The 57,671-nt window shown below is 65.0% G+C and carries 49 protein-coding genes and 5 pseudogenes (2 of these 54 only partly in view); 14 read left to right on the top strand and 40 right to left on the bottom strand.

Annotated features, from left to right (window positions below; translation table 11 throughout):
- Positions 1-89, top strand: the 3' portion of a protein-coding gene (locus tag K9U37_RS03690) for a hypothetical protein (RefSeq protein ID WP_243070571.1). 79 nt of this gene lie to the left of the window's left edge; only the last 89 of its 168 coding nucleotides appear in the window; the start codon falls outside the window, past its left edge; it ends in the stop codon at positions 87-89.
- Here the strand turns inward: K9U37_RS03690 and K9U37_RS03685 are convergent.
- Together K9U37_RS03685 and K9U37_RS03680 are read right to left on the bottom strand one after the other, a co-directional pair.
- Positions 58-1,059, bottom strand: coding sequence for a GAF domain-containing protein (locus K9U37_RS03685; RefSeq protein WP_243070570.1), 1,002 nt, complete (start codon positions 1,057-1,059; stop codon positions 58-60). The genes K9U37_RS03690 and K9U37_RS03685 overlap by 32 nt on opposite strands.
- A 601-nt stretch (positions 1,060-1,660) precedes the next feature.
- Positions 1,661-2,902 carry an IS110 family RNA-guided transposase gene (locus K9U37_RS03680; RefSeq protein WP_243070569.1) on the bottom strand — a complete coding sequence of 414 codons (1,242 nt, stop codon included), beginning with the start codon at positions 2,900-2,902 and terminating at the stop codon, positions 1,661-1,663.
- A gap of 661 nt (positions 2,903-3,563) precedes the next feature.
- On the opposite strand from K9U37_RS03680, the gene K9U37_RS03675 reads away from it, so the two are divergent.
- From K9U37_RS03675 to vapC, 4 genes are read left to right on the top strand one after another with little or no spacing between them, the layout of a single operon-like run.
- Positions 3,564-5,450 carry an SEC-C metal-binding domain-containing protein gene (locus tag K9U37_RS03675; RefSeq protein ID WP_243070568.1) on the top strand — a complete coding sequence of 629 codons (1,887 nt, stop codon included), beginning with the start codon at positions 3,564-3,566 and terminating at the stop codon, positions 5,448-5,450.
- The gene (locus K9U37_RS03670; RefSeq protein ID WP_243070567.1) at positions 5,353-6,531 is read left to right on the top strand and encodes a hypothetical protein; all 1,179 of its coding nucleotides are present in this window, start codon (positions 5,353-5,355) and stop codon (positions 6,529-6,531) included. Before K9U37_RS03675 ends, K9U37_RS03670 begins: the two co-directional genes overlap by 98 nt.
- Positions 6,483-6,692, top strand: a complete 210-nt coding sequence (locus K9U37_RS03665; RefSeq protein WP_243070566.1) for a type II toxin-antitoxin system VapB family antitoxin — start codon at positions 6,483-6,485, stop codon at positions 6,690-6,692. The genes K9U37_RS03670 and K9U37_RS03665 overlap by 49 nt, the downstream gene beginning before the upstream one ends.
- Positions 6,692-7,096, top strand: a complete 405-nt coding sequence (vapC, locus tag K9U37_RS03660; protein ID WP_243070565.1) for a type II toxin-antitoxin system VapC family toxin — start codon at positions 6,692-6,694, stop codon at positions 7,094-7,096. Before K9U37_RS03665 ends, vapC begins: the two co-directional genes overlap by 1 nt.
- 88 nt (positions 7,097-7,184) lie before the next feature.
- Here the strand turns inward: vapC and K9U37_RS03655 are convergent, their stop codons facing one another.
- Positions 7,185-7,670, bottom strand: coding sequence for an AI-2E family transporter (locus tag K9U37_RS03655; protein WP_243070564.1), 486 nt, complete (start codon positions 7,668-7,670; stop codon positions 7,185-7,187).
- Between the two features lie 626 nt (positions 7,671-8,296).
- On the opposite strand from K9U37_RS03655, the gene K9U37_RS03650 reads away from it, so the two are divergent.
- Both K9U37_RS03650 and K9U37_RS03645 read left to right on the top strand, forming a co-directional pair.
- Complete coding sequence (locus tag K9U37_RS03650) at positions 8,297-8,503, top strand: hypothetical protein (RefSeq protein WP_243070563.1); 207 nt, start codon at positions 8,297-8,299, stop codon at positions 8,501-8,503.
- A gap of 189 nt (positions 8,504-8,692) precedes the next feature.
- Positions 8,693-10,005 (top strand): annotated as a pseudogene (locus K9U37_RS03645) (ISL3 family transposase).
- 155 nt (positions 10,006-10,160) lie between these two features.
- Here K9U37_RS03645 and K9U37_RS03635 read toward each other — a convergent pair.
- The 8 genes and pseudogenes from K9U37_RS03635 to K9U37_RS03600 form a co-directional block, all read right to left on the bottom strand.
- Entirely contained in the window at positions 10,161-11,924 is a 1,764-nt protein-coding gene (locus tag K9U37_RS03635) for a transposase (protein ID WP_243070561.1), read from the bottom strand.
- Between the two features lie 788 nt (positions 11,925-12,712).
- Positions 12,713-13,525 (bottom strand): transglutaminase-like domain-containing protein, encoded by an 813-nt coding sequence (locus K9U37_RS03630; protein WP_243070560.1) that lies wholly within the window; start codon positions 13,523-13,525, stop codon positions 12,713-12,715.
- A 108-nt stretch (positions 13,526-13,633) separates the two neighbouring features.
- Positions 13,634-14,332 (bottom strand): N-formylglutamate amidohydrolase, encoded by a 699-nt coding sequence (locus K9U37_RS03625; protein ID WP_243070559.1) that lies wholly within the window; start codon positions 14,330-14,332, stop codon positions 13,634-13,636.
- 15 nt (positions 14,333-14,347) lie between these two features.
- Positions 14,348-15,004 carry a proteasome-type protease gene (locus tag K9U37_RS03620; RefSeq protein WP_243070558.1) on the bottom strand — a complete coding sequence of 219 codons (657 nt, stop codon included), beginning with the start codon at positions 15,002-15,004 and terminating at the stop codon, positions 14,348-14,350.
- Positions 15,005-15,474: 470 nt separating this feature from the next.
- A pseudogene (locus tag K9U37_RS03615) lies at positions 15,475-15,699 on the bottom strand (glycerol acyltransferase); the annotation flags it as partial.
- Positions 15,700-15,935: 236 nt separating this feature from the next.
- Positions 15,936-17,245, bottom strand: a pseudogene (locus K9U37_RS03610) (ISL3 family transposase).
- Positions 17,246-17,674: 429 nt separating this feature from the next.
- Positions 17,675-18,203 (bottom strand): annotated as a pseudogene (locus K9U37_RS03605) (1-acyl-sn-glycerol-3-phosphate acyltransferase); the annotation flags it as partial.
- A gap of 153 nt (positions 18,204-18,356) precedes the next feature.
- Entirely contained in the window at positions 18,357-18,656 is a 300-nt protein-coding gene (locus K9U37_RS03600) for a CPBP family glutamic-type intramembrane protease (protein ID WP_243070557.1), read from the bottom strand.
- Positions 18,657-19,224: 568 nt separating this feature from the next.
- Between K9U37_RS03600 and K9U37_RS03595 the strand changes: the two genes are divergently transcribed.
- On the top strand, positions 19,225-19,740 hold the full coding sequence (locus K9U37_RS03595; RefSeq protein ID WP_243070556.1) for a hypothetical protein: 516 nt from the start codon (positions 19,225-19,227) through the stop codon (positions 19,738-19,740).
- 602 nt (positions 19,741-20,342) lie between these two features.
- On the opposite strand, the gene K9U37_RS03585 is transcribed toward K9U37_RS03595, so the two are convergent.
- The 3 genes from K9U37_RS03585 to K9U37_RS03575 form a co-directional block, all read right to left on the bottom strand.
- The gene (locus K9U37_RS03585) at positions 20,343-21,647 is read right to left on the bottom strand and encodes an IS701 family transposase (protein WP_243070555.1); all 1,305 of its coding nucleotides are present in this window, start codon (positions 21,645-21,647) and stop codon (positions 20,343-20,345) included.
- Positions 21,648-22,569: 922 nt separating this feature from the next.
- Entirely contained in the window at positions 22,570-22,866 is a 297-nt protein-coding gene (locus K9U37_RS03580; RefSeq protein ID WP_243070554.1) for a hypothetical protein, read from the bottom strand.
- Positions 22,867-23,427: 561 nt separating this feature from the next.
- The gene (locus K9U37_RS03575) at positions 23,428-24,825 is read right to left on the bottom strand and encodes an IS1380 family transposase (RefSeq protein ID WP_243069986.1); all 1,398 of its coding nucleotides are present in this window, start codon (positions 24,823-24,825) and stop codon (positions 23,428-23,430) included.
- Between the two features lie 164 nt (positions 24,826-24,989).
- Here K9U37_RS03575 and K9U37_RS03570 point away from each other — a divergent pair, with 164 nt between their 5' ends.
- The 3 genes from K9U37_RS03570 to K9U37_RS03560 all read left to right on the top strand — a co-directional run bounded on the left by K9U37_RS03570 (position 24,990) and on the right by K9U37_RS03560 (position 27,176).
- Entirely contained in the window at positions 24,990-25,640 is a 651-nt protein-coding gene (locus tag K9U37_RS03570) for a hypothetical protein (RefSeq protein ID WP_243070553.1), read from the top strand.
- On the top strand, positions 25,637-26,083 hold the full coding sequence (locus K9U37_RS03565; protein WP_243070552.1) for a hypothetical protein: 447 nt from the start codon (positions 25,637-25,639) through the stop codon (positions 26,081-26,083). Before K9U37_RS03570 ends, K9U37_RS03565 begins: the two co-directional genes overlap by 4 nt.
- Before the next feature lie 304 nt (positions 26,084-26,387).
- A complete protein-coding gene (locus K9U37_RS03560; RefSeq protein ID WP_243070551.1) occupies positions 26,388-27,176 on the top strand; it encodes a class I SAM-dependent methyltransferase in 789 nt (262 codons plus the stop codon).
- 351 nt (positions 27,177-27,527) lie between these two features.
- On the opposite strand, the gene K9U37_RS03555 is transcribed toward K9U37_RS03560, so the two are convergent.
- The 9 genes from K9U37_RS03555 to K9U37_RS03520 form a co-directional block, all read right to left on the bottom strand.
- Positions 27,528-27,986: a hypothetical protein gene (locus K9U37_RS03555; RefSeq protein ID WP_308197326.1), complete on the bottom strand. Its 459-nt coding sequence runs from the start codon at positions 27,984-27,986 to the stop codon at positions 27,528-27,530.
- Between the two features lie 529 nt (positions 27,987-28,515).
- A complete protein-coding gene (locus K9U37_RS03550) occupies positions 28,516-29,361 on the bottom strand; it encodes an alpha/beta fold hydrolase (protein ID WP_272888009.1) in 846 nt (281 codons plus the stop codon).
- A gap of 167 nt (positions 29,362-29,528) precedes the next feature.
- Positions 29,529-29,651 carry a hypothetical protein gene (locus K9U37_RS19950; RefSeq protein WP_272888008.1) on the bottom strand — a complete coding sequence of 41 codons (123 nt, stop codon included), beginning with the start codon at positions 29,649-29,651 and terminating at the stop codon, positions 29,529-29,531.
- Positions 29,648-30,178, bottom strand: a complete 531-nt coding sequence (locus tag K9U37_RS03545) for a carboxymuconolactone decarboxylase family protein (RefSeq protein ID WP_243070549.1) — start codon at positions 30,176-30,178, stop codon at positions 29,648-29,650. Before K9U37_RS03545 ends, K9U37_RS19950 begins: the two co-directional genes overlap by 4 nt.
- A gap of 1 nt (position 30,179) precedes the next feature.
- Positions 30,180-30,542 carry a peroxidase-related enzyme gene (locus K9U37_RS03540; RefSeq protein ID WP_243070548.1) on the bottom strand — a complete coding sequence of 121 codons (363 nt, stop codon included), beginning with the start codon at positions 30,540-30,542 and terminating at the stop codon, positions 30,180-30,182.
- Between the two features lie 244 nt (positions 30,543-30,786).
- Complete coding sequence (locus K9U37_RS03535; protein ID WP_243070547.1) at positions 30,787-31,053, bottom strand: SHOCT domain-containing protein; 267 nt, start codon at positions 31,051-31,053, stop codon at positions 30,787-30,789.
- 656 nt (positions 31,054-31,709) lie between these two features.
- A complete protein-coding gene (locus tag K9U37_RS03530; RefSeq protein WP_243070546.1) occupies positions 31,710-32,423 on the bottom strand; it encodes a methyltransferase family protein in 714 nt (237 codons plus the stop codon).
- 97 nt (positions 32,424-32,520) lie between these two features.
- On the bottom strand, positions 32,521-33,078 hold the full coding sequence (locus tag K9U37_RS03525; RefSeq protein ID WP_243070545.1) for a TetR/AcrR family transcriptional regulator: 558 nt from the start codon (positions 33,076-33,078) through the stop codon (positions 32,521-32,523).
- Complete coding sequence (locus tag K9U37_RS03520) at positions 33,075-34,076, bottom strand: alcohol dehydrogenase catalytic domain-containing protein (RefSeq protein WP_243073206.1); 1,002 nt, start codon at positions 34,074-34,076, stop codon at positions 33,075-33,077. Before K9U37_RS03520 ends, K9U37_RS03525 begins: the two co-directional genes overlap by 4 nt.
- 354 nt (positions 34,077-34,430) lie before the next feature.
- Here K9U37_RS03520 and K9U37_RS20135 point away from each other — a divergent pair, with 354 nt between their 5' ends.
- Complete coding sequence (locus K9U37_RS20135; RefSeq protein ID WP_308197325.1) at positions 34,431-34,817, top strand: helix-turn-helix domain-containing protein; 387 nt, start codon at positions 34,431-34,433, stop codon at positions 34,815-34,817.
- A gap of 146 nt (positions 34,818-34,963) precedes the next feature.
- On the opposite strand, the gene K9U37_RS03510 is transcribed toward K9U37_RS20135, so the two are convergent.
- From K9U37_RS03510 to K9U37_RS03485, 6 genes are all read right to left on the bottom strand, one after another.
- Positions 34,964-36,133 (bottom strand): ISL3 family transposase, encoded by a 1,170-nt coding sequence (locus K9U37_RS03510; protein ID WP_243070544.1) that lies wholly within the window; start codon positions 36,131-36,133, stop codon positions 34,964-34,966.
- Between the two features lie 804 nt (positions 36,134-36,937).
- Positions 36,938-38,335, bottom strand: a complete 1,398-nt coding sequence (locus K9U37_RS03505) for an IS1380 family transposase (RefSeq protein ID WP_243070543.1) — start codon at positions 38,333-38,335, stop codon at positions 36,938-36,940.
- Between the two features lie 444 nt (positions 38,336-38,779).
- Complete coding sequence (locus K9U37_RS03500; protein ID WP_243070542.1) at positions 38,780-39,559, bottom strand: ETEC_3214 domain-containing protein; 780 nt, start codon at positions 39,557-39,559, stop codon at positions 38,780-38,782.
- A gap of 128 nt (positions 39,560-39,687) precedes the next feature.
- Positions 39,688-40,281 (bottom strand): LLM class flavin-dependent oxidoreductase, encoded by a 594-nt coding sequence (locus tag K9U37_RS03495; protein WP_243070541.1) that lies wholly within the window; start codon positions 40,279-40,281, stop codon positions 39,688-39,690.
- Positions 40,282-40,318: 37 nt separating this feature from the next.
- A complete protein-coding gene (locus K9U37_RS03490; RefSeq protein ID WP_243070540.1) occupies positions 40,319-40,786 on the bottom strand; it encodes an SgcJ/EcaC family oxidoreductase in 468 nt (155 codons plus the stop codon).
- Positions 40,787-40,804: 18 nt separating this feature from the next.
- Positions 40,805-41,587: an SDR family oxidoreductase gene (locus tag K9U37_RS03485; protein WP_252393927.1), complete on the bottom strand. Its 783-nt coding sequence runs from the start codon at positions 41,585-41,587 to the stop codon at positions 40,805-40,807.
- Positions 41,588-41,630: 43 nt separating this feature from the next.
- Between K9U37_RS03485 and K9U37_RS03480 the strand changes: the two genes are divergently transcribed.
- Positions 41,631-42,008: a winged helix-turn-helix transcriptional regulator gene (locus K9U37_RS03480; protein WP_308197324.1), complete on the top strand. Its 378-nt coding sequence runs from the start codon at positions 41,631-41,633 to the stop codon at positions 42,006-42,008.
- Between the two features lie 425 nt (positions 42,009-42,433).
- Here the strand turns inward: K9U37_RS03480 and K9U37_RS20305 are convergent, their stop codons facing one another.
- Entirely contained in the window at positions 42,434-42,709 is a 276-nt protein-coding gene (locus K9U37_RS20305; RefSeq protein WP_372489555.1) for a LysR family transcriptional regulator, read from the bottom strand.
- A 382-nt stretch (positions 42,710-43,091) separates the two neighbouring features.
- On the opposite strand from K9U37_RS20305, the gene K9U37_RS03475 reads away from it, so the two are divergent.
- Complete coding sequence (locus tag K9U37_RS03475; protein WP_243070538.1) at positions 43,092-44,855, top strand: transposase; 1,764 nt, start codon at positions 43,092-43,094, stop codon at positions 44,853-44,855.
- Here K9U37_RS03475 and K9U37_RS03470 read toward each other — a convergent pair.
- The 10 genes and pseudogenes from K9U37_RS03470 to rplI all read right to left on the bottom strand — a co-directional run.
- Positions 44,772-45,788 (bottom strand): hypothetical protein, encoded by a 1,017-nt coding sequence (locus K9U37_RS03470; protein WP_243070537.1) that lies wholly within the window; start codon positions 45,786-45,788, stop codon positions 44,772-44,774. The two genes, K9U37_RS03475 and K9U37_RS03470, sit on opposite strands and share 84 nt — an antisense overlap.
- A gap of 35 nt (positions 45,789-45,823) precedes the next feature.
- A pseudogene (locus K9U37_RS03465) lies at positions 45,824-47,065 on the bottom strand (ISAzo13 family transposase); the annotation flags it as partial.
- Positions 47,066-47,097: 32 nt separating this feature from the next.
- A complete protein-coding gene (locus K9U37_RS03460; RefSeq protein WP_243070536.1) occupies positions 47,098-48,534 on the bottom strand; it encodes a TniQ family protein in 1,437 nt (478 codons plus the stop codon).
- 26 nt (positions 48,535-48,560) lie between these two features.
- Positions 48,561-50,018, bottom strand: coding sequence for a hypothetical protein (locus K9U37_RS20130; protein WP_243070535.1), 1,458 nt, complete (start codon positions 50,016-50,018; stop codon positions 48,561-48,563).
- Positions 49,927-50,952 (bottom strand): TniQ family protein, encoded by a 1,026-nt coding sequence (locus K9U37_RS03450; protein WP_243070534.1) that lies wholly within the window; start codon positions 50,950-50,952, stop codon positions 49,927-49,929. The genes K9U37_RS20130 and K9U37_RS03450 overlap by 92 nt, the downstream gene beginning before the upstream one ends.
- On the bottom strand, positions 50,949-52,073 hold the full coding sequence (locus tag K9U37_RS03445; protein WP_243070533.1) for an AAA family ATPase: 1,125 nt from the start codon (positions 52,071-52,073) through the stop codon (positions 50,949-50,951). Before K9U37_RS03445 ends, K9U37_RS03450 begins: the two co-directional genes overlap by 4 nt.
- Positions 52,073-54,223: a TnsB C-terminal domain-containing protein gene (locus K9U37_RS03440; protein ID WP_243073204.1), complete on the bottom strand. Its 2,151-nt coding sequence runs from the start codon at positions 54,221-54,223 to the stop codon at positions 52,073-52,075. Before K9U37_RS03440 ends, K9U37_RS03445 begins: the two co-directional genes overlap by 1 nt.
- Complete coding sequence (locus tag K9U37_RS03435) at positions 54,220-54,885, bottom strand: TnsA-like heteromeric transposase endonuclease subunit (protein ID WP_243070532.1); 666 nt, start codon at positions 54,883-54,885, stop codon at positions 54,220-54,222. The genes K9U37_RS03440 and K9U37_RS03435 overlap by 4 nt, the downstream gene beginning before the upstream one ends.
- 251 nt (positions 54,886-55,136) lie before the next feature.
- Positions 55,137-56,936 (bottom strand): replicative DNA helicase, encoded by a 1,800-nt coding sequence (dnaB, locus tag K9U37_RS03430; RefSeq protein WP_243070531.1) that lies wholly within the window; start codon positions 56,934-56,936, stop codon positions 55,137-55,139.
- Between the two features lie 480 nt (positions 56,937-57,416).
- A protein-coding gene (gene rplI / locus K9U37_RS03425; RefSeq protein ID WP_243070530.1) for a 50S ribosomal protein L9 crosses the window boundary here: on the bottom strand, positions 57,417-57,671 show its 3' portion. The gene runs 204 nt beyond the window's last position; only the last 255 of its 459 coding nucleotides appear in the window; the start codon falls outside the window, past its right edge; the stop codon is at positions 57,417-57,419.

Here is a 57,671-nt window from a genome sequence, read left to right as displayed (position 1 = left end):
TGCAGGGCAAAGATCGTGTGGCGAATCTCTTCGATGGTGGTCTGCAGGTCATCGACGTCACGGTTGAGGCGTTTGATGATCTCGGGTGAACGAGCGGGCGATGGTCCCCTGCAGGTTCATGCCCACCGCGAAGAGTCGCTGGATGACGTGGTCGTGCAGGTCGTGGGCGATGCGGTCTCGGTCGGCGATGATCGTCAACTCGCGGGCCTGTTCGCGGGTGGCGGCCAAGGTCAGTGCTACTGCGGCGTGGTCTGCGAAGTCGCTCATCAGCTCGAGATGGCGGGCGTCGAAGGGTGGTTGGCTCTCATTGCGGGCCACGGCCAGGACGCCGAGCACTGTGTTTTGGGCGCGAAGCGGCATGACGATTGCGGGTCGTTGGCCGACGTCGGTGAACGCTTGGATGGGGTGGTGGAACGACTCGGTGGTGATCGGTATGCCGGAGCGGAACACTTCACCGGATGTGGACCCGTGTACCGGTTTCTCCTGGCCCAACAGTTCCTCGGCCCACAATCCGACGGCGGCCGAGACGACCAGGGTCTCGACCTGATCTGCGGGCAGGTCGGCATCCTTGGGGACGAGCACGATGGCCTGCTCGGCCTGGGTCAGCTCGCAGGCGCGTTCGGCGATCAAACGCAGCGGCTGCGCCACCGGATCGGCATCGGTCAGCGCCGAGGTCATCGCGCGACTGGCTTGCACCCATGTCGCCGTGGCGCGGGTCTGCTCGAACAAGCGGGCGTTGTCGATGGCGACCGCCGCCGCCGACGCCAAGGCGCGCGCCACGACTTCGTCGGAGCCAGTGAAGGCTTGCCGCGCTGTCGGTTCGGTCAAGTAGAGGCTGCCGAACATCTTCTGTCTGATGGTGATGGGCACGCCGAGTAGTGCCCGCATCGGCGGGTGATGTTCGGGAAATCCGACCGCAGCCGGGTGTGCGTTCAGGTCGTCGAGCCGCAGGGGTCGGGGTTCGTCGAGCAGCACACCCAGTACGCCTTTGCCGACCGGCAGGTGTCCGATCCGGGCCACGGTCGCGTCATCCATGCCGGAGTGCAGGAACGAGACCAAGGTGCCGTCGGCTCCCAGTACGCCCAGTGCGCCGTATCCGGCCCCGGTCAGTTCGATGGGCGGCGGTCACGATCCGGTGCAGGGTCGCGTCCAGGTTGAGGTCTGATGCGAGACCGACGATGACCCGGAGCAGTTTTTCCATCTGGTCGCGGGCACTGAGTAGCTCGTCGAGCTGGCCTTGGATGCTGCTTGTCAGGGAACGGCGTCCCAAATCGGCAAATGCCGAGTCGTCCTCACTCACGTGCACCGCCACAATCGCGCCTCCAGGGGCTGGGGCGACAATGCAAACGGTAGACCTAATTGACGATTGACGCCTGTGCATAGGCGACGGTGCATCGATCTTCGCTCAGGCCATTGGTGTCAGCCATGGTTGCGGAGTTCATCGTAAGCAGTTCGCCCGCGCGCAAAGGTTGCGGCGTCTCCTCCTTGATCGGGGTGTGAGCCGTCCCGGCATTTCCGGAGACTCTGGACGGCTCATACTGTCTCGTTTGTTTAGTTCTCTCTCTCTCTCACGAAAATTCACGTGACCACAGCTGGTGAGGCGTGCGTGGGTGACTCGCCAGCTGTGGCGGGTGGGGTGATCGAGGTTGGCGCGTTGTTGTTATGCGGTGTTGGTGAGGGGTTGGAGGCTGACTCGGTAGCCGAGGGATTCGAGCTGACTGATCGCGTGTGCCTTGGTTTTGGCTGGGATACGGCGGGTGAAGTAGTCGGCGCCGGGATCACGGTAGAACTCGCCGTTGGTGAGCATGTTCCACACCGCCACGAGGATGGAATGTTCGAGTGCAACAAGTGCTTTCATCGGACCTCGACGGGCGGCGATACGCCGGTATTTGGCTGAGAGGTAGGTTCCCTTCGAGCGGGACGCGGCTAGCGCGGCAGTCCCGAGGGCCCCTTTCAAATACCGGTTTCCGTGCCGGGTTTTGGTCGACTTCACCTTGCCCGCGGACTCGTTGGATCCGGGTGCGGTGCCCGCCCACGACGCCAGATGCCCGGCGGTGGCAAATACGCTCATGTCGGCGCCGGTCTCGGCGAGCAGCACCTCAGCGACGATCCTTGAGACGCCCGGGATGCTCGTCAGCAGTTCCCGGGCCGCCGCTAAAGGTGTCACCGCCACGCCGATCCTGTCATCGAGGTCGGCTAACGCCTGCCCGTACTGGTCGATCAGATTCAGGTGCATCCTGATCAAGTATCCGTGGTGGGGGGTGAACCGGCCGGTCAGCGCCTCGGTGAGGGTCGGGATCTTCGAGCGCATCCGGCGTTGGGCCAGATCTGCCATCGCCGCCGGCCCCGACTGGCCCGCGATGAGGGCCTCCAGCATCGCCCTGCCCGAGACTCCCATGATGTCGGTGGCGACCGAGGACAGTTTGATGCCGGCGTCCTCGAGGACTTTCTCGATGCGCTGCACCTGCCGTGCGCGGTCGCGGGTCAGGGTGGTGCGGGCGCGGGTGAGATCGCGTAGTTCCCGGATTGGTTGGGGCGGCACCAGCGATCCGCGTAGCAACCCGTGCGCACCCAAATCGGCCAGCCAGGCAGCATCGGAGACATCGGTCTTGCGGCCCGGCATGTTGCGGGCGTCGTGGGCGTTGACCAGCATCACCGTCAGGGTGTCTTCGAGGAGGTAGAAGTACGGCTTCCAATAATCGCCCGTCGCTTCCATCACCACACAGTTGACCCTTTGGTCGAGCAGGTGCTCACGCAACGCCAGGATCTGACCCGACATCGCACCCCACGTCGTCACCGTGGCCGATGTCGGTGTGCTCCCAGAGCCTTGGACCCGGACGCAGACTTTGGCGTCCCTCTTTGAGATATCTATTCCCGCGCACCGCGGATGTATCACTTCCATCGCCGATCACCTCAGCATTCCCATTGCAGTTTCATTGCAGGCGTGTGGGTTACGGGGAGGGCGGGGGTAAAACAGAAATCTCTCACTCGTGCTCGAAGGCAACACTCCACGGTCCCCGCGGATGACGATCATGCCCTCCACCACCATGCTGACACGCAGGCTCACCGGCACCACAGGCTGATCGGGGTTGGCCGCAACACACACCTGGAAAGCCTGCACCCTTCACGCGGTATCACGCCAGAGTCGGCGTCGACCATCGGCACAGGTGAGGTCGCCACCATTTTCCGTCCCCACGGAGGGGCCAGCGCAGCGCCCCTGAATTGCTGATACGTGATAGGCCCACAACCGCGCACATCACGTCGTCTCGCCGCAGCAGGCCGAAATGGATGTCGATTACCCGATGCCCGTGCGGCGCGCGAATGTACTGGTCCAAGCAGTTGCTGTCCGCGGTCACGCTCCCGCCGCCGCCCAAGACGGCCATCGGGTTTGAATATGCGACCTCAGGTATTGGCAATGTCGGCAAGGTGTGAATGAAACCAGTGCCTCACCCGCAGGGAGGGGGGCTCAATAGCCGTAATCCAGAGGGATATCCAACACACATGCGCCGTGAACCCGGGTGGATTGTCGGGATCGCTGCGTGCGGGCCGGTAGCGTCTGGGTAATGTCTGGCACTTCCGGTGAGGCGATCGTTGCTGCTGTGCGGCAGGTTCTTTCGGTGCGCGGCCCGATGGCCGAGGACGACTTGCTGGGGGTGCTCGACGCGGAGGGTATCGATCTGGGGCCCGATCCTGACGGCCTGCTCGCCGACGTTCTTGACCAGGACGCCGAGCTGGTCATGCCGCTGGCCGACGACCGGTGGGCCTGGATTCCCGCTCTGCTGGGCGGGAGGATCTTCACCCACCGCCTCAGCGCGGTGGAGGCCGAGCACGACCTCATCGCGTTCGGTCCCGATCTGGCACCGCTGTCGATGCTGACCGAGTGCGAGACCTATCAGCGGCTCACCGACGGCTCGCCGATCGCGGACGTGTCCCCGTTCCTCGACGGCGACCTCCTCGCCGCACGCGGCGTGCCCGAGACTGCTGTCGACGGCGAGGGAGCGTTGTTGTTGTCGCCCGGGCGGTTTGCCGCGCTGGGCGTGGCGGCCGGTGATCTCGTCGGGCTGCGCGTCACCGCGCACGGGTTCGAGCTCGCCGCGGTCGCGGAGCTGACGCCGTGCGACATCGGCGCGGCGCTGGCTGCCCTGCTCGAGGAGCGTCCCGATCGGCCCGAGATGCTCGACGTTGCCGTCTGGACGGTGTGCGCCGGGGACGACGGCGTGTTCCGCGAGCCGGCGGCACCGCTGGGCGATGTGCTTTCGGTGGCCGGGCTGGCCTGTGAGGGCGACTGGGTTGCGTGCGGCGGCTTCGATTTCGGCGCGTGGCGCGTGGTGGGCCGGATCGAGACGATCAAGGCGCGCTACCAGCTCCACGATGACGAGGCGCTGGCTGTGCTGGCAACGGTGCGGCTCTACGAGCAGACACTCGACCTGGTTGACGCCGTGACGACTGCTCAGGACAGCGGCGACGACCAAGAACTCGCCGGCATCGTCTCCCAACTTGCACCGCGGTTGGACCCGACGCCGTCCAACGGCGAGCAGGAGCACAACCCCGACCGCACGACGGTGCGCGCGACCCTGGAGTTCCTGGCTGAGCCAGTCGTCGCGGCCGCCGTGCTGGCCGAGACGAACACTGGGCAGGATCGTGGCGACGTCGCGTTGGGGTTGTTTGCTGAGTCGCTGGAGCCGCTGGCACCGCGGGTAGCGCGCCCGGCACTGCGCTGGCTGCGGGCCAAGGCCTACGAGCGCCTCGGTGACCTCGAGCAGGCCGAGGCGACTTACTCCGCCGCAGAATCGCTGGATCCGTCGTGGCCGGTGACGCTGATGTCGTTGGCCCGCTACGCCAGCGACCGCGGCGATGCCGAGCGCGGCCTGAGTCTGCTGCGCCGGGCCGGGGCGACGGCCGAGCACGAACTGGTGGCGCTGCTCGAGCATTTCGCACCGGCGCCGCGTCCGGGTCTGGGCCGCAACCACCCGTGCTGGTGCGGCTCGGGCCGCAAGTACAAGGTGTGCCACCTGCACCGCGAGCAGCTGCCGCTCGCGGAGCAGGCCGCGTGGCTTTACCAGAAAGCAGGGGCGGACCTGCTCGAGGGCCCGTTCGGTCCACTGCTCCTCGAGACCGCGCAGGCGCGGGCGCGACTGGGATTCCCCCGGCGCGCTCGAGCGGGCGGTCCAGGACCCTCTTTCCTGCGACGCGGTGCTGTTCGAGGGCGGCGCGTTCGCCGACTTCCTTGCCGTGCGCGGCTCGTTGCTGCCTGCCGACGAGCGGTTGCTGGCCGGGCAGTGGCTGCTCGTGGAGCGTTCGGTGCACGAGGTGGTGTCCGTTCGGCGCGGCGAGGGCATGACGGTGCGCGATGTGCGTACCGGCGACGTTCACGAGGTGCGCGAGCGGGCCGGCAGCCGGCAGGTGAAGGTGGGCGAGCTGTACTTCGCCCGGGTCGTCCCGGCCGGTGAGACGATGCAGATCTTCGGCGGGATCGAGCCGGTGGCGGTCGGCGAGCGCGACGACCTGATTGCGCTGCTCGATGACGACCCGGACCCTGTTGAACTCGTTGCGTTGCTGTCCCGCCGATTCGCCCCGCCGGTGCTGCAGAACACCGAGGGTGAGTCGTTGGTGATGTGCAATGCGACGCTGCGGGTCGGTGACCCGGCCGGGCTGGCCGAGGTGCTCGACGACGCCTACGACCGCGGCGACGGCGAGCCGGACGGCACGCGGGTGCGGTTCGAACACGTCGTCACCCACGGCATGCAGCGGATCCGGGCACACCTCGAGCTCAGCGGTGACCAACTGCACGTCCACGCCAACAGCGAGGCCCGCTTCGAGCGTGTCCTGGCCACGATTCGCGCGCTGGACCTGTCGGTGAGCGTGCTGAGCCAGACCCGCGAACCCGCCGGCGACGTCCGGGCCGTCGGGCGGCTCGCCACGCGCAACTCGGCGACGCCGGCCACGTTCCTCGATCCGGCCTCCGACCCGGCGATCGCTGCGGCCCTCGACGAGATGGCCCGCAACTACGAGGCGGCCTGGCTCGACGAGCCGATTCTCGCGCTAGCGGGTCACACGCCGCGCGAATGCGCCGACGACCCCACCCGGCGCCCCGACCTGATCCGGCTGCTCGACTCATTCCCGCAGGACACCGGTGCACCCGGCACAGGCTCGCCTACGGGCCTCCCTGGGCCTGAGCTGACGCTCCTGCCCTCGCTCGCCCGGGCATCAAACCACGGTCAGAACAGCTGGGCTCGATGGTTACAACACCTATCGCCGCATTGCCGAAAACAGCGGATTCGAATACGGCAGATTACCGGTAATAATCGTTATCACACTGTGGCACAATGTGATTCATCTGCTCCGGAAGTACCGATGAGTTTCAAAGGGAGGGCAGGAAGTCGGAGAGCAGGTAAACGGGGCTACCCTCGTCGGCCCACCCGACAACCCCGGCGTCGCGGTTCTTCGCACACTTTAGTGTATACAATGTGTATGATGGGTGTATGTCGCGGACCAATATTGATATCGATGACGAGCTCGTCGCCCAGGTGATGCGAAGATACGGGGTTGCCACCAAAAAGCAGGCCGTTGACCTGGCCCTACGGCGTCTGGTTGGAGTCCCGTTGAGTCGCGAGTTTCTTCTGAGTCTGGAAGGCATCGGTTGGGACGCTGACCTTGACGACATCCGGCGAGGGCGGCCCAGCGAATTCTGATGATCCTGATCGATACGTCGGCCTGGATCGAATACCTTCGCGCGACCGGGTCGGCCGCCGCGATCGAGGTGCGCCGGCTGCTGTCAACCGAAGCGGATCGGGTCGTCATGTGCGAGCCCGTCGCGATGGAGATCTTGTCGGGCGCAGTCGACGACGACAAGCACGCGAAGCTCGAGCGGCTGGTGAACGGGCTACCCTCGCTGAAAATCGATGATGCAGTCGACTTCCGCAGTGCTGCGGCGATCTACCGGGCGGCCCGGCACGCCGGTCAGACGATTCGAAGTATCAATGACTGTCTGATTGCCGCTTTGTCGATTCGCCACGGCGCCAGCATCATTCACCGCGATGCAGACTTTGAGGTCGTCGCGGCGATCACAGGTCTTGAGGCGAAATCATTCCGGTGAAGCAGGAGCATCAGCCGACCGCGTCAGCGCTGCCAGGCACCCCGGCCTGGGCGCCGCGCCGGTGCTGTTCCTTCCCCGTTGGATGCGGTTAATGGTGCCTTTGCCGCACAACGATGAAGTAGACGGTTAAGACAGCCACCACCCCGAGTTGGGCCAGGGCGCCGAACACCGCTGATCCGGCTTTGAGAAGTCCCGCAAATGCGGGTCCGCCCGAGCCGTTCAGCGTGTCTGTGATCCGCTGGTGGAGGTGGAAGCGGTCGTTGAGCCGGCCGATCACCGAGGAGTGGTCTTTAGCCTGCTGCAGGTAGTGCGGTGCCTGCTCGACGAATTGGCGTGCCTGTTCGGCAAGCGGGGGAATCGCCGCCGCCACGGACCCGGCGACAAGGGTGAACGTCACCAGCACCACCAGGGTGACCGCGAGCCATCGGGGCAGTTTCCGGTTGACCAGCCACGATGCCGCGGGCTCGAGTCCCAGCGCGAAAAAGAACGCCACACCGATCAACACCAGCACCCCGGACATTGACCCGAGGACCCGCACCGCTCCATAGGTCACGGCCACCCCGGCCGACGCCACCAACCCCACGTAGAACGGAGAGCTTCGATTAATTCGCCGCCCCCGCGGGCCAAGCGGGTGCTCGCCGGAACGCATTTGAGCGGCAAGGTGTTCGGCTTCGGCGATCGGGCCTTCATCTTCGCTGTGAGGTTGACCCACCAGATGGTGATGACCCTGACCGGCAAGGTCGGGTTCAGGCCCGTCACCATGCCCGGTGTCAACCAATTTGCCGTGCCCCCTTATCAGGCGGAAGTGACCTCATACTTCCGCGACGCCCCGGTTATCGGCAACCCCGCCGAAAGCCGGAGTGGGGACCGGCCGTCACTCATCGGCGCGCAGGAGAGGACCGCGCAGGAGAGGACGGAGCCGCTCAAGTCTTCTTCGGCGTCCACCCCGAGGGTGCCAGGTCGGATGCCCGGGAGACCAGTGAGCCGGGTCCGGCAGCAGCACCGCGACCACGGACGTGTGAGGTCTCCCAGGACGCAGCACGATGGTTTCGATTGCGCCACGCGTGGGTGAATGGCTTGATCCGGTCGAGTAATCAGCGGCGATGGCGTGGGCGGCGTTCACGACCGTGTTCGCCGGGCTCAGGCCGCCACTTCCATCAGTACAACGTCGGCATCGCGTTACTCGCCGGAGTCGGGGCGGTGGGGCTGCGCGGGTCGGAGCGGCAACGGCGTCATCCTGCGGTCGCGATCGCGTACGAGGCGGCGGCCGCGCTCGCCGTCGACGAACTGGCGCTGTTGCTGAACCTGGAGGATGTGTACTGGGCCTACGACGGCCGCAAAGGCGTGGATGCGGCGGTCGGCGTCATCGCGGTAGGCGCGACGGTCTTGGCCGGGCTACCGTTCTGACCGCCGTGATGACGCCCATCTGTGCGCCGAGCCAGCACTGTCAACCCCCGACGTCAACGCGCTATCCGGTGATTATTTGGCTCCCCTGACACTTCCGTGGGTGGGTTTTTGGTGTAGGTAGGCGCATGTCGTTGTCGCTTAAGGTTTCTGGCTGAGTAAAGGTCAGGAACCGAAGGAGCGGGCAACGACGTGCGCAATGTGAGGTTATTCCGTGCGTTGCTGGGTGTCGACAAGCGGACGGTGATCGAGGACATCGAGTTCGTCGAGGAGGATGACGGCGCCGAGCTGGTGGTGGCACAGGTGCGCCCATGCAGCGGGGTGTCGCGCCGCTGTGGCCGCTGTGGCCGCAAGGCGCCCTGGTATGACCGGGGTGAGGGTCCGCGCCGGTGGCGGGGGCTGGATTGGGGCACGGTGCAGGTGGTGCTGGAGGCCGAGGCGCCCCGGGTGAACTGCCCCGCCCACGGGCCCACGGTGGTGGCGGTGCCGTGGGCGCGCCACCACGCTGGACATACCTACGCCTTTGATGACACGGTGGCCTGGCTGGCGGTGGCCTGTTCGAAAACAGCGGTGTGCGAACTGATGCGCATCGCCTGGCGCACCGTCGGGGCGATCGTGGCCCGGGTCTGGGCCGACTCCGAAAAGACGGTTGATCGGTTCGCGAACCTACGCCGGATCGGCATCGACGAGATTTCCTATAAGCGCCACCACAAGTACCTCACGGTGGTGGTCGACCACGACAACGGGCATCTGATCTGGGCCGCCCCGGGACGCGACACCGCCACCTTGCGCCGCTTCTTCGACGCTCTCGGCGCCGAACGGGCCGCGCAGATCACCCATGTGTCTGCCGATGCCGCCGACTGGATCGCCGACGTCGTGGCCGAACGCTGCCCCAACGCCATCCGCTGCGCCGATCCCTTTCACGTAGTGGCTTGGGCCACCGAGGCGCTCGATACCGCGAGCGGCGCCGGGCCTGGAACGACGCGCGGCGCTGGCCCGCACCGAGACCAAATGGGGCCGTGGCCGGCCCGCCAAGAACGCCCTGCGCCCCGTCCAGGACATGAGCGGGCCCGCAAGCTCAAAGGCGCCCGCTATGCGCTGTGGAAAACCCCGAAGACCTCACCGAACGCCAAAACCGAAAAGCTGGCTTGGATCGCCAAAACCGACCCCGCCTACATCGCGCCTACTTGCTCAAAGAAGGCCTCCGACACGTGTTTTCGGTCAAAGGCGAAGAAGGCAAGCAGGCCCTGGACCGCTGGATCTCCTGGGCACGGCGCTGCCGGATCCCGGTGTTCGTCGAACTGGCCCGACGCATCATCAAACACCGCGAGGCCATCGACGCCGCCCTCGACCACGGCCTCTCCCAGGGACTGATCGAATCCACCAACACCAAGATCCGGCTGCTGACCCGCGTCGCGTTCGGCTTCCACAACCCCGCCGCGCTGATCGCCCTGGCCATGCTCGCCCTCGGCGGCCACCGCCCCGCACTACCCGGCCGCCGCTAACACCCCACCAAAAGACGCCCCCGGGTATCCCATCCCGATCGTCGCCGATCCTGCGCCACGAGCAACTATCGGGAAAAGGAGAAACCATCCAACCTTTGCCGGCTGCCTACCATCAACCAGCCGTGCCCCACGGATACGTCAGGAGCGCCAACTTTTCAGCTGAATTCGAAGCGTAGGGTTCGGTTGTCCCACCAGGGGACTGGGGTGTCTTGGGGGAGGTCGGCTTTGCGGAGGACGGGGCTGTAGGCGCGGCGGTCGAGGCGGACGGTGATGGTGTCGGCGCTGGTGGTGATGGTGCCGGGGGTTTCGAGGAAGCGGCGTTGCAGCACGTCGGGGGTGACGGTGGCGTAGCCGGGTAGGCGGGCGCGGAGCGCGGCGATGAGGGCTTGGGCGAGCACGCAGAGCATGATGTCGAGGTCGACGTTGAGGTTGACCGCCGAGGACAGCGCGTCGGCGTGGAAGGCCTGGATGATCTCGGCGAGGCGTTGTTCGATGGTCATGCGCCGCGCGTAGTGAGTGATCAGGGTCTTGGCCGGCAGGTCGTGGTCGTTGGTGATGATCACGGTCGGGGCGTCGCGGCCGAGCCCGGTGACGATGAGTTGACGCACGGTGCCGGGGTAGCCGGTCAGTCGGATTCCGGTGGCGTCGTGGACTTTTGGCCGGTTGAACTTTCCGGGCCGGTCCAGGGTGACGGTGGCGAAGTCGGTGTCGGTGAGGGCGTCGATGTGTTTCATCAGGGTGGGTGAGCGCATGCGCAGGGTGAGGAAGGTGACGCCGCGGTTGTCGAGTTCGCCGAGCACGGTGTGGGTGGTGACCTTCTGATCCATGATCAGCATGGCCGGGTCGGTGCCGGAGGCGGTTTTCCAGTGGTCGCAGAACGCGATCACCTCGCGGGCCTGGGTGGATTTGGTGATGTCGGCGTTGGCGTAGATGAGGTTGTGGGTGCCGCTGTCCTGGGCGAAGAAGGTGAGCACGGAGCGGGCGCGTTGGGAGCGGGTGGGCACGTAGTGCTTCTCCAGGGCGGGGTCGTCGCCCCAGTGCATGACGGCGTGGAAGTCCAGGTCGAAGATCGCGTTGTCGGCGGTGGCCAGCCCGCGCTCGATCATCCGGGCGTCGAGGGCGGCCAAAAAGCGGCGCTGGTGGTCGTGTTCGGTGCGGTAGGAGTACTCGGTGAGCGCGGACTTCTTCGGCAGTACCGCCAGCCCGGCGAACAACGCGGCGGCGGGGTCGGAGATCAGCAGGTCGTCGACGTGGGAGACCCGGCGGGTGCGGGTGAGCTTGAGCGCCAGCAGCGACAGCAGCCACGAGGTCGCGGGCACCAGCCGGGTGCCTGGGTAGCCGGCGCGGCGCACCAGCTCGGGCAGCCCGAGTGCGACCAGGTCGGGCACTAGCAGCAGTAATCCGGCCTTGCCGGTTTCGGTGGTGGTGGGCCAGGATTGGAAGTCGATCCGCGCGGTCCGGGGCAGCCGGGTGTCGCGGCCGTGCGTGGCCGGGCTGGTGCTCGCGGCCGGCTGCGGGTGGCGCAGCAGCCGACCGAAGCCTTCCTCGGCGAGGATCTCGCCCACGCTGGTGCGGTTGAGCGGGGTGTGTTCGGCGGCCAGCCGGGCGGAGATCTCGTAGGTGGACAACCCTTCCCGGCGCAGCTCGATCACCCGCCCGCGCACGCGGTCCTTGGCCGGCGCCGACCCCGGCACCCGGCCCGGTTTGCGGGGCGGGGCGAACAGCGTCAGCTTCCCGTTGCGGTAGTCGCGCACCAGGTTGATCATCGCCCACCGGGTGTAACCGAACCGGTCCCCGGCCTCGGCGTGGGACAGCCCGTCGACGAAGAACGCGCGCAGCGCCTCGTAGCGGCGGTGGTTCACCTGCTCCGGCGCGGTGAACGCCGACGCCTCATCGTGTTGTGCTGATTTCGCTGGCACAACCCTGTTCTACCAGTTCCACCTATTGGCGAAGCGAGCACAGCGGGGATCATCGAAAGTGTTGTGCTGCAGCAATTCTCGTGATAGATGGGTGGATCGCTTGACAGGAAATCCGAAGATCACGACACGATAACGATCTGATCAAATCGCAGTGCAGCAGCTATATCGGAGCAACATAACCGAGCGGAGACATGCCCGGATCACACAAATCCCCAGGTCAGCCGCCTGCACCCGCCGCGAGAGATTGCCCCGAATCAGCTACGCGGAAATCCGCGCTAATCACCCCCGGCGGTCAGCCACTAAGGGCGAAGGTCACAAAGCAGGACGACGCCGATGGTCCCCTCTGATGCGTTCGGGTAGTCACAGCCGCGGGACCGTAGAGGACGTGTCGCTATCAGCCGTCACTGATGGCGGCTGCCACCACCGAGCCGGCCCCCGCGGATCATGCGTGTCGTGCCAGAATGACTAGCCGGAAACCATCGAGGTTGGATCTATCTGTCGCACCGCACGGAGAGCAGCCTCTGTGCGACAACTCAATTGACCGGCGACAGTGGCCAAACACTCTGCGCGGATCAGCGAAGCTGTCTTGCTCACGATGAGGGACAATCGCTAGCGTCCAAATCCGAGCACTTGACGGCAGGAGCGTTTACAGCGCCTCGAGACAAGCAGCCTTGCTGGCTGCTCAAATTTCTTGCCTCACAGGTGAAGAGGTATCGACGTTGGCCGTTACGAGTTCGCGCCCTCACCGGTCGGCGGCGATGCCTGCCGCCCGCGCAGCGCTGCTTGACTTAACCGGCGGGCACTTCGTCGGTCCAAACCCTGAAGCTGGTCAATGTGGAGGGGCCGAAGGTATTGCTCAGCGCCACGTCAGCAGCGTCGCGGCCACGCGCGATCAGCACCCTGCCGATGCGCGGCGTGTTGTGCCGCGCGTCGAAGGTATGCCATCGCCCGCCGAGGAACACCTCAAACCAGGCAGAGAAATCCATCGGTTCGTCCACCGGTGGCACACCGATGTCACCGAGATACCCGGTGCAGTAGCGCGCGGGAATGTTCATGCAGCGACAGAAAGCAACAGCAAGGTGGGTGAAATCACGGCAGACCCCGACTCGGTCGGTGAAAGCCTCCAGCGCCGTGCGGGTCTTGCGCGCATGCTGATAGCCGAACGTGACATGTCGGTGCACGAAGTCGCAGATTGCCTGAACTCGGCCCCATCCCGTCGGTGCCTGCCCGAAGAGATTCCACGCCGTCTCAGACAGCCGATCGGTTTCGCAATACCGGCTCCCGAGTAGGAAGACCAGCGTGTCCTCGGGCAGGTCTGGTACCGGGATCTGTTGTGCCTCCGGGACGATGACGTCGGGCAGTCCAGTGTCGTTGACGATGGCATTGGCCATGACGCGGGTGCGGCCCGCGGGTGCAACGATGCGGGTGCACCAGTTGCCGAAGCCGTCGCGATAGGCCGCCATCGGGACCGGCGGGTCGAATACCAGCTCGTCACGGCCGACAAGATCAGACACTCGGGTGAAGTGGACGTTGAGGTTGAAGATCATCGCGGTGGGCTGTGGACAGTCGTAGATCATCTCGAAGCCGACGTGGATTTGCATCAGTTGTTCCCTCTGTCGCCCAGGTGAGGTCGCGCATGGCTGCCGGTGCGGGTGGTGAAAAGTGTTCTCACTTGTGTTATTTGGTGCACGCCGTTATTCATGGCGCGCTCACCTGGCACATGCGGTGCCTAACGAGTCGATTAGCACGCGCCGCAACGCTGCCCAATGCCGGCCCGCGGCCAAGACGATGGCCTGGTTGATTTCCAGTTCGATTCCGACGTAATCGCGCTGCGCGAAGCGCAGCCGCAGGTGCGATGTCAACCCGTCTCCTTTGCCGGCATAGGGGTAATTGCGGCGTACGCGGAGTTCCGGAGCGGATGCGGCGAGCGATTCCTTCCAGCGGGCGCACATCTCGGCCTCCCCGCGCCGGCCGGGGTGGTAGAGCAAACCTACGTCGGCGCTGCGCACCTTGCCGTCTAGCTCCGGGGTGAAGCTGTGTGACGAGATGTGGATCACGCGGTGCCCGCGCGACACCGCTTGCCCGACGAGACGCTCAACCTGCGCGCGGTAGGGCTGGTAATGGCGTTCGACGATCTGCGCCCGGGTCGCTGTCGGGGTGCCGCGTGTCGCGGCCGAAAAGAGTTGTGGGTGACCGATCGAGCGATTGAGGTCGATCAGCAGACGGCTGGTAGTCGACGCCACCAGCGGCGCCCGGCAGGCATCGGCGAGTGCCGTCGCCATGGTTAGCGAACCGGGGTCGTAACCGCGGTGGGAATCCAGCAGCGCCTTACTTTCTCGAAATAGCCGCCGATAGGACGTCGGGATCTGGTTGCCGCCGTGTTCACAGGTGATGATGACACGATCCATCGTCGTGACGACCCGTCACCAGCGTAAGTCGGGTAAATCGCGGAACACCTGCCGCACACCTTCGCCCCACTGTTGACTGAGGGTGGTGAAATAGGGGTCCCCCTCGTCGAATCGCCGCCGCCACTGCACTTCGAGGCTGTCTCTTTCGTAGCAGATCAGGTCGATCGGCATACCCACCGATAGATTGCTGCGCATGGTCGAATCGAACGACACCAGAACACATTTCGTGGCATCTGCAAGGGGCGTGTGTTGCGTCAGCACGCGGTCGAGGATGGGCTTTCCGTACTTGGTTTCACCGGTCTGAAAGAAGGGCGTGTCGATCCCGGCTTCGATGAAATTGCCCTCAGCATAGATCCGGAACAGCCGGATCGGCTCGCCCCGGATCTGCCCACCGACGATGAACGACGCGTTGAAGCGAATGTTGTTCTCGGCCAAGTACCCAGCGTCGCGCTTCTCGATATCACGCATCGCATCCGCGACCAGACTCACAACGTCGAACATGGTCCGGGCACCCAAAAGATTAGCCGCAGAGGCGCCGTCGGCACAACGCTGCGTCAAGACGCTGACGACAGCCTGAGTTCCGGCCAGGTTTCCCGAACTCAGCAGCACAATAACGCGGTCGCCAGCGCGCTCGAATACTGTCATCTTGCAGAACTTGGCGAAGTTGTCCACGCCCGCATTCGTACGGGAGTCCGAGGCGAAAATCATTCCCTCGTCCAACATGACGCCGATGCAATACGTCATGCAATTCGCCTGGTATGCACTCGACTCCCCGTTCGTAACGCCACGTGCTACTGGCAGAGACGCAGGTGAACGATTCCCCATTCCGGATTTGATCCGGCCCCGATGCCGTTGAGATTACCAAGCCTAAACCGCTCGGCCGTGCGTGACGAACCTACGTTTCCTGACTGCTGCAATGGCCGTGCTGTGATTTGTCCGAACACACGGTGCACCAGCTCAGCGCTGGCGTAGTGGGGCAGTTCGCTCCGACCGGCGGACGTACACCACGACGTAACCGGAGAGCGGAACCCGCGTGCCGGCATGATCCCCGAACTGGTTGCACAACGACCCGTCTAGTGAAGTAGCCACTCGACTTCCTCCGCCAGTTTGTGGGCGTGGTGCCGCCGGGGCGGCGATTGCGGTCAGCCGATTATCGGACAGCGGCGCGTGGTGGCGAGCTCGTTGAGCCCTTTCTGCATCACGCAGCGCACGTGCGCGTCGACCTCATCAACGTCGGGATCCTCACCGAACTGCGCGACGATGTCGATCGGCTTGAGCACCCGGGTGACAATCTTGGTGGGCAGCGGCATGTTAACCGGCACAAAGACGCTCAGCCCGAACGGGAACCCGAACGCAACCGGCAAAATATTCGGCCCTCCTGACGTATCCGTGGGGCACGGCTGGTTGATGGTAGGCAGCCGGCAAAGGTTGGATGGTTTCTCCTTTTCCCGATAGTTGCTCGTTGGCGCCGCCCGCGTGGGGAGGTGTCCATGTGGAGCCCCCGAGCGCAGCGAGGCGGAACGACATGGACACCGACGAGCGCGGTGGCGCAGGATCGGCGACGATCGGGATGGGATACCCGGGGGCGTCTTTTGGTGGGGTGTTAGCGGCGGCCGGGTAGTGCGGGGCGGTGGCCGCCGAGGGCGAGCATGGCCAGGGCGATCAGCGCGGCGGGGTTGTGGAAGCCGAACGCGACGCGGGTCAGCAGCCGGATCTTGGTGTTGGTGGATTCGATCAGTCCCTGGGAGAGGCCGTGGTCGAGGGCGGCGTCGATGGCCTCGCGGTGTTTGATGATGCGTCGGGCCAGTTCGACGAACACCGGGATCCGGCAGCGCCGTGCCCAGGAGATCCAGCGGTCCAGGGCCTGCTTGCCTTCTTCGCCTTTGACCGAAAACACGTGTCGGAGGCCTTCTTTGAGCAAGTAGGCGCGATGTAGGCGGGGGTCGGTTTTGGCGATCCAAGCCAGCTTTTCGGTTTGGCGTTCGGTGAGGTCTTCGGGGTTTTCCACAGCGCATAGCGGGCGCCTTTGAGCTTGCGGGCCCGCTCATGTCCTGGACGGGGCGGGGCGTTCTTGGCGGGCCGGCCACGGCCCCATTTGGTCTCGGTGCGGGCCAGCGCCCGCGCGTCGTTCCAGGCCCGGCGCCGCTCGGTATCGAGCGCCTCGGTGGCCCAAGCCACTACGTGAAAGGGATCGGCGCAGCGGATGGCGTTGGGGCAGCGTTCGGCCACGACGTCGGCGATCCAGTCGGCGGCATCGGCAGACACATGGGTGATCTGCGCGGCCCGTTCGGCGCCGAGAGCGTCGAAGAAGCGGCGCAAGGTGGCGGTGTCGCGTCCCGGGGCGGCCCAGATCAGATGCCCGTTGTCGTGGTCGACCACCACCGTGAGGTACTTGTGGTGGCGCTTATAGGAAATCTCGTCGATGCCGATCCGGCGTAGGTTCGCGAACCGATCAACCGTCTTTTCGGAGTCGGCCCAGACCCGGGCCACGATCGCCCCGACGGTGCGCCAGGCGATGCGCATCAGTTCGCACACCGCTGTTTTCGAACAGGCCACCGCCAGCCAGGCCACCGTGTCATCAAAGGCGTAGGTATGTCCAGCGTGGTGGCGCGCCCACGGCACCGCCACCACCGTGGGCCCGTGGGCGGGGCAGTTCACCCGGGGCGCCTCGGCCTCCAGCACCACCTGCACCGTGCCCCAATCCAGCCCCCGCCACCGGCGCGGACCCTCACCCCGGTCATACCAGGGCGCCTTGCGGCCACAGCGGCCACAGCGGCGCGACACCCCGCTGCATGGGCGCACCTGTGCCACCACCAGCTCGGCGCCGTCATCCTCCTCGACGAACTCGATGTCCTCGATCACCGTCCGCTTGTCGACACCCAGCAACGCACGGAATAACCTCACATTGCGCACGTCGTTGCCCGCTCCTTCGGTTCCTGACCTTTACTCAGCCAGAAACCTTAAGCGACAACGACGTGCGCCTACCTACACCAAAAACCCACCCACGGAAGTGTCAGGGGAGCCAAATATTCGTCCGGAAAAACGGCTCTACTGACGTTTCCGTGGGTCGGGTGATGGCCCCGTAGACACCTTCCGTCGGGGCCGCGCGAATGCGCCGGGCAGGTCTCTGACCTGCCCCTCTGCCTGCCATCAGGGCGCACAGAGGCTCTCGGGTCAAGGGTGGCCGAAGGCCATCGCGAAGCGACGCGAAGCGCCCTTGACGCGCGAGGGGTGCGCCCGTAGGCAGCGCGGCCCCGACAACCTCCGCCACAGTGGAATACGCGGGACAGTGCCAATTCGTCACCCACGGATGTGTCACAAGAGCCGGAAAAACCGGTGCTCGAGGTTGTCTAACCGAAGTGCGTGCGCCAACTCGATACCGCGAGACAGGAAGAACTGGGTCTCCTGCCCGCCGATGGACACCGCAGGCACGATCGGAACGCCGGCGGCGATCGCCGTCCGGACGTAGCCGGTGCGGCCCTCGAAGTCGATGACGTTCGCAGACGAGGTCGGCCGGTAGACGTCGTAGTCGCCGCCCGGAAAGACCATGACCACGGCCCCGGCCCGCAGCGCCGCCGCGGCTGGCATGGATGACGTCGATACGCGGCAACAACTGAGCGATCGGGCCGTGAAACACGACGTCATGGGTAAGGAAGTAAATCGGCCGGTCGTAACCCAACTTGTCATAGAAGTCGACAGCGAACACCGGCCCATCTACCTGAAGAAGGCCGCCCGAGTGATTCGACACCACCAGCGCCCCGCCGAGCGGCAACCACCCCAGGCCACGCACTTCCGACCGGAAGTACCACTTAACACGGCCATCCCCATCCCAAACCGGTCCCCGCGTGAGCGCAGGACCTCGACCCTTAATCCGACTCGCGCCCGTAGGATGGCGTGCAGCGTGCTTCGAGCGCAACCGGGTTCATGACCCCACTTCTCGACAAGGCGGTCAACATCATTCATCCGTCTGCAAAGTGTCCTTCGCTGGTTCGCCGTAACGACCGCACGAAACCTCGCATCGCAGTCATGCGATCGCCACCAACGCGCCGCAGGTGTGTGCCACGATCGGCCAGAACACGCCGCCGGTCCGCCTGGCGATGAACGCCAGGTAGAGGCCGAGAAACATGGCGCCGAGGACGTAGGCCAGGACCGGGCCGTGCCGCGACATCACCGGCGCGACGTGCCACAGGCCGAACCAGAGGCTGGGCCACACCACCCGATAGCACGGGAGGTCAACGAAGAACCGCAGGTACACGCCGCGCCACAGCAGCTCCTCGAACAACCCGTTGCCGAACGCCGTCAGGGTCAACAGCAGCAGCACCACCTGACTCGATCGTTGGTAAGTTGCAACGCCCGCAGCGCCCTGACCGAACTGTCGGTCTCCTATGCCTAGCCGGGCGTCCCGCAGAGCACTACCTCCGGGCATGCATTAGCGTCCTCAGTGATGAAGGAGCGGTCGGCACACGACAACCCGGCACCTGCCCGCGCGGAGGCAAATCACCGAAGGGCCGACGCGTTCGCCTGGAGCCTCATCGTCAAATCGAACTGCCAGATTGGCAGATGGCGCAGTACAGGTCAGCCCCGGGCGAGGTACACCAAACGTCAGCCAAACCGCTCAAGCAGACGGATTGAACGCGAATCGCGGTTCGGTTGTCGCGAACGTGACAGGCTAACGGGGATGCTGGCTGCCCTCGGTGATCGATTCCCTCGCGGCACGGAACACACACCGATCCCGCGAGCCTGCAGTCGGTTGTTGGTCATCGGAGCAGCACCTCCGCTTCCACGCACGTCAATGCATCCCACGTCGGGCGTTAATAATACATGTCAACACTGGTAACAGCTGGTCGGCATAGGCTAGGGATGGAGGTCTTCGACCGGATCAGGGAGTCGTGATGCTTGTCATCGTCGGATTGATCATTCTGCTCGTCGCCGTGATTGTCGCGCTCATGGGTGTGCTGGGCAATACGGGGCCCACGCATCCGTTGACCGAGAACTTCTCGGTGTTCGGGTATCACGTCACCGGGTCGACGGGCACGTTGTTCCTTTTCGGGATCGTGATAGGCGCGGTGGCGATGCTGGGATTGAGCGTGCTGCTGGCCGGTGCTCGACGCACTGCGGGACGCGGGCGAGACGCCCGACGCGACCTCGCGAAGTCCCAACGCGAAACGGCGTTTCTCAGCCGTGACCGCGACACCCTGCTCGAACACCAACAGGTCGACGACGCCACCCGCGTACCGGTGAACGCCGCGGTGGCCACGACCCGTCGCACCGGGATTCCCTGGCTCGGCCGCTGGTCGCGCCGTCGACAGCCAACTGACAGCGCGTACTTCGACGCGGTCGACTCTGCCAGCCCGCAGTCGCGCTCTGCGCTTTCCGAAACCGAAACAAATCGTGATGAGCATCGGTAAGGAGCTGGCGCACAAGGCCGAAGCCACCAAAGCCGCCACCAAGAAGTGGTCCGGACGCGCCACCGGCAACACCCGCTTGCGCAGCGAGTGACGCGTCGATCAGGCCACAGCCAACACTAAACAGGCAGGGACCAAAGTCCAGGACGTGTTCAAGCACTGAACAATCAGCATCTAACGCGGATTTCCGCGTAGCTGATTCGGGGCAATCTCTCGCGGCGGGTGCAGGCGGCTGACCTGGGGATTTGTGTGATCCGGGCATGTCTCCGCTCGGTTATGTTGCTCCGATATAGCTGCTGCACTGCGATTTGATCAGATCGTTATCGTGTCGTGATCTGGCTCTACTGACGTTTCCGTGGGTCGGGTGATGGCCCCATAGACACCTTCCGTCGGGGCCGCGCGAATGCGCCGGGCAGGTCTCTGACCTGCCCCTCTGCCTGCCATCAGGGCGCACAGAGGCTCGCGGGTCAAGGGTGGCCGAAGGCCATCGCGAAGCGACGCGAAGCGCCCTTGACGCGCGAGGGGTGCGCCCGTAGGCAGCGCGGCCCCGACAACCTCCGCCACAGTGGAATACGCGGGACAGTGCCAATTCTTGAGTTTCGCAGTTACGCGGCGGCTGCCGCGCAGGCCAGTTCGTAGTCGCGGTATTTGTGTGGATCGGGCTGAGCTGCGGCAACGCCCGTAATTCGGGATGCGACCAGGGTTTTGCGGAGTTTGGCGAGCATGTCTTCGAAGGCGGGCTCGTCTTTGTGGGGGTACCAGGGCTGGACCTCGCGGCGTGCGGCGAGGTCGTCTCGGTGGTATCCGTGCAGCGCGTACCAGACGATGACCAGGCTGTAGACGCAGAAGCCAAGCGGCACGGTGCGTTCCACCGCGCGCCGCAGTCGGTTGCGGGCTTGGCCGATGCCGAGTAGTTGTTTGCCGGCGGCGATGGCGGTCTCTATCGGCCAGCGGTGGGTGTAGCGTTCCACGATGGTCTGCGCGTCGCTGTCGGTGTCGGTGGTGAAGATCGCCAGGACCCTGTCGGCGGCGGGGTCGCGGACCAGGACGGTGCGGCCTGCGGTGTTGCCGAACGCGCCGTACCAGATCGTGTCGCACAGGGCGATCTCGACGGTGTTGGTGTGGCCGTAGCGGGTCAGGGTGACCGGTCGCCAGTCGGCGTGTGCGGCGAGGTCGGCGGGGTGGCCGAGCCGGTTTCCCTTGAGCCGGGGTCGGCCGCGTCGGCCGGTGTGCGGCGGGGCGGGCGCGTAGAGCGCGGCGTTGACCGGCAGCCGGGTGGTGATCGTGGTGTGCTCGACCAGCAGGGCCTTGCCGTGGTAGGCGGCGTCCCCGACGGCGTGCAAGCGGCGGTTCGGAAATGCTTGGGCCAGAAGTGAAATCATCTGCCCTGCCAGCGCCACCGGGGAGGCGGTGCCCTTGCCCCGCCACAACCGCAACAACACCGGCAGGCACACCGGGCGGGTACAGAACCGCAGCGTGACGACGATGCCGACGATCACCCACCGGTTGCCGCGGCCCAGCGCGTTGGGGTCCTGGGCGGAGCCGTCGTGGGTCCAGTACGCGGCGTGCACCTTGGGCCCCCAGCGGCGGAATAGGGTGTCGTCGACGACCACCGTGATCGGTGCCCCATCGGGCAGCAGCCGATCCACGATCAGCCGGGCCAGCACCAGCCCGATCGGGTCGACGTCCCAGGCGTGGTGGGAGAAGAACCGGCACGCCGAGTGGAACGACACCGCCGCAGCCATGCCCGCTCCGGCGAGCATCCCCACCACCGTGCGCCGGGTGGTCCGCGCCGCCAGCCCGGTAGCCAGCAGCGTGAACAACGCGAACGTCGATCCGCGGCGAAACGCGGGCCGAAACAGGTCCAACAGCGAACGCCACGATGCGGGTAGGGTCAGGCCCGGAAGCATCGGCGGAACTCCATCTCGGGGTTGACTTTTCACAACCGCCGATGCTTCGTCATGCTTGCCACCGGATCACGGCGACACGCCGGACAACGCCACAACAGCCCCAGAAATCACAGGTGTCACAGGCGTCAAACTGCGAAACTCAAGCCAATTCGTCACCCACGGATATGTCACAAGAGCCCGTGATCTTCGGATTTCCTGTCAAGCGATCCACCCATCTATCACGAGAATTGCTGCAGCACAACACTTTCGATGATCCCCGCTGTGCTCGCTTCGCCAATAGGTGGAACTGGTAGAACAGGGTTGTGCCAGCGAAATCAGCACAACACTATGAGAGCAGTGGAACCTCAACGGCGTCCTCCGGCGACCGGCTCGCCTGCCCGCATGCGCTTGGACGCTGGTGTTCTCCCGCGAACTGGCCGAGCCGTCATGGAATCTGCTGGCCCGCGAGGTCAGCATGATCATGCTCAATCCTCGCCACCCGGCGGTCACATCCGCCGGAATGTCGCTGAAACCCGCTCCCGCGCACCCGACCACCGTGATCGGCGAGCTCAGCCACCTCCGGCAGCTGAGCAGGTTCGCCGAAGCGACTGGGTTGCCGCCGCACCCGAGTGCCTGGCACGACAGCGATTTACGCCGCCTTATCCGCGGCCTGCGTGAGCAGCGGTCGAGTAGCACCATCAGGCACTACATCGAAACGTTCAAGATGCTGCACCAATACGGCCCGGCGCTCACCAGCCGAGGACTTCGCAGCGACCCATGGGCAGGCACGAGCGCCCGCGCGGCGGCACAAACCTCGACGGCGGCGGTCGTCTCCACTCCGGTGATCCCGCCCGAGCAGTGGTTCCCGCTGATTCGCGCGGCATGGACCTACGTCCACACCTTCGCCCCGGACATCCTGCGCGCCCAACTGCGCTACCGCGACCTACTCGCCCAAACGACGGCCATGACAGCCGACCGCGACACCCGCCTGGACCGTTGGCTCGCTGATACCACCAATCCCATCCCTGTCCACGCCGACGGCCACGGCCACGGCCACGGCGAGGTGAACTGGAACCTGCTGACGTTGATGCTCGGCTGGAAAACCACCTGCGCAGCAACACTTTTCGGCCGAAAACGGACGGCGAACCTTCACCGCATCGCCCGCGTCGAGCACGCGGTCGCCGCCGGGCACCCCACCACAACCGGTGTCATCGATGACCTCACCCAGATCGAGCACCACGCAGGCACACACGCTGCCTGGCACCCTGGACTGGCACCACGCGCAATCGGACTGGAACTGCGCATGCTGCGCAATGCCTGCTACACCCTGGTCGTCGGGCTCTCACTGATGCGTGACTCCGAAGTCCACGAGATCGCAGCCGGGTCGATCGTCGACTACTACGGCACCCCCGCCATCAAATCCACCAAGGGCAAACACGACCCGAACCTGCCGGTCAAACACTGGTGGATCACCGAACCGGTCGCCGAGGCCATCGCCGTCGCCGTCGCCGAGCAGCTATCAGAACACCACGACCAGCTCTTCCCGCCTCTGCAGCGCAAATCCGCCGACGTCTCCCGCAGCCATCAGATGCTCGACGCCTTCATCAACCACATCAACACGACCACAGCCCTAACCTCGATTTTGCGTGCGAATTGGTCGGAGTGCGGTTCGGGGTCGGCTGGGGCTGTTCGGGCGCGGTTTCGGTGGGTGGGTGTGACGGTTTGGCCGGTGTCGCTCGGTGTGGCGGGCTTTCCAGGGCCGGTGGGTCTTTCGGGTCGTGGTGGACGGGTGGTGCGGTGGTCAACCGAAGGCGGTGCGCAGGCGCTGCCATGCGGTGGCGATGGCGTGGGCCCAGCGCCATGTGGCGTCGATGCGCAGGTGGGTGCGTCGGGCGGCGCGGGTGATGCGGGCGGCGACGTGCAGGACGCGGTAGCGGAAGGTGTCGATCTCGCAGCCGGCGATGTCGGGCTGGTCGGCGAAGCCGATGAGTTTGGTCCAGGCCACGAGATCGGTTGCGGTGAGGATGATTTCGAGCCAGGCAGCGTTGGCATCGAAGCCGTGGCAGGGCAGGTTGCGCAGCCCGGTGGTTTTGGCCTCGCGGATGCGGTCCTCGACGCGGGCGTGTTGGCGATGCCGCAGCTCCAGGCCGGCGAGTTGCCCGTCGACGACGCCGTTGGGTGTGTCGGTGATGAAGGCGGTGACCCGCATCCCGTCGGCGTCGGTGAACCGCAGCTGCGCGCCGGGGTGGGGGCGTTCCCTGCGCAGGATCAGCCGGGTGCCCTCGGGCCAGCTGCTCATCTCGACCAGGCCGGTGGCCTCGGCGACCCAGGCGCCGTCGCGGATCGCGCCGCTGGAGTCGATCGCCGGATACCAGGCCTCGGCGAGGTTGAGGGTGTCGACCGCGTCGCGCACGCGGGCGTCGACGGCGAACCCGAACGAGAACCCCACCCCTTGCCTGCGGCATTCGGCGGCGAACTTGTGCGTGGCACCGGCGGAATCCGACCGCACCAGGATCTTGTGGGCGGTGGGATCGTGCGGGTCGGGTCGGTAGGCGGCCGGCAGCGATTCCAGCGCCCAGCCCAACACGGTGATGTGATCGGCGGCGGTGTTGCTGCCGGCGTTGCCCGCTCGCAGCAGCCCGGCCAGCGCTTCGCCGCCGGCGACCTCGGGGCGGTCCAGGAACGCCAGCAGCGGGTGGTGACCGTAGGTCTTCTTCCAGGTCGCGGCCGCGTTCTCCTTGTTGTCGGAATGGTCGATGGTGATGGTGGCGTCGAGGTCGATGTGCAGCCACCTGCCAGCGGCCGGCGCAGCCCCGGCAGCCCACGCCGCCGCCCGCGCATCGCAGCGCGCCGCCCGGATCGCCGGCAGGTGCGCGGCGTCGATCCGCTCGTCGACCAGCCGCCACATCGTGGTCGTCGAGGCGGCCGGACCGAACACGTGCTCACGGTCCCCGCACAACTGCCCGACCCCGTCGATGCAGGTCGCGCCGTCAGCGACCGCCGCGGCGAGATCGGCGAACACCGCCCCCGGCGGGTAGATCCACGGGCCCCGATAGGTGTCGGCCAACGCCGCGGTGACCCCCGCCGACAGCCCGGACAGATCCGCCAGTTCCCGCAGCATCCCCACCCCGGCGTGAGACACGACGCCATGACCATCCGCGGACACTTTCACTCGGGAAACCGCTGCGCTACTCTTCACCTGCGAAGTGCCTTCCAGCCAGGCTAATGGAACCGTTAAGAAGTCCTATTATTCCTTGCAGGACAGGCACTTTCGCGTATCAACACACTCCACCCGGGGCATTGCGCGAAAAATCGAGGCTAACCGGCCTGCAGCCGATCCCGGCAGGCAAAACCCGACCCCACATGTTCCGGCGGACCATGGCGATGCTGACCGACCAATTCCCCGGCAGCGAGATAGCGCTGGGCATCCAGCTCAAACACATCGCCTCCCGGGCACTGGCCAACCGATCGACCCAGGGCTACGCCAACGCCGACAACTCCTGGGCCGACCACCTGGAATCCGCGATCGACGCCGCCCGATTCCGCCGAATCGAGGACCTCTACCACGCGCACAAGGCCGGCGAACCGATCGGCTACGGCCCCGGCTCCGACCGAATCGCCCAGACCTTCACCGACATCCAGCACGCAGTCCAAGCACGCGGTGGCGACGCAACTGTCGAACGAACCATGCTCCGCAAAGCTCGCCTGTCCATCCGGTTCGGCACCCTCAACCACTGCGCCATGGACGAAAACAACCCGGTCGGCGCCGCCTGCCTGGACAGCACCGTCATCCCCGAAGGCCACAAAGGACCACTCCAAGACCGATGCCGACCCGACCGCTGCGTCAACAGCGTCATCGGCCCCGAACACCTACCCATCTGGGCGACACAGCGACGAACCCTGCTCACCCTCATCAACACGCCAACCCTGCCGACCTGCCGCAAAGACGTCCTGCAACGCGAACTTGGCGAGGTCGACGCCGTCTTGAGCAAAGCCCCCGAGGAGCCGCAGTGACCAACAGCCCCGATACTGCCACCGAACCTCAGTCTGACCACGCATTGTCTGACCGCACCGCCAAACGCCTGCGCGACGCCATGGATCGACTGCTGGCCGGGTGCCCGCAACGCACCGACGGACGGCTGATCAAGGACAACCTCTGGAAAGAAGCCGACGTCAGCCGCGCCACCATGAACCGGGCCACCCAGATCATGGCCGACTGGGACACCCGAGTCGCGGCCTGCGACAGCTTCACGCCCCGCGAAGCCCGCAAGAACGACGAACTCACCGTCATACGAGCCGACCTCGCCGCCAAAACCCGAGAATGCACCAAGTTGGCACAGCAACTCGATGCCGCGGCCACCGTGATTGCCGCACTCCACCACGACAACACCCTGCTGCGTCAAGAACTCGGCCAGCACGGCGACATCATTGCCCTCAATACGCACCGAACCAGCTGACGCCCATCCCGGCGACAACGCACCGATCCATGCTCAGATCAGACGAATTCCCATGTCTCATGAGACATACGGATTCTGGAGAACATCCCACTTGAGAACCTACAAACCGTGTAGGTTGTCACCTTCCGTGTCATGTGGCGACGATCTGACCTGGGCTTCTCCCATCTATCTCACGACGAGTGCACCACGGTTTGTCTCACAAAACGCTTCGTTTCCTACGACGGCTGCTGGTCGCGCGGCCTAGGCTGACCCTGTTGGACGGCCTGCCGGTCCTCTCGAGCGGTCTGGCTTAGCATGACCTGTCATGCCGAGCGAATCCGGCGCCGCGAGCGACCCCGGCGCCCCGGCCGAGCACGCCGCCCGCAACCGGGCGATGTGGGATGACTACAGCGATGAATACCAGGCCCGCCACGGTGAGGACCTGGCCGAAAGCGGCGGGCTCGCCTGGGGGACGGCCCGGATCCCTGAATCCGAGTTGCGCGTCCTCGGCGACTTTATTGGTCGCGACATCCTGGAGTTCGGTTGCGGCGCCGCTCAATGGTCGATCGCGCTGGCCAGGTTGGGCGCCCACCCGGTTGGGCTGGACCTGTCGCGACGTCAGCTCGAGCACGCCCGCCGGCTGATGGCCGAGGCAGGCGTCGACTTCCCGCTCGTCCATGCCAGCGCCGAGGCGGTGCCGCTCCCGGCCGCCAGCTTCGACGTGGTGTTCTGCGACCACGGGGCGATGAGCTTCGCCGACCCGTACCGGACGGTGCCGGAGGTGGCGCGCCTTCTCCGGCCGGGCGGGCTGTTCGCGTTCAATCACCACTCACCGATCGAAACGATCTGCTGGCCGCTTGATGCCGAGGAGGTCGGCGAGCGGCTGGCGCTCGACTACTTCGGCATGCATGTCATCGATGATGGGGAGGAAGTATCGTTCCAGCTGCCGTTCGGAGAATGGATCCGGTTGTTCCGCGCCAACGAATTCGTGATCGAAGACCTGATCGAGCCGCGGCCCGCGCCGAACGCGATCAGCTCCTACCGGTCGGCCGCGGCTTTGGCCTGGGCTCGACGCTGGCCGGCCGAGACGATCTGGCGGCTACGCCGGGCGTGAACCGGCCCGTGATCTCCAGCGCCAACGCTCGGACAACAGGATGTCCCTGCGACGGCCCGACAACGTCGCCTCAGCGGATCGTCCGCTACCAGACACTCCTTCACGGTCTCACCTCACAGAACAACCCAGCGCATGCAAGGCCAGCGTGGCTCACTTCGCTGCACAGATTCAGTGACCGTTCCGGGACATCTCCGGCATCCGCCGACCTGTTGTCTTCCCGGTTGTCTCACGGCGATTCCGACCCGGTTTGTCTCACGCATCACTTCATTTCCTTAGACTCCGACACACGGCCTCAGCCTTGCGGAGCGCCTTCGGACCGGCCCGACCGCCTCGATCAGGTTGTGCCTCTTCTCAGGTCACCCGGTTGGCGGTACGCCCATCATGGTGACGACAATGCAGGTCAACGTTTCGACCCACGAGTCCTTGTGCTATCACCTCCGAGGTGTCGTTCTCGAGCCGTCGGCCATCGACGCTCATGCTTGTAGGCCGAATACCGCGAGTCTGGTAGTACAGCACCGCGGCGGCGACGACGACCTCGACCGCCGCGAACGCGGTGGCCAGGGTCATCACCGTCGAATGGTGTGCCGACTCAGCCGCGATGACACCGCCGCCGCCGTGGTGATGCGCGGCTGATGCCGGGGTGTGGATGGCGATCATCGCGAGGTTCATCAACGTGACCAGGACCCAGGCTCGCAACGTGCCGCGAGCCCATAGGTCACGGGCGCAGAACAGACACGCGGCGAGCATCACCACCATCAGCGCCGTGGCCGCGATGTTCGTCGCGTGGACAAGCGAAATCCCGTGCAGCACAGCCGAACACGCCGCGAGCAACGCACACGCTCGCCGCCCGAGGGCACCAACGCGATCGATCAACTGCCCTCGCGGCCCTTCGCGTCTGTGCGCACCAGTTCCTGGGCGGCAGCCGCTCGCACCTTCCAGCGGTCAGCTTGCTGGAGTTGCTTCTGCTCGCTCGCGCTCGTTGGCCGCTACCTGCGCTGGGCCCGAGGTGGGCGCACTCATGCAACACGTGTCCACCTTAGGACCGGCTTGCCGGTCGAACAGATTCTGGCACCTGTTCATCATTTCGTGGCACTTGTTCATGCCGCGCTCCTGTATCGCCGGCCCGAAGCGCCGGAGTGCGGCAAGCGTGTTGAGAGGCACTCGAAATGACGACCACTGCAAGGCAATTCGTCATCGAAACTGACGAAGAACCCTGGCTGTTCGTTGCGGTCGTGTGCACCATCAGCGTGGCGATGATCCTGGGGGCCCGCGAAGGGCGGCCACTTCCATCCGTCGGCGGCACGGTCCGAATGGTGCCCCGGGATGACATGGCCTCGCTCTATTCGAACGCCGCCATGAGCTCCCCGGAGTGGTTGACAATCAGGGAGATGTGTCCGTCGTGGGGATAGTAGGTGGCTTCGCAGTGCGGTAGCTCATCGGCGATCGCGTGGGCTGCGCTGACCGGTATCGCGCGGTCAAGCTCGCCGTGCCACAGATATATCCGCGGCAATCCGATTTGGCGCATTGTGAAACCCCAAGGGCGTCCGAATAGCGTGCCTTCGTGGGCGGGGCCGCGTGCGCCTTGCCGGAACGCCTCGGCGAGTGTGGCCGCCATGAGCTCAGCGACACCGGGTTGATCGAGGGCCTGCCGATCCGGCTCGACCCAGCGGTGCGCGAAGCGCCGCAGCCATCGCTGTCCACGCTTGGCGTCGGCGAACAGGCCCCGCGTGAGGGGGGTCGCGACCCAGGGCATCGTCCTGGCCAGAAGGGCCATGGTGGGGTTGAGGTGGCCAACCGTCGACACCAGTCCGCAGGCGTTGAGACGGCCCGGGATCCGGTACGCGCACGCCGCGGCATGGGGGCCGCCGCCGGAGACCCCGACGACCGAGAACCTGTCAATACCGAGCCGGTCGGCAAGTTCGGCCACATCGGTGGGCCAGTCCAGCAGCTGGCGTCGGGGCTGATAGCTCGATAGCCCCATGCCCGGGCGATCCACACCAAGCAGGCGGATGCCGCCGTCCTCGGCGGCTGGAGCCAACAACTCTGCCTCAAGTCGAGAACCGGGATGGCCATGGAAGTACAACAACGCCCGCCCGTCTCGGTCGCCGTACTCGACGTATCCGATCGTTCGCCCGTCCGCGAGTCGAATCACATCGCCGATATCGGCACCACCATCTGGCTTCATGTCTGTGCAGCTCCCTTAACGATCGCGACGCCCGCGGCTGGTACCGCCACGACTAACCACACACCCATTTCACGAATGACCCCAGGCCGCGAATGAACGCGAACTACTTGGGGGCCGGGGGGCCACTTCAAGTTGGCATCGCAAGCCGCGTTGTGACCACGCCGTCGTCATGGCGACGAACCACGTCGTTGTTCGTGTGCATCAAGAGTGAGGGCGTGCTCGCCAATTTCAGTGCGCGGCAACACAAGCGCCGCCGCGATGACCGCAGCGCCGATCATCACCTTCTTCATCTCGATTCCTCCTCTGTCGCGTCGCAAGCGGACGTCGGCGCGTTCATCTCACCAGCGGCCGGTGGACTGGGCTCGGCTGCCTCGATGGCGGCAGCGGCTTTACCGGCGGTGACTTCGGCTGCGTGCTGCTGGACGAATTCGGCCATCTTGATCGCTGAGCGCACTTGGCTTGCTGTCAGTCCCTGCTGGTGGGCTCCAGCAATGTGCTGCTCCAGGAGCGGGTGGCAGTTAGCTCCGATGCTGGCGCCCAGCGCTACCAGCTCGTCTTGTCGTGAAGTGGGTTCAAGTTGGACGGGCCCGCCGGGCCGCGTTGCGGTGGTGTGCAGCAGTTCGCGGCCGCGTCGCGACAATAGCTCCACGGCGCTGCGGTGGGTGGCTTCGCCGACCTCGACCGCCCGCGCGAGTTCAGCCTCGGTGAGCCCGGCGTCGCGGCCGGCCGGGATGTGATGGTCGAGGCAGGGACGGCACAAGGCGCCGATGCTCGCGCCGACGGCGACCAGTTCCTTGTCCTTTTGTTCCAGTGCCATGTCAGTTCTCCTTCACTGCGGCTCGGCCGAGCTGGTGGTACTCGGGGTTGGGGAACAACCCGGTGGCCGTGGCAGGACGCACGTTGTAGTTGAAGACCGCCGTGACTTCCACGATGTGCAGGATGTCTACGTCGGTGAACCCGGCCTCCCGTAGCCGGGCAACGTCGCGTCCATCGCATGCCTCGGGCGTGTGGGTCAGCTTGACCGCGAAATCGAGCATCACCTTGTCTTGGTGCGAAAGCTCGACGTGGCGGTAGTTGACGGCGAGACGGTCGACCAGCACAGGATCCTTGGTGCGCAGCCGCAGCGCGGCCGCGTGCGCAGCCTCGCAGTAGGGGCAGCGGGCTTCGGCTGAGATGACCACGCAATCATCGCCCGCTGGGTCTTGGAGAGGCCCAAGGGCCCGCGCATCAGCTCATCGAAGTACCTCCACCAGCCCACGAAGCGCCGAGGCGTCACCGCGAGCAGGCGCGCGACGTTCGGTACGAACCCGATCCGCTCGGAGACCTCACCGATCTCGCTGGCGACCTCGGCGGGCAACTCGTTGGGAGACGGCACGGTGATCCACGCGGCCTGTGCGTTGGCTAAGTTCGACATGGCAGACCTCACTAAGTCCGGGCCGCGTCGGCGCGCCGTTGGAGCGCGTCGCGGAGCCGCTCGTACTCGTCGATATCGATGTCTCCGCTCCCCAGGCGGTGGGCGAGGATGCGCTGATGCATATCCGGCCCGTGGCGTTCTGATTCGCCGGTGTGGGAGCGGGGCATGGCGTGGCTCATGGTGCGGGCCATCATCGCCAACCAGATGACCGTGAACACGCCCATGAGCATGATCACCGGCCACCAGGCGTGGCCCCAGGAGCCGTTACACCACCACATACGATCTGACCTCCTGGTTCCGTGAGCGCGCCCCTTTGCGGCCGATGCTCCTGGCATTAAGGACGATCTGCGGGCAAATAGGGATACACCTCTATCGCAAAGTCAGAAACAGGTCATTCATGCCGTCGTCCGCAGCGGGGTTGATACCGCCCCGGTCTGCTCTCAAGGCTGCGTCCCAGGCCGCAGCCAAACTTTAGACACTGCAGTCAAACTTGAGAATCTACACGCCGACAGCTGCTGCTTGTAGGTTCTCACGTTTCGCTGCATATGGCCGGCCTCTGACCTGCGACTCCTCGATCCGTCTCACGCAGGCTGCACCGCGGTTTGTCTCACGAAACGCTTCATTCCCTACAGGTGCGCCGCCGACAGGCCGAGACGACCTGGCCTTTTACGATTGTCTTGCCTCCGATGCATTCGATCATGAGAAATGAAATTGGTTGTGAGACTTCATGCCGTGTAAGTTCTCTCCGCTGAACGCATTTCAAGCCTTTCTGACCTACTCACTTCACGTTTGTCTCACGGCAACTGCGCACTGGTTTGTCTCACAACGGCTTGCAATTCCTACGACTCGGCGTGCGGCGCGCCAGAGCCCGCCCTGGCCGCGCAGTGCCATGGGTGCGTAGGCACATATGAAACGATGCAATGGCTGAGGAGGGTTAGGGCAGCCGGTCTGGGGCGGTCAGCCGTGTCGAGGCAGGACGACGTATCCGGGGCAGCGGCATGAGCATCGGCACCATCTGCCGGTATGCGGCATAGCGGGCGCCCAACGTGGCGAGCAGGTCGCGCTCCTCGAGTTGCAGCGCGATGAGGATGTAGCCGGTCGTGGCCGACGCGAACAGCAAGTGCCCGACCGTCATTGTGGGCGCAGACCAGAACGCGATGAGGAATCCCAGCATCAGCGGGTGGCGCACCACCCGGATCATGAACGTCGCGGCGAGCACGATCGCCCAGCCCAGCCAGAACAGCGTCCACACCGCCAACCGCGCAGGCGGATACGTCAGGTCCCAGATCACGAAGGGAATCGTGCGCCACTGCCCCAGGACGCCTGCAATGGAAACGGCGAGTGACCATGCGCGGGGCCAGCTCGCCTCGATGTCGCATTGGACGGGCTCGGCCGGGGTTGCGGAGCTGAAGTAGCGGGCGCAGCTGAGCGGTCCCGGCGTGGTCGCGTAGAACGTCCACACCCCGTCGGGATGTCGATGCCACACCGAGCGGTAGCCCGGCGAGAACGACGTGGCGGGAAAGTCGCGGTAGGCGAGGTAGTGGCCGCTGGCGAAGGGCAGACCCATCACACCGAAGCCGACGACACGCTCGTCGTCTCCGAAGGGCAGTGCGAAGTGGGCGGCGCCTGTAGATTCCCCCCATGCCATATCGTGGTGACGTTGCGACCTACGCGACGGACCGCTCGTACCTCCCCGACGTCGCGCGCCCCCCGGGGGTTCATGCGCGTGGCGGAGGGTGCCGCGGTCAGTGGGTGTCGATGAGTCTGCGAGCTTGGGTGCCGGCGATAGTCAAGGGTTCGCGGTCCTGACGGGCGCGAGCGAGGAGCAGGGCGCCTTCGAGTAGGGCGAGGACAGCGGTGGCGAGTGCGTCGGCGTCTGCGCGATCTGCCGTGGCGAACTGTCGCGCGAGTGTCGCCTGCCAGCGGTCGAAGGCGTGCGTGGTCTCATCGCGGACGGGGCCGGGTGTGGCGACCATCTCCAGGGCGACGGTCGCGACGGGGCAGCCCGTCGTGTAGTCGGTGGCGACCATCAGATCCGCGCTGAGAGCGAACCAGTTGGCGACCGCGTCAGCCGGGTCTTGGTTTGCGCTGAAGCAATGCTCGATCAGTGCGTCGACGGCGGCTGCGCCGACGCGGATCGCCTCGATGGCGAGCTCCTGTTTGCCGCCGGGGAAGTGGTGGTTGATCGATCCCCAGGGAGCGCCGGCCTCCTCGACCAATCCTCGCCATGTGGTGGCGTAGTAGCCGCCGCGCTGGAAGAGGCGCACACCGGTGTCGATCATCTGCTGGCGCGTCGTGGTCATGGGCGGGTGATGATGTGCTTGCCGGGGGACGTGAACGCGGTAATCGCCTCGTTCCATGGGTGCACGGCGTCGACCAGCTCGCCGCTGGGGAACGTCGGCAAGGCGACTAGGGCCAGCACGTCGGGCAGCAACCCGCGAACGTGCGGTTGACCCGTGTGGATCGTGGCACACGCGGCAAAGAGGTCGAGCATTGGCACGGGAGTCTGGGGCTTGGTGTACATCGCGCTGATCGTGCATGTCCCGCCCGGCGCTGTGGCGCTGAGCGCGGTCGCCAGCAGGTCGTCGTCGAGGCTGGCCTCGACGACGATGGGGTAGGCGTGGCGCTCGATGTCGGCGGCGCTGTCGAGGATCGTGGCGCCCATGGCGCGGGCGCGTCGCTCGAGCTCCGGGGCGAGCCCGAAGACGCAGACGGATGCGTCGCCGAGCGTGCGGGCGAAGGCGACGCACATGAGCCCGATGTTCTGGAAGCCGTTGGCGACGATCAGCACGGGGGAGCCAGGCGCGTCGCGCAACTGGGGCACGACGCAGCGGTAGGCGTCGGTGAGGTTGCAGCCCGCGGCTGCGGCGACCTCGGGCGCGAGCTTCTCCGGGAGCGCGAGCAGCATCGCGTCGGCGTAGGGCACGTGCACGGCATCACTCACCGCGCCGCCCCAGTCTCCAGCACCCGCACCGAGGCCGTAGCAGGACAACCACGGCACCGCGGTGCAGCAGCTCGTGCGCGTGGCGGTGCACTGCGCGCAGCTTCCGCAATTCACCTGGAAGGGGACGACGACGCGATCACCGGGCTGGACGTTTTGGACCTTCTCGCCGACGTCGACGACCTCGGCGACCATCTCGTGGCCAATCTGCACGGGGTACGCGACGGGCGCCCGTCCGCTGACGATCAGGTGGTCGAAGTCGCACGTGGCGACCACGACGGGACGCACCAGCGCGGCATGCGCGTCCTGCAAGCGCGGGACAGGCGTGTCTGACCAGGCCAACTGACCCGGCGCGGTCACGATCAATGTCTGCATCTAGCTTCCTCCGGTTGGATGTGCAGGACTAAGACGCTTGTATTAGCGCAGACGGTAAGTTAATACACTTGTACTAGTCAAGGCCTGCGCCGCCCGATGCGCAGGCCCGTCGGCGCGGCCGCCTCTCGATCGTTCGGAGCGCATCCGCGGCTCCGCTACGGCGCCGAGGTTCGTCTCGGCACCTCGCCGTCGCCCAGTCCAGCGCGATCAGCGCTCGTCCCCGGTGTCTTCGGAACTACCGAGGTAGAGCGCGCCCCGTCCCCGAACGCAGGCCTGCACGTTAGCCGCATCGCGGGCGCGGTGGAGCCTCGCGTCCAGTTCGATCCGCGGGTTGCGTTGATGCGCCGCTACGAGGCCAAAGCCGAGGAACTGGGTGTCGGGCTGCGCACGCTGCGGCGCTGGGTCAACGATTTTCGGCAAAGCGGCGAAGCCGGCTTAGTGGAATCCGCGCCTTCGGGGTCACCGACGGGCCGCGTCGATGACCAATGGGTCGAGACTGCAGTGGAAGTGATGGTCGCCCGTCCAAGCGAATGTTCGGGCGACGGCCGGTTTGGTCAAGTGCCGCAAGGGTTTCACGTCCACCACGACCGGTCCAACCTTGGCGATCAGCAGATAATCCGGTATGTGCTTGCTCTGCTTGCCGTCGACATTCGCGACGAAGAGGAACGGTTGCGCCACGATCCCGTCCACCGAGGTATCGAAGTCAGCGAGGAGCAGTCGCGCTAACTCCAAACGGGACTCGTAGATCACATGGTCGCTCCGAGTGGCTGAAAAATACGGCTCTATTGACGTGAATGTGGATGACCCTGGGTGTGGTATGGGAGTTCGAGGGTGACGGGTCCGCACGCCAGGAGGATGAGCGCTAGCGCGGCCTAGGCGCTGTGGAAGCCGTAGGCGCGTCGGATGAGAAGTCGAACCTTGGTGTTGAGCCCTTCATGGCGGCCGTTGGACAGTCCGCGATCGATAGCGGCGTCGATGCCGGCGCGGTGTTTGCGGATGGTACGTGCGGCTTTGATGAACTCGGGGATGCGGCTGCGCTGGGCGCGTGCGCACCAGCGGTCGAGGAGCTCGCCGACAGTGCCGGCATCCAGGTCGCCGGCGAAGACTTCGCGCAGCGCTTCTTTGAGTTGGTAGGCGCGCCAAAGCATTCCACCGCTGCGTTTCATTTCCCGTAGGGTTTGGGCCTGCATGTCGGTGAGGTCGGCGGGGTTTTTCAGCAGCGCCCAGCGCGCCCCCTTGAAGGTTTTGGCGATCTGCTGGTCGGGCAGCGCACGGGCGGCCTGCCAGACCTGGCGGCGCACCGCCTCAAGCGCATCGGTGACGACTTTGACAACGTGGAAGGGATCAAAGCAGATGACCGCCGCTGGTGCCCGCTCGCGCACGGCTTTGGCGTAGGCCGGTCCCATGTCCATCGACACCGCCTCGATGGATGCGCCGCCGTCGGGCAGCTCGTCGAAGAACGCGCCCAAGGTGTCGGTGTCCTTACCGGGTTTGCCCCACACGATGGTGCCGCTGTCGTGGTCGGAGACCAGCGTCAAATACCGGTGGTGTGTGCGCCAGGAGATCTCATCGACGCCGATGTCGACCAGCCCGCGCAGCCGGTCGGGGTCTAACACGTCGGCGGCGACCCGCTCGCAGATCGCGCCCACGGTGCGCCAGGCGATGCGGGCGAAGGTGCTCACGGTGGTCTTGTCGGTCTTGGTGACCAGCCACGCCACCAGATCCTCGAAGTCGAGGGTGTGGCGGGAATCAGGACGCGCGAACGGCACCGCTTCGGCCAACACACCATGCTCGCAGCAGCGCAGCCGTCTGCGGCGCAACACGATCCGGCATACCCGCCCACCCATGTCCAGATGTCGCCACGATGAGTCCACCTCACGGGTGTCATAGCGGTGCCGGGTGGTAAACGAACACTGCGGGCAGCACAGCCGCCGCCGGCGCAGGCTGACTGTCACCTGCAGCTCACCGTCCACCACGGCAGCCTTGCCGACCCGCACACCGGGCAGGTCGAACAGGGAATTGAGTAGGGTTGATGCGCGCACGGACGGCTCCTGGATCGATTGGGGTCAGAGCCTTCGAACCTAGATCACCGTCCGTGCGCCCCACTCACCATCGCTGCCCCATACCACACGCTCGGTGATCCACATCGACGTCAGGAGAGCCAAAAATACGTGCCCGAATAATGCTTCTGACCGTGATGCCATCGGAACGTGCGCCATGGCGCCGCGTCCTCCACACCGCGATAGGCCCGATGTCTCATGAGACACACGGAATCTGGAGAACACGCCTCGTGAGAACCTACTACCGCCGCTTGTAGGTTCTCACGTTTGGCTGCATCGCTGACCTGGGCGTTTCTGGACCGTCTCACGATGGCTGCACCGCGGTTTGTCTCACGAACCGCTTCATTTCCCACCGCCGAGCAGCTGACACACCCAAATGACACGGCCTTTTGCGATTCTTGCGTTGGAGCTGCAATCCATCGTGAGAAAATGAAATCAATTGTGAGACACTACATGTGAGGTGTAGATTCTCAGGTTCGACTGCATCTGACGGTGGGATTGACCTGGGAGTCTCTGAGTTGTCTCACGGCCGCTGCACCGGCATTTGTCTCACAATCCGCTTCAATTCCTACGAATCGCTCGACGCGCCAACCGTTTGACCGGACTCGAGCGGTTCTAGCCTCGATTTTGCGTGCGAATTGGTCGGAGTGCGGTTCGGGGTCGGCTGGGGCTGTTCGGGCGCGGTTTCGGTGGGTGGGTGTGACGGTTTGGCCGGTGTCGCTCGGTGTGGCGGGCTTTCCAGGGCCGGTGGGTCTTTCGGGTCGTGGTGGACGTGTGGTGCGGTGGTCAACCGAAGGCGGTGCGCAGACGCTGCCATGCGGTGGCGATGGCGTGGGCCCAGCGCCATGTGGCGTCGATGCGCAGGTGGGTGCGTCGGGCGGCGCGGGTGATGCGGGCGGCGACGTGCAGGACGCGGTAGCGGAAGGTGTCGATCTCGCAGCCGGCGATGTCGGGCTGGTCGGCGAAGCCGATGAGTTTGGTCCAGGCCACGAGATCGGTTGCGGTGAGGATGATTTCGAGCCAGGCAGCGTTGGCATCGAAGCCGTGGCAGGGCAGGTTGCGCAGCCCGGTGGTTTTGGCCTCGCGGATGCGGTCCTCGACGCGGGCGTGTTGGCGATGCCGCAGCTCCAGGCCGGCGAGTTGCCCGTCGACGACGCCGTTGGGTGTGTCGGTGATGAAGGCGGTGACCCGCATCCCGTCGGCGTCGGTGAACCGCAGCTGCGCGCCGGGGTGGGGGCGTTCCCTGCGCAGGATCAGCCGGGTGCCCTCGGGCCAGCTGCTCATCTCGACCAGGCCGGTGGCCTCGGCGACCCAGGCGCCGTCGCGGATCGCGCCGCTGGAGTCGATCGCCGGATACCAGGCCTCGGCGAGGTTGAGGGTGTCGACCGCGTCGCGCACGCGGGCGTCGACGGCGAACCCGAACGAGAACCCCACCCCTTGCCTGCGGCATTCGGCGGCGAACTTGTGCGTGGCACCGGCGGAATCCGACCGCACCAGGATCTTGTGGGCGGTGGGATCGTGCGGGTCGGGTCGGTAGGCGGCCGGCAGCGATTCCAGCGCCCAGCCCAACACGGTGATGTGATCGGCGGCGGTGTTGCTGCCGGCGTTGCCCGCTCGCAGCAGCCCGGCCAGCGCTTCGCCGCCGGCGACCTCGGGGCGGTCCAGGAACGCCAGCAGCGGGTGGTGACCGTAGGTCTTCTTCCAGGTCGCGGCCGCGTTCTCCTTGTTGTCGGAATGGTCGATGGTGATGGTGGCGTCGAGGTCGATGTGCAGCCACCTGCCAGCGGCCGGCGCAGCCCCGGCAGCCCACGCCGCCGCCCGCGCATCGCAGCGCGCCGCCCGGATCGCCGGCAGGTGCGCGGCGTCGATCCGCTCGTCGACCAGCCGCCACATCGTGGTCGTCGAGGCGGCCGGACCGAACACGTGCTCACGGTCCCCGCACAACTGCCCGACCCCGTCGATGCAGGTCGCGCCGTCAGCGACCGCCGCGGCGAGATCGGCGAACACCGCCCCCGGCGGGTAGATCCACGGGCCCCGATAGGTGTCGGCCAACGCCGCGGTGACCCCCGCCGACAGCCCGGACAGATCCGCCAGTTCCCGCAGCATCCCCACCCCGGCGTGAGACACGACGCCATGACCATCCGCGGACACTTTCACTCGGGAAACCGCTGCGCTACTCTCCACCTGCGAAGTGCCTTCCAGCCAGGCTAATGGAACCGTTAAGAAGTCCTATTATTCCTTGCAGGACAGGCACTTTCGCGTATCAACACACTCCACCCGGGGCATTGCGCGAAAAATCGAGGCTAGGCCAACAATTTGATGAACCGGTCTGAATTCGGGTGATCACACCTTCAGATCGCTGAGGCACCGACCTATGGTCGGTTCATGCCGCTCACCCATTCGATCCGAGTCGTCTACTCGCACAACACGTAAAGCCCAGATTGTCTCTGCGGCGATCGAGGTGATCGCCGAGGTCGGGTTCGCGCAAGCATCGAAGGCTGCACGCTGCTGGCGGGAAGTGTTTTAGTCTAAACTAACTAACGTCCGTCAGAAATAGTTCCGTCAGAAATAGTACTTCTGCGATTGAGATAATTTGACGCGAACATAATCTTATTATTGCGCAAATGATCAGCAGTTCTTACCTGACGAGCGATGTAGTATATTTCGGAGATTCCAGGCAAAGGGCGGGCGCCAATATCCGGCGAGCCTTAGAATATCGTTATGTGGACCCATCACGTCGCGTTCCAAGAAACTCTTCTTGAAGTTACTGCCGTTAGGTCCAAGGACGGTCAGGGTGTTTATCACGATCTTGTTCGGGTCGGGAGGTGTGCCTGAATTACCGTATTCCCCGCTTCGATAGGGAGCGGATATCTCCATTGTCCCAGCGCCAACCATGTTGTGCGATAACCAATAGTCCTGGTACTGGCCCGGGTTTCCAAAATATTCGTGGATTGATAGCCCTATCGTGTGCGCCCCGAGCCAAGCGTTTACCGAGGCGCGCGCCAGGTTGGGGGCAGGCAGGGTGTCCTTCCCGAGTTTCAGTATCAAATTTCCGAAAGTGAGCCGTTCTGTTGAGTACCAGAATCGCTCACTTCGTATGACGATACTGAATGCAACCATCACGTCCCGTTCGTCATACTCTGCCGTCACCCAGGCGCCTGGCAGGGTGTAAGTACATTGTGTTAGCCCATTATCGGTAGCTTGAAATTGCACTTGACCGAAAAGGCTTTCAACGTATTTTTTGGACGAGTAGCACGCGAGCTGATCCAGCAGCCAAGCTTGCGCTCTTCGACGCCCGACGGTGCATCTCCAGATTCTTCTAATAAACGACCATAGTCCGAATAGGGTAGCTAAGATTGTGGCTGCTCCGGCACCGATGGCGATTCCGTTCACGACCATTGTCGTCATCATTTGAGCCTACCTCAAAATTTCACGGTGGTCCGTGTACGCGCGTTACTAGCGCTGAGCTGATGTTCATGACGAATACTCCTTATCGTGTAAATCCGGGCTGGCCGGCCAGTAATGCGGCTGTGCCGTCAAGTCGTTCGCCGATTACTCCATGTGGTGACTATCTGGCTGGCGAAATCGAGCATTTGATCGAGGCTTGGGAACAGTGCGAAGGCGTCCACGATTGCCTCATCGACTCCGTCGTTCGAGAAGCGTTCGATCTTGTCGACCACTGAGTCGACGGACGTGCCGGGTTCGAGGCTGATCCGCATGGCGGTCTTGAGCGCTTCGGGGTCGCGGCCGGCGTCCTCCGCCACACGGCGGGCGATCGACCACAAGTGGTCGGGATCCTGCAGGCCCTCGACCCCGAGCCAGCCGGTGCCGAAGCGGCCGACACGACGCATCGCGGCCTCGCTGGTGCCGCCGATCCAGATGGGCGGACCACCAGCTTGGACCGGGCGAAGGTCTGCATGCACCGCCGGCAGGGAGAAGAACTCGCTGTCCCACGACACCGGGGTGGTCGTCCACCATTCCTGCAGGAACGCCAACACGTCGTCGAGCATCCGCCCGCGGCGGCGCCAGTCCGCCCCGCGGGCGATGTCGTGTTCGTCCCTCATCCAGCCAACTCCCACCCCGACGTCGAGGCGGCCGTCGCTGAGCACGTCGAGCGTGGTGAGCTGCATTAGACAGCCGGGAGTGATCGCATCCGGCAGCGCTAACCTAATCGGATTGTCGTGAAACCAGCTGGCGCATCAGTTTTTCAGCAATCCGGCGATGTGTGGTGTTCTGCGAGGCAGCCAACAGCCATCCATCGTTGGTCCGCACGGCGATGCTGGTGTTCACTCTGGTGGTCCGGGGATTCCGGCGGCGTGACCCCTTTGCGACCACGGCAGTCGCGTGGATGAGCGCCACGTCAGGTGTCAGGAACCGTAGCTGGGTGATGTCGGTATCCAAGCGCGATCCGCGCAGGAGCTTTTTGAACAGCGGGGCATAAGACTTTGCGATCGCGTCGCGGCCTTTGTAGTGGCTGCCCAGGAAAGCCACGTAGTCGGCGTCGGGGGTGAACGCGCTTGCGTAGGCCTCTGGATCCCCTGCGTCCCAGCCGCCAACTTGACGAGAAAGCAGCTGCCGGATGGCGTCTTCGTCTTCGCGACTACTCGGTGTGGATTCCGGCAGGTCGTTGGCCATGAGGCTGCCCCTTTCGTTTCATACTTGGCCGATCTGCGCCGTTGCGGTCCGATAGTCGGCGCCGCCGACGTAGGTCGTGCGGCCGTTCTGGTCGGAGCTGTTGATTGCTGTGACGATGGCTGCGGCGAACTCTTCGACCGTTGGTAGCGGTGCATGTGCGCGCCGGGCGGCGACACTGGCGGGATCGCGACGCTCCAGCAGGCGGATGATGATCGTGCCGTCGATCATGTCGCTGGACACAACGGCGAGTCCAACACCGTGTTGGCTCAGTCGGGGCTGTAGGTCTCGCAGGGCGTTTTCGCCCGCCCGCTTGCTCTGGGCGATCGGTACGTAGTCGTCTGGTACGGGCTTTTCGGGGTAGAAGTGTGCTTGGTGGCTGGTGATGAACACGATCCGCGCCCCCGTCGTCATCAGCGGAAGCGCTGAATGTGTGAGGTTCAGTTGCGCGTCCCGGTTCAGGCGTATCGCGTAGCTGGGGTCGGCGCCTCGCTCGAGTCCTCCAGATGCGTTGAGCGCTAACGCGTCTAATCGCCCGAACTGACTGGCTATACCGGCAATCATCGATGCAACGGCGGCGGTGTCGGTGAGATCGGCCTGGACCGCGGAGGCGTGTCCTCCGCGACGGCGGATGTCGTCAACCACGCTGATAGCCCGCTTGCGCTTTTCTCGGTAGTTGATGACCACGTGGGTGCCCGGATCGGAGAGCTGTCGTGCGACCTCGGCCCCGATTCCTCGAGACGCCCCGGTCACCAAAACGATCCGTGGTTCGTGGGCTGTCGGTTGCAAGGCAAGCCCCTCCATCCAAAAATTGCTTCTGGTTTAGAACCAACTATGATGATTCTAAATGAGAAGCGCAAGAGGCCTCCAGGTCGTCGATCGCGGCCACGATCCATCGGTCGCACCGATGCTGGCCGCGATGGAGCTACTCGGGCAGCGGTGGATTCTGCGGGTGATCTGGGAACTTCAGAGTGGTGGCCCCCTGGGTTTCCTGGAGCTGCGGCGACGTATGGGAAATTGCTCATCGAGCATGCTCTCCGAACGCCTTCAGCAACTGGCGGCAGCAGAGGTCGTGACCAAAAACGCTACTGGCGCCTGGGAATTGACGGCGATTGGCGCACAGCTAGCCGGTGCGCTTTGCACGGTATGGGACTGGTCCAAATGCTGGCGTTCACGACCGCCGCAAGCCAAGCGAGAACACCCAGCCCGCGGTACTGCCGACTGAGTACCGCATGGGTAGCTGTCGGTTGGCATTCGATCTGAGGCACTCTTAGGCGTCTGACCTGCGTTGGGGCACCGCCTGAGTAGTGCACCGCGGTAAGCGCTATCAACTGACGGGATCGCGCACCCCGACTCTCTGAAGGGTGACTGTGAACGCGTACCTGCAGACAACCCTTCCACGACAGCGCCGTAAACCCCACGGTCCTCACCGTCGTGGACGTCAAACATGCCGGCTCACCACCTAGAGATATCGATCCCGACGAACTGCTTGCCGTCATACTCGTTCATAGGGCCTCCCATGATTCGTCGATAGTGAACACCCCCAGCATCCGCCGGGAACGTCACGAGGAGCGGAGGCCCCGCCCCTTCATCGCATCAAGAGGGCGGAAGGAAGCGGCGGGGTCACAGCCGTTGCGAGATGGGCTTGAGTCAGCCATGACTGGCGGCGGTGGCTGCGGGATCCGTGTAGACGCAACCGATCTCCATTTCCAGTGCGTTTCGGACCGCCGCTCTCACTTCGGTTCCCAGCGGCGTCAGTTGCATCCGCTGGTAACGGGTTGGCGTTCGGACCAGGAGCTGGCCACCGAGGTCGCGTTCGAGTCGATCGATCTGTTTGCACAGGCGCCCCGAGTGAGTCCCGAGGACACGCGCAGCTGTTCTGAGCGAGTTGTGGTCGGCCGCAGCGGCGAAGCGCTGCAAACGCACCCAGCTTGCTGTGTCGATCAAAGCTGGCCGCAGGATCGGAAATCCCGCCGCCACTCTTGCTAACGCCGATTTTCGCGGAGCGGTGATTATCTGATCGTGGGTTCGCGCAGATCGTAGCTGATGGCGTCGCCAGGTTTGGATGGGTTGCGTAGCAAGGCGATTCGGTGCGCGGTGATGTGATCGCGGCGCGACATAGTGAAGGCATATCGCTGACTGATCAGTTAATACCCGGCTGGCACTGAGCCCATCCGGTCGAAGGACCCGAATGTCAACCGACGGCAACTGGAACTACATTGCTGCTATTTCAAGGGTTCTGGCGCGATCAACCCCCGAGTCGGGCGACACGCGTTCGCAGGTCCTTGATCGCCGTGACCGAGCACGGTTGACTATCAGTATCGACCAGTCAGCGAATGCCCCGCAAGCAGCCCGGGTGGGTGGCGAGTTCTTCGCCGTCCCCGCCGTGGGCCCGCAGACCCGCTACGAGGCATTGCGGGCCTATCTGCTCGACGGTGAACCCGCCGCGGCCGTAGCCGAGCGGTTCGGCTACACCACCGCCGGGCTGCACTCGGCGGTGGCCGACTTCCGCGCCGGGGCGAAGAACTTCTTCCTCGATGCCCGTCCCGGCCCCAAGACCGCACCCGGCAAAGACGCCGCCCGGACCCGGATCATCGCCCTGCGCGCGCAGGGGTACTCCATCGATGAGATCGCCGCCGAGCTGGCCGCCGAGGGCATCGGGTTGAACCGCACCGGGATCAGCGAGGTCATCAACGAGGCCGGCCTACCCCGGATCTGGCGCCGGCCCGACGCCGCCCGCGGCGGCCCCCGGCGCCAAGACCTGCCCCGGGCCCGCGCACTGGCCGCCGACGACTACGCCCAGCTGCCCACCGACGCGCCCACCCGGATGGCCGGGCTGCTGCTCGTGCTGCCCGACCTGCTCGCCGTGGACCTGCCCGCACTGGTCACCGCCGCCGGCTACCCCGGCACCCGCGACATCCCCGCGATCAACTACCTGCTCGCTCTGCTGGCGGTCAAGCTCACCGGCACCCGCCGTGTCTCCCACGTGCACGATCTGGCCGCCGACCCCGGCGCCGCGCTGTTCACCGGGCTCACCGCCCTGCCCAAGACGACCGCGCTGACCACGTACTCCTACCGCCTGCAACACGCCAAGCAGAAGAAGTTCCTGACCGCGTTGGACAAGGCTTCCGTCGCCGCGGGCCTGGCCACCGGCGAGGTGCTGAACCTGGACTTCCATGCCGTCATGCACTGGGGTGAGGACGCCGCGCTGGAAAAACACTACGTGCCCTCACGCTCGCAACGCACCCGCAGCGTGTTGACCTTCTTCGCCGAAGACGCCGACTCCCACGCCCTGCTCTACGCCAACGCCGACCTCGTCAAAGCCACCCAGAACAACGAGGTCCTCGACTTCGCCGAGCACTGGAAAACCGTCACCGGCACCCACCCCGCCCTGCTCGTCATGGACTCCAAGGTCACCACCCAAACCCAGCTCGGCGAACTGACCCAGCGCGGCATCGGCTTCATCACCCTGCGCGCCCGCACCCCCAAACTCACCGCCCACCTGCACGCGCTACCCACCAGCGCCTGGACGAAGCTGACCGTGGCCCGCGCCGGCGGCCGAACCCGCCGCGTCCAGATGATCGAAGACCCCGCCGCGCGACTATCGACCTACCCCGGCACGCTGCGTCAACTCGCCGTCGCCGGCCTGGGCCACGACGAGCCCACCATCCTGATCACCAACCAGCACTCGATGCCCGCCAAACAGGTCATCGAGACCTACTCCCGCAGAATGAACATCGAGCAACGCCTCGCCGAAGCGATCCGCTCCTTCCACCTGGACTCCCTCACCGGAGCCGTCCCCCTCAACATCGACCTCGACGTCGTGCTCACCGTCCTTGCCCACACCCTTTGCGCCGCCCTGCGCCGCCGCATCCCCGGCTACGCAACCGCCACCCCCGACACCCTGCAACGCCGGTTCCTGTCCACCGGCGGGCACATCCTCAACCACGGCAACCAGATCGTGGTCCGCCTCGACCGGCGCACCTACTCACCCGTACTGCGCCAAGCCAACCTGCCCACCACCTCCGTCCCCTGGCTCGGCGGCCGCACCGTGCGCTACGAGTTCGCATGAGCAGGCATCAAAATGAGGGTCAATTCGCTGAGTGAAAATCGGCGCTAACTCGAGGGTGCGGTGGCCGGTGGTTGAGCCTCCTGGAGGTCGAATCGTTATGTTGTGGGCTTTGGCGCGCCGGCCCATTCGCGAGACCGACAGGCCGACTTCACGTCCGATGTCGGTCAGTGTTCGGCCGTGAGTGACGTACTGTTCGCGCAGCCAGTCCGGGTCGATCGCCACACGTGTTCGCTCGGCACGTGTCCGCAGCGGGATTTCGTACATGCGGATGAGTCGGGCGATGCTCCTGTCGTTGGATCCGACGCGGTGCGCGATCTGATCGAGACTGAGGCGTTGGTGCTGATAAAGGTCGACCAGTGTGGGTTTGGGAAGTTGCATCTTTACCGCAGCGAAAGGAATTCCCCTGGATTGTCGTTGCGAGGGAGTGAGCTGCACGGGGGCTGGATGGAGTTCAAGAATGTGTCGGACGGCGTCGATGGTCGTGCCCAGCTGGTCTGCAATATCGGTAAATGCGAGGTTCTCGGCGCGCACCAGGCGGTGCAGCTCGGTGATGTCGATGTTCGATGGGTCGCCACCAGGCAGGTCCAGTCCGCCAAGCAGGTCCAGAGGTGGATGCCAGGTCGCAGGCTCCTCTGTTAAGTCGTGATCGTCGAGGAACTGTCGACAAGCCTCATCCAGACGTGCCGTGAAATCGGGGGTCAGAAAGCGCGGGAACGCTGCGGCTTTGCTGCGGAACTCGTTGCTGTTGACGGCGAATGGTGAGCGGATCGCCGGCAGGCCACTGAGACGCTCGAACAGCACGCTTCGGGTGATGTCGGCCTTAAAGCCGGCGCCGGGTGTTATCAATGTAGATTGGCAGATCTCAGACCAGAGTTCGTCGGGGAGCAACCCGCGGTAGTCCAGGTGGCGGCGGCGCGCGTAGTCGATCGGCACCGCGTTCCTGCTTAGGGAGCGCGGAGTAATTAGGTGGGTTCTGTTGGGCGTGTCGCGGTGTGGTCGGCTGTGAGCGTGTAGTTCCAGTCGCCGTGGAATTCGTGACGGTGCAGTTGGGTGGCTTCGAGGGCGGCGATCTGCTTGTCGGTGATCTTGATGCCGCGCTCGTAGGTGGTGGTGTCAAGCACCGCGTTCACGGTCAGCCCGGTGGATGTGGTTGTTGCCCTGAGAGTTTCGATGACTACCTCGTGGGACTCCAGGGGTCGTCCGCGCCAGTTGCGGCTGATCGCGGAGAACAGCCGGTGTTCGATCTTGTTCCATTTGGAGGTGCCGGGCGGCAGGTGGCAGACCGTGATGTCGAGTCCGGCCTCGGTGGCGAAGGCGGCGAGTTCGGTTTTCCACAGCCGCAGCCGGGATCCGTTGGAGCCGCCGGAGTCGGCGGTGATCAGCAGCTTGTCCGAGCCGGGATAGCTGATGGCGCCCATCGTGGTCCACCAGCGGCGGATCGATTCCACCGCGAACGCGCCGGTGTCGGCGTCGGTGCCGACGTTGACCCAGCCGGTGTTGGCGGCGATGTCGTAGACCCCGTAGGGGGCCACCTTGCCCAGGGCCTTGTCGGCGAAGTCGTGCACCTGCACCTGCCGGGGTGACCCGGCGGGCTCCCATTCGCGGCCGGCAGCTGTGTAGTTGCCGACGAGTTCTTTCTTCTTGGTGTCCACGCTGATCACCGGGTCCCCGTCGGCCTGGAATCCTTCGACGTGGGTGTTGAGATAGCCGAACTGCCCATCCCGATCCCGATGATGGGTGCCTTCCAGGGTTTTCGAGTTCGCCTGCAGGCTGTAACCAGCCTGTTTGAGCAGCTTGGCCACCGTCCGTGCGGACACCCGATGTCCCCTGGCGGTCAGCTCGGCGGCCAGCTTCGCCGTCGATTTGGTCGTCCACCGCAACGGCGACTCCGGATCACCACGGGTGACCGGATCCACCAGTGCGTCGAGCGCGGCGACCAGATCGGGGTCGGTCACCGCCATCGGCGGGCGCCCCGCACCCGGCCGGCGCACCCGCCCCGGAATCGGTTCGCCGGAATCCAACTCACGCACACCGGCCGCCACGGTATCCGGATGCACCGCAGCGGCCGCCGCGACCAGCTTGATCCCGCCCCGACCCAGCACCTTGGCCTCCGCGCCGAGCAACAACCGCCACGCCCGCTCATCCAGATGCGGGCGGATCAACAACAAACGGGCGGCGACCGGATCGGAGTCCACAGCAGGCAGCGTCATACCACAAGTGTCGACAAACCAAACGGAAAAACCTAATCAATTACTGCGCGATTCCTTAGGTAGTCGCCGAGTCGCGCGAGCGCGATGAGGCTGTCGGCCCAGCGGGGATCGTTGCTGAGGAAGTGCAGGCTGCGTGACACTCCGGCGGCGGTTACCGCCGATCCTGTCCGGTGCGCCGCGGCGGTCAAGTTCAGCTTTGTTCCCACGAGCATCATCGCGGCGGACAGGGCTGGCCGCATCTGCAATGGACTGCATGGCGGGACGGTGAATCTGAGCGACCAGGCCGGCCAGAACATGCTGGGAAGCTGGTGGGCCAGCCGCTCCGCGTTGCTGTCACCTTGGGGTGGATTGCTTGGGATCGCGGTGGCGGTGCGGTAGCGCAGCTGGTCACTGGGTTTCATGAACGGCGCCAATGCGTTCAGTTGTACGGCTGTCAAGGTAGTGCTGACGCCGCGGCCCCATTCGGGGGCAGTGGTGGTGTTGACGGCCACTCCGTTGCGGCGGCCGCGGTGAACGATCCACCGCAGCGCCGCGCCTGCCGCCTCGATGTCTGGTGCGCCCAGGATCGACAGTGCGATCGTGACACCGACAGCGGCAGTGGCCGCACGGGTGGGTGCCGCCATCCCGGGCTTGTTCGCCGGATTCGGCGATTGTCCTGACCCGAGGGGCGACGACCGGACCTGCTCGTATGCGGTGGCCAGGTCATCGGGGAGGCGTTCGGCGATGTCTTCCTGACTGGCGTAGGCAAGGACGCGAGAGGCGACAGCGCGGATATCAGCCAGTGCGCCACGGGAAACGGTGGGCTGCGCTGCGTAGACACCGAAGGATGCTCGGTCCGCGGAAATGATATCGAGCAGGGTCTGCTGTGCGAGCAACGCCGGATGGTCACCCGCCAGCGAGGTGACCTCAGCGGTCGTGAGGTCGCCGTCGCACCGCGCTGAGGGCCCTCCAGACCCGTGCGGAGCGCGCGTCGCGCAACGGGCGAGCTGTGGGATGTCCTCCCCGACGTGTGGGTTCAACTTCTGGGTCTGCCCACAGTCCGGGCAGGTATCGACGAGCAGGCACCGGTGAACGGTGCAGGCGAACGCCCAGCCCAGGCGCCACTGCAGCTGCCATCGCCCGGTGGTGTCAGCCAAACAGCAGGGGCAGTAGCGAGCGTGGCGTGCGCGTGCCCAAGGAAAGGCGCGGGTGACACATCGCCGCGCCTTGTCGATCATCAACGCGGTGCCCTCGTAGCGGGCCAACGTCATTGCGCCGATCACCGCTGGATCGACACCAGTGGCTGCAGCAATGTTCGCCGCCTCGTCTGGACGGAGATAGACGACCCAATTGCGCTGTAGCGAATGGCCGGTGGTGGCGTCAGACGCGGTTGGTCGCAGGGCGGCGAGCATGTCGCTCCACGCGGTCTGAGTCCGGTCGGCGATCGCTGCCAGCCACGAGTCCAGGGCCTCCCCGGCGAGCGGATCCACTCGGATAGGTAGCGTCCGGATCGTACTCACGTAACGGTCCCGGCCAGCGCTGGCTTGATCGGGCCGGGAGCTGCAGCGGCTCCGATCTGGGCGGCGAGGGCCGAGTTGTGACTGGCGCCGCCGCGGCGACGCATGGGGACGGCGTGTCGTTTCGCCCAGCGCGCCATGTTGGCGGTGCTCATACCAGCCTCTTGGGCTATGTCCCGCAGGGGCCGGCGTTTGGTGACGTACTGGTCGTAGAGCCAGTCTCGGTCGATGCTCGTCCGTGGGCGCCGCCCGGGTTCGCGTAGCGGCAGCTCGTAGTGGCGGGCGAGCTGAGCGACGATCTGTCGGCTGACACCGATGGCTTCGGCAATCTCTCGCAGTCCTCTGTGCTGCTGTTCATATAGGTCGGCGAGCTGTTCGCGGGAGAGCACCGCCTTCGCCGACATGTACGCCCGGTTGTAGGCAGTAGGCAGTGGTGCACCGTGGGGTGGATCCGGCCGGGGCGCGGGGTGGGCTTCAAGTAAGTAGCGCACGGTGTCGAGGCTCGTGTTTAACCGGTGTGCAGCAGTCCCGAGCCTGATCCCGTCGACCTCCATGACGCGGTGTAGGTCGGCAATGTCGACTGCGGCAGGGTCGGGTCCGGGGAGGTCGAGCCTGTCGAGCACGCGGTTCGGCGGTTGCCATGTCACTGGTTCGTCGTCGATACCCTGCTCGGTCAGAAACTTGTGCGCGTGCTCATTGAGGGCTTGGGCGAGTCCGGGTGTCAGATGGCCGGGGAAATCGGCGGTCTTTGTACGAAAGGCGCTGTCGTCCAGGGCCCATGGCGATGTGCTGGTGGGCTGTCCGCTGAGGCGCTCGAACATGAAGCAGCGGGCGATCCTTGCCCGGGCCGGCTGGGGTCCCGGGGTGGCGGTGTCGCGACAGATCTGCGCCCACACCTTGTCCGGCAGCAGCATGGCGTAGTCGGCGCGGCGACGGCGTTGGTAGTCGATCGGGATGTCATTGTCAGCGAGGTAGTCGGCCATTCGGATGAGCGCGGCGCGAATGCTGCGCCACTGGTCCTGCTTTTCCAGGAGCTGCAGGACACGGGAGACCGCGTGGCCCTCGATGGGACTGTCGATCACGCCGGCGGGTTCATCGAGGTTGAGCCTGCTGTTGACCAACAGAAGGATGGCGGACAGTGCTGGGCGCAGTTGCCATTGGTGGCAACCCGGGATGGCCAATGGTAGTGACCACGTCGGCCACAACATCGAGGGCAACCGCCCAGCCAGTATCGCGGTGCGCGCCGCGCCCGGGACCGGATGGTGCGGCATTGGAGTGCCGATGCGGTAACGCAGTTGATCGCTTGGGTTGAGCAGCGGCCCGAGTGCGGCGAGCTGAACTCCGGTGAGCACCGGCGAGGTGCTCTTACCCCACGCGATGTTCGTTGCGTGGACGGCCGATCCGCGCTCCCGTGAGGAGGTCACCAGCCAGCGCAGCGTATCCCCGGCGGACGCCACGTCGGGGCGATCCAAGGCGTTCACAGCGGCTACCACTCCGACCGCGGCAGTCGCGGCCCGTGCCGGTGCCGCCAGGCTTCGTATCGGTTCGGGCGGGCCCGGACCGCGAATCCGAGGGCTCGGCAGTGGCCCGGTAAACACCGAGGAGATCTTGCGGTATAACGGTTTCCAGGTCTTGCGGCGTGGCGTAGGCCAGGGCGCGGCCGGCGACGGCCCGGATATCGGCAAGGACGTTGAGCCCTGGCTGCGGCACGGTCTGGTACACCCCGAACGTCACGGTGTCGCGGTCGAGGACGGTGTTCACGACGCGCTGCGCGTGTATCACGGGGTGATCCGAATCGAATACGGCGACGGCCGCGGTGGTGAGGTCGGCGCCGCACCTTGTTGGGCTGCGCCCCGTCGCGTCAGGGGCGGGGTGGGAGCAGCGGCCGGGTTGGGGAATGATGTCACCGATGTGTGTGCGGCGGCGCTGGACCGCGCCGCAGTGTGGACAGGCGTCGGCGAGCAAGCAGTTATGGATGGTGCAGGCGAATGTCCAGCCCAAGCGCCACCTCAATTGCCAGCGCCCGCCGGTGGTTTCCAAACATGCTGGGCAGAACCGCGATCCCCGTCCACGCCCCCACGGAAATGCCCGGCTGAGCATCCGCGCGTCGGGCTTGATGCGCACCGCCCGTCCCGAATAGTGCTGCAGTGTCATCGTTTCCAGCACATCAGGCTTGATTCCAGTCGCGGTGCTGATCGTCGCCACCTCGTCGGGATTCAGGCACACGATCCACGCGGTGGTACCCATCCCGTTGTACGGACTCAGGCCTACGGCGGTCAGCAGGTCGCCGAACGCGGTATGGGTGCGATGGGCGATCGCTTCCAGCCACGACTCGATCGCCTCGCCGTCGACCGGGACAACGCGGATCGGCAGGGTGCGCACGGTGTTCACCCGGCCTTACCGATCCTTGTCGTCAGCCGTCGCGCATCGAAGGCCAGCTCCAGGTCCTGGCGGGCCTTTTCCGATGCCTCGTCATTCTTAACAAGATCCATCAGCTCACGGGATAGGACTTCCGCACCGGTGCGCACAGCTCGCTGGCAGCCGCGATTGATCAGGGTCATGAGCGAACCGATATGCCCGGTGCTGCGGGCGAACAGATAGTCAGAGAGGTCGTCGGCCAACATTCCGGGATGCTTGTCGACCAGCACGATCCGCTTCTCCAACGCGAGGAGCAGTTGGCGCCATGCGCGCCTGTCTTCATCTGTGTCGATCACGAAGGGGCGCATGTCGAGTTTGGTGGTGCGTCTGCCGGTTTGAGCGATCACCGCGTCCTCGTAGGAATGCCCTTCGGAGAACAGTCCCCGCGCCGCCAATCCAACGCCGACGAAGATCAGGGTGACAGGAAACTCGTTGGCGATGTACTTGAAATGGTTGCTGATCTCCACTCCGACGGTGTTGCGCCAGCGCAGAAAATGCAGATCGTCCACGATCAGCAGCTTGGTCTCACACGTCAGTACACAGTCCAGTGCTCGGTGGGCGAAGTGGGCGGCGTTGCCGCGCGACATCCCCGGATGGGCAAAGAACGACAACATCGCCCGGTTGAATTCGACCATGCCGGTGTTACCGGTCAACCCGACCCGGCATACCGGCCACCGCTCGTCGCCCGCGCTGGTTTCGGTTCCCTGTTCTTTGATTTCGCGGCGGTGGAACTTCTTGGCGAAGTCCAGCACCGATGTGGTCTTCCCGAGTCCGGGAAACGCGTCGATCGCCACCGCGCCTTTGGCCTTATCGCCGTCCTGGGCGTTGCTGTCGACGATGTCCCACAAGTCCTCATGCAGGGCTGCCAGCTGCGGTGTCTTGATCGGACCGAGATTGGCGTGCCACTCGCGGCGCTGCCGGTTGTAGTCGTCGTAGGCTTCTTCGCTGAGCTCCTCAAGTTCCTTACGGGTCAATGGCTCCGGCGGGATCCGGGCAGCGGTGTTCACAAATCGCTGCCAACCCTCCTTGCGGGCCAACGTGAGATTGTCCAACCGGGACTCGGTCACTTCCTGTGCCAAATTCTTCTTGGCCATCACGCGTCGTCCAGCGCCTCGGCGTAAAAGTCGTTGGCGTAGTCGTCGAGTTCATCCTCAGCATCGTCATCGCCGAAGTCGGGGTCGAGTTCGTCGATCGTCCTGTCCGGGTCCTCGGCAGCGGGGGGATCTGCTGTCGCCAGCACACGAGCGACCGACGGCAGGGTAACGACCTCGTCCTGTGTCTCGGTCTCGTCGATCAGGGTGGCGCCGCGGGAGAGCCGCAACGCCATGCGGCGTTCCGCCAGCGTGGACCCCAACCCGAGGTTCCACCGCTCCAACAGATTCGCCACCGCGAGCCGATCGTCGGGGTAGGTGTACTTCGAGGCTGCGAGCTTGCGCGCGAATTGCAGAGCGTCCTCGCTGAGCGGCATCTCCATAGCCGGTGTGTGCTCCCACATCAGGGTGTGCCAGTTGCGTGTCTCTGGGTCGCGGAAGTAGACGCGGGTGACGTCGTCGGGATCGTAATGAATGGGCCAGCGGCCCTTGACTTTCCCCTTGTATGGGCTGGTCATGTTGCGATACGAGTTCAGTGCCGGACCGTTGTAGCGGCGGGAACCGAAGTCCACGCCGTAGTGCTGGATCTTCCGGAACTCTGTCTTCAGGAACTCGTAGGCCAAATCGGGATCACGCGGAGCCTCGATGTAGCCGGCGCGAGCGACACCGTGCTCAAACATCTGTGCCGGGGACATTCGCAATCCCGGCACATGCGGGTCGATCAGACTGTCGTGCGGTCGGCGGTGATACACCACGGCCACCCACTCGCGGATAATCGCCTCCAACTCGTCAATGTAGAAGAAGGCCTCCGACTCCGGATCCAGGCCGCGGGAGTGCACATCAGGGCCCTTGTATCCCGGCAAGACTTGCAGCAGGTCCTCGCGGATAGTGCGGAAGAACCGCTCCACCGGCCCCTTATCTCGACCCGTCCGCAATCGCGCAGGCTGGATCGAAATCCCCATCCGCTGACACACACTCGTCAGATGGTCTGATACAAAAATCTTGCCGTGATCAATAACGATGGTTTCCGGCACGATCGCCGGCCCAGCCGCGCCGACCAGGGACCCATCAATCGCATCGACATCGATCAGGACCGACCTTGGGACACCGTGCTCGGGCCATACCGCTTGGGCTGGCCAATCCTTACCCGCTGGTCGGGGCCGATAAGCCTGATACAACACGGACGCAGCGTCGACCGACTTCGTGGACACCGGCGTCAAACTGATTCCTGTGACGCACCGGGTGTACCAGTCCATTCCGATCGTCAGTTCGGCCTGCATCCACCGCAAGGTGATCGGATCCATCGCAAAAACATCCAGCCGCGTGGTGTCCATCAATAGGTACTCACCAGGCCGGGTCGGGCGCAGCTTTCCGTACACTCCGTCCGGCCGCTCGGCGATGTCGCGGTTCCGTTTGGTGCTCAACCGAAAGGTCGGGTACCGGCTCTCCAGCTCGGCAAGGACGCGGAATGCCGTTGCACGGGACGGTAATTCCACGGCACCGTCGCCGAACCGCGCGACGACTCTGGCGTTGGCGCGCGTGATCACCATTGTCTGCGACGGGCGCGACTGGTCTGTGTGCTCCACCATCACTTCAATGGCGGTCTCGGTCCACCGCGGGTCGACATTCGCACCCGGGCCTGCGGTCCTCCTCTCCCGCGTCGACGCCAGACCCGCTTCACCGTGCTTCTGGAACTGCTGAACCCAACGTTCGATGGATCGCACACCGGCACCGAGCTCGCGCCCCTTGCTTGCGTAACGTCTCGACAGGGGCACAACTGCTTGATACTCCGGTCGGGGCTCCCCGGGAAGCGCCAACTCCGCACTACCCGAACGGAATCCGGTGAGCACTTCGCGGACGTGCGCCGCTCGCTCGATCATTTCTTTGCGCTCGACGTCGCTGAGCTGTGCGAGCACAAGCCCGGCAGGCTCGAAGTCGTCATCGCTGCACGGTCCCTCCGAATCCGGGATCACTCGTGTGCTGTCTGACATGAGAAGTTCGTTGAGGCGGGCTCGGATGACCGCCTTCTTCGACGTCCCTTTCAATACGACGTCCATACCTGTCTGGCCCGTGTGGATCTCAACGATCTCCACCAACTCACCATCGTGCACGAGCCTGGTGCCCACGCCGATTCGTACCCCAGCTGAAGTCATGCCGACATCCTCAATTCTGTTCGCTCGCTTAGTCGCTCGCTCAGATCGATCTGAAGTTCTTGGCGCCAGAGAAGGTGCAGCACGGCAGACTTGACATGATTGATCGGCTCCCCTGGCAGACACTTGAACGCATTCGCGAGTGGTGAGCCATCCAGATTCTTCTCCCGCACTTGTGCCAGCAACTCTGAACGGAACAACCAGCTGCGCCGGTATCCCGCAAGGAAACGGACATTCTCCAACTCAACCGCGTTGGGCTCGGTCGCCACTTCATAGCGCCAGCCGCGTGCCTCAACGAGTTCGCGAGTCCACTCGAATGTGAAAGCCACTTTGGGATCCGCGAGACGGCGGGCGGGTTTCACATCCACGACTACGGGGCCGGTGTCCGTGTTTAGCAAGTAATCCGGGATGTGCCTGCGTGGCTTGCGGTCAACTGAAGCTCGGAGCAGAAACGGTTGGGCAACGATCTGCCGCACACTGATGTCGAAATCGGCAAAGAGTAAGCGCGCCAACTCAAGTCGTGATTCGTAGATGACGTGACTGCCGAGGGTGCTCGACCAGTAGGTACCCGAGTAGTGCTTCTGCCCGCGGTGCCACCTGAACGTCCGCCACGGAGTCGCGCTGGCAAGTTCGTCGGCCCCCGCCGCAGCCCACTCTCGTGCCACTTCCCTCAGGTCGTCCGCACGTCGGTATGAGACAGAGACACCCGACGCCTTCTCTGCACTATGGCCCACGGCAATCACCTCGGCCCTGCAATCGGATCAGACTGCTTTGGTGACCTGATCGTCACATGGCCTTCGACGCACCCTTGGGATTGAACAACCTGCGTGTCTCACGAACGTGGCGGATCCGCCATCACTCCGCCATCACTCGTGAGATTCCGCCACGTTCCGTGAGACCCTACAAACCGACACCCCTACCGCGCCATGTTGGTGAAACGCGACAGGTGCAACTGATGCGCCACCGTGACAGTTCTCGTCGGTCCTGCACGGTGTTTGGCGATGATCAGGTCTGCCTCGCCGCCGCGCGGGTCATCGCTTTCAAAGGCGTCGGGCCGGTGCAGCAGGATGACCACGTCGGCGTCCTGCTCGATCGAACCCGATTCGCGGAGGTCGGCCAGCATCGGCTTCTTGTCGGTGCGTTGCTCGGGACCACGGTTCAACTGGCTCATGGCGACGACCGGAACTTCCAGCTCCTTTGCCAAAAGCTTGATCTGCCTTGAGAATTCGGAGACTTCCTGCTGGCGGGACTCGACCTTCTTCCCGGATGTCATCAGCTGCAGGTAGTCCAGCACGATCAGCCGCAGCCCCGCCTTCTGATGCAGCCGACGGGCCTTCGCGCGGATCTCCATCATCGTCAAGTTCGGCGAATCGTCGATGTACAAAGGCGCTTCGCTGATTTCGCTCATCCGCCGCGCCAGGCGGGTCCAGTCGTCATCACTCATCCGACCTGAGCGCATATCGGCGAGCTTGATCTTGGCCTCGGCCGATAACAGTCGCATCACGATCTCGGACTTGCTCATCTCCAACGAGAACACGATGCTCGGCATTCGGTTCTTGATCGAGCAGGACCGCAGGAAATCCAAGCCCAGAGTTGAGTTGTGGGTCGGAATCATCGCGCGGCTCGCGAGGTAGAGGTGGTCGTCATTGTCGACCTGGACGCACCGCACCGGCACGCTGTCGATGGGGCGAACTTCGGCCACCCCGAACGCGGTAGGCAGCGGGCTGCCTGCGCCGACAAGCTGCCGCGCGGCGGCCGCGGTCACCACATCCGCACCGGCCCGCAATGTCATGGTGGTACGGATACCGCCAGCCGTGGGCCATTGGTGCTCAGCATCCGCCACAATCACCGTGCCGTCGGCGAACTCAATCTCGTAGCAAGGCTGGCCGAGCATGACTTCGGTGGCGGCAACGACGCGAGTGGGACGCCCGTCGGCGCCGATCAGATAGTCGCCCACGGCGACCTCGCCCATGGTGGTCCAGCCACCCGGCGTGGGCAGGGGCGTGTCCAGCGCAAGCGCCTTGCCCATACCCGGACGAGCCGCGACCACGATCATCTGACCGGGGTGCAAGCCGTTGGTCAGCTCGTCAAGCTCGGTGAACCCCGTCGGTACACCGCGTGAGAGACCACCCTGCGAGGCGATGGCGTCGATCTCGTCCATCGTCGGTTGCAGCAGTTGTTCGAGGGGCAGGAAGTCCTCGGACGTGCGCCGCTCGGTGACGTCGTAGATCTCGGCCTGAGCGCGGTCGACGATCTCGTTGACGTCGGCGCCCTCGGCCCCGGCGTAGCCGTACTGCACCACCCGGGTGCCGGCCTCCACCAGCCGGCGCAGCAGCGCTTTCTCGGCGACGATGCCGGCGTAGTACCCGGCGTTGGCCGCCGTGGGCACCGTCGAGATCAGGGTGTGCAGATAGGGCAGTCCGCCGATGCGGCGCAGCAGACCACGGCGATCGAGTTCTGCACCGACGGTGACGGCGTCGGCAGGCTCGCCACGGCCATAGAGGTCGAGGATCGCGTCGTAGACGTTCTGGTGGGCGGGCCGGTAGAAGTCGCCGGGGCGCAGCCGCTCGAGGACGTCGGCGATGGCGTCCTTGCTCAGCAGCATGCCGCCCAGCACCGACTGCTCGGCGGCAAGATCCTGCGGCGGCTGCCGACCGAAATCCTCGCTGGGCGGGCACGCCATCCCGGGCTGACCGAGATCGTCAACGACCGCCATCGAGTGACCCACACCCCCTCAAATCTGCCGAACGCCTGTTCGATCTATGTCAAGACTTCTACCCCGTGACACCGACAACACCGCCGCCGAGGATTGGATCTGCACCGCCGACCGCTTCACGCTAGACGTTGCCGGGAGTACCGCAACTCCGGCCTGTTCACCAACCTGTTAGTGGCTTGTGGATAGCTGCGGAACTAATGTTGAGGCGTTGGGGAAAACCTGTGGATCACTATGCATTTTTCGCTGGTTTGCCCTGATAGAGGCACATTAGCCCCGCTCATGGCCTGTGGATGGCAAGTCGTTCGGCGTGTCGGCCCGGGTTGCGTTCTCGGGCGCGTTGTGTTGCCGAACCTTGGGCACCAGGTGAACGGCAGGGAAGATTAGCTGTGGCTGACCACACGTGAAGAGTTCGCCACGAATACAGCAATTCCCCGGGTGCGGCCGCGAAGGGCCAACACCCGGGGAATCTGACGCTTGCGGCTAACTCTGGGCGACGACGTCCAGCGTGACATCAACGTTGACCTCGGGGTGCAGGTGCACGCCGACGGTGTGAGTTCCAGTCGCCCTGATGTGTGCCTTGGGCAACTGCACTGCGCGCTTGTCCAGGCTGGGACCGCCGGCCTTCTTGATCGCGCTGACGATGTCGTTGGCGGTCACCGAACCGAACAGCTTGCCCGAGTCCGCCGCAGCCTTCACCGGCAGCGTGATCGAGCCCAGACCGGCAATAGCGGCCTT

The organism is Candidatus Mycolicibacterium alkanivorans (assembly GCF_022760805.1).
GTDB classification, from domain to species: Bacteria; Actinomycetota; Actinomycetes; order Mycobacteriales; family Mycobacteriaceae; genus Mycobacterium; species Mycobacterium alkanivorans.
This window is presented reverse-complemented; position numbering and strand designations above follow the sequence as displayed.

What these genes read in the sequence shown, in the direction of transcription:
- K9U37_RS03680 (WP_243070569.1), bottom strand. Translation starts at nt 2,902, where the DNA reads ATGGAAGTGATACATCCGCGGTGCGCGGGAATAGATATCTCAAAGAGG.
- K9U37_RS03630 (WP_243070560.1), bottom strand. Translation starts at nt 13,525, where the DNA reads ATGCAAATCCACGTCGGCTTCGAGATGATCTACGACTGTCCACAGCCC.
- K9U37_RS03480 (WP_308197324.1), top strand. Translation starts at nt 41,631, where the DNA reads ATGAGAAGCGCAAGAGGCCTCCAGGTCGTCGATCGCGGCCACGATCCA.
- K9U37_RS03545 (WP_243070549.1), bottom strand. Translation starts at nt 30,178, where the DNA reads ATGGCACTGGAACAAAAGGACAAGGAACTGGTCGCCGTCGGCGCGAGC.
- K9U37_RS03595 (WP_243070556.1), top strand. Translation starts at nt 19,225, where the DNA reads ATGCTTGTCATCGTCGGATTGATCATTCTGCTCGTCGCCGTGATTGTC.
- K9U37_RS03500 (WP_243070542.1), bottom strand. Translation starts at nt 39,559, where the DNA reads ATGACGACAATGGTCGTGAACGGAATCGCCATCGGTGCCGGAGCAGCC.
- K9U37_RS03560 (WP_243070551.1), top strand. Translation starts at nt 26,388, where the DNA reads ATGCCGAGCGAATCCGGCGCCGCGAGCGACCCCGGCGCCCCGGCCGAG.
- K9U37_RS03535 (WP_243070547.1), bottom strand. Translation starts at nt 31,053, where the DNA reads ATGTGGTGGTGTAACGGCTCCTGGGGCCACGCCTGGTGGCCGGTGATC.
- K9U37_RS03665 (WP_243070566.1), top strand. Translation starts at nt 6,483, where the DNA reads ATGTCGCGGACCAATATTGATATCGATGACGAGCTCGTCGCCCAGGTG.
- K9U37_RS03485 (WP_252393927.1), bottom strand. Translation starts at nt 41,587, where the DNA reads ATGGAGGGGCTTGCCTTGCAACCGACAGCCCACGAACCACGGATCGTT.
- K9U37_RS20135 (WP_308197325.1), top strand. Translation starts at nt 34,431, where the DNA reads ATGCGCCGCTACGAGGCCAAAGCCGAGGAACTGGGTGTCGGGCTGCGC.
- K9U37_RS03625 (WP_243070559.1), bottom strand. Translation starts at nt 14,332, where the DNA reads ATGGATCGTGTCATCATCACCTGTGAACACGGCGGCAACCAGATCCCG.
- K9U37_RS03445 (WP_243070533.1), bottom strand. Translation starts at nt 52,073, where the DNA reads ATGGCCAAGAAGAATTTGGCACAGGAAGTGACCGAGTCCCGGTTGGAC.
- K9U37_RS19950 (WP_272888008.1), bottom strand. Translation starts at nt 29,651, where the DNA reads ATGAAGAAGGTGATGATCGGCGCTGCGGTCATCGCGGCGGCGCTTGTG.
- K9U37_RS03525 (WP_243070545.1), bottom strand. Translation starts at nt 33,078, where the DNA reads ATGACCACGACGCGCCAGCAGATGATCGACACCGGTGTGCGCCTCTTC.
- K9U37_RS03440 (WP_243073204.1), bottom strand. Translation starts at nt 54,223, where the DNA reads ATGACTTCAGCTGGGGTACGAATCGGCGTGGGCACCAGGCTCGTGCAC.
- vapC (WP_243070565.1), top strand. Translation starts at nt 6,692, where the DNA reads ATGATCCTGATCGATACGTCGGCCTGGATCGAATACCTTCGCGCGACC.
- K9U37_RS03490 (WP_243070540.1), bottom strand. Translation starts at nt 40,786, where the DNA reads ATGGCCAACGACCTGCCGGAATCCACACCGAGTAGTCGCGAAGACGAA.
- K9U37_RS03675 (WP_243070568.1), top strand. Translation starts at nt 3,564, where the DNA reads ATGTCTGGCACTTCCGGTGAGGCGATCGTTGCTGCTGTGCGGCAGGTT.
- K9U37_RS03585 (WP_243070555.1), bottom strand. Translation starts at nt 21,647, where the DNA reads ATGCTTCCGGGCCTGACCCTACCCGCATCGTGGCGTTCGCTGTTGGAC.
- K9U37_RS03570 (WP_243070553.1), top strand. Translation starts at nt 24,990, where the DNA reads ATGTTCCGGCGGACCATGGCGATGCTGACCGACCAATTCCCCGGCAGC.
- dnaB (WP_243070531.1), bottom strand. Translation starts at nt 56,936, where the DNA reads ATGGCGGTCGTTGACGATCTCGGTCAGCCCGGGATGGCGTGCCCGCCC.
- K9U37_RS03530 (WP_243070546.1), bottom strand. Translation starts at nt 32,423, where the DNA reads ATGGCATGGGGGGAATCTACAGGCGCCGCCCACTTCGCACTGCCCTTC.
- K9U37_RS03550 (WP_272888009.1), bottom strand. Translation starts at nt 29,361, where the DNA reads ATGAAGCCAGATGGTGGTGCCGATATCGGCGATGTGATTCGACTCGCG.
- K9U37_RS03495 (WP_243070541.1), bottom strand. Translation starts at nt 40,281, where the DNA reads ATGCAGCTCACCACGCTCGACGTGCTCAGCGACGGCCGCCTCGACGTC.